Origin of the sequence: Ruegeria haliotis, assembly GCF_013377785.1 — a bacterium.
Taxonomy (GTDB): Bacteria; Pseudomonadota; Alphaproteobacteria; order Rhodobacterales; family Rhodobacteraceae; genus Ruegeria; species Ruegeria haliotis.
The window spans coordinates 1-55,812 of the sequence record NZ_JABXWT010000005.1 but is presented as its reverse complement, the minus strand read 5'-3'; the positions used below and the strand labels follow the sequence as shown (position 1 = coordinate 55,812).

Here is a 55,812-nt window from a genome sequence, read left to right as displayed (position 1 = left end):
GTTGGGTGGGGGCAATCATGAACCCTTTGGGAGGATAAAGGTGTCTAAAGAGTCGGCGATTATGTTTCTAAGGACCTCTTTGGGTTGCCGATCCCGGAACAGGCTTGCAAGACCATCGTCCAAGTATGCCGGTGAGGTTGTCGGCCGCTGTGTCGTAGCGAGTGCCCAAGCAACATGTGCGTCATATGAGTCGTCCTGTGCCGAGGGGCGGTCCTTAATCCGAAAGATGCTATTCATATCCTCAAAAGTTAGGTTTCCAAATCTTGCTTTCTGAAATTTGTCTGGAGCAATCACTTTGAGAACCAGTAATCCAATGTAGAGTTGGAAGTCACCTTGATCGGTTGAACGCGGATCTGGCGATAGTTGTGCGAGTGTGATTAGGCGCTCAGCATCGCGTAGACTGAAGCCCACGTGGTGATCTATTAGTTTCAGGTAATTGACGAGCCAATCATATTTCCAACTGTTGGAAAAGCCTGTTGCGACCGAAATGTTCGCGAAATGTTTGATATAGCTGGCGGAGTTTACGTTTCTGAATCTTGTACCCGTCACTGATACTGACGCGGATATGAACTTCTGTAGGTACTTGGCTGCATCTATCCCAGTCCCATACCGCGCGCGGACACTGTTTTGCAGTTCAGTCAAATTCACGCCCAGCACAAAGTGCACGCAGTTTACGGTGAAGAAGTGTTTAACGATTTCGAGCAACGAAAGGGCATAATCAGGACGGCAACGATCCAACTCGTCAACAACAATCACAAGTTTTCTCGGCGGTAGGCCACTTCGTTCTGGCTCTGTCAGATCGATCAACGCTTGTCGGAAACCATCCATAGCCGCGCGTTTGCCGTTCTCTCTTTTCCAAAATTCGGCTACGGCTTCGTCCAATTCGCCAGAAACAGTATTGATGGCGGCGTCCGCCAAATCATCTGCTTTGGTTACGAGGCCCGCCGTAGCAACTGAAACGCCGGTTCGTAGCAGCGCGCGGCCAAGCGCGGGGGCGACTTGTTTGGCTTTTTTCCAAGCCTCTTGTGATTTCTTGTCATCCGCCTCTTCGAACCGTTCAGAAATTGCACCAGTCAAAGCAATCAGAGGATCGTCCAAATAATCATGCTTGAATGCATCGAAATAGACGGTTTGAGTGCTGTTCCCTTCGCGCTTCAGATGCTCGCCAACCCAGCACTTCAGGAAAAACGATTTGCCGGATCCCCACGCTCCATCCAGTGCGATCACAAGTGGATCGTCGAAGCGTTCGACTAATTCTGACAGTTTGTCACTAGTGGGCTTGCGAGAGAGTTTATCGTGTTCGGCAAAGCCGTCCTTGTAGAGTTCGATCTTAGGTTCAGGGATGGTCAGGCGCATGTCTGGCTCCAATTCACAAATCAATCAGCGCTACTATTAGCGGCTGCCTCAACAGAGGCCAGACTGCTAGATGAGGGGAGGTGTGAAAAACTCGGAGCCTCTTATGTCCTTGAAAGATCTCATTGCTGGCTGGGCACAGCCGGGGCGGGTTGACTGGATTGGTCTGCGGCCTGATCGGCGGGTGGAGATGGTCGCTGTGGATGAGGCCATGATCTCAGCAAACGGTCTTGAAGGCGACCGAGGCCGGGCGGGCAAACGCGCTGTCACTTTGATTCAGCAGGAGCATTTGGCGGCGATTGGGTCGTATCTCGGGCGAGGGCCGGTCTCGCCTGATATCCTGCGGCGCAATCTGGTAATCTCGGGGATCAATCTGGCGGCGCTCAAGGGGCGTGAGGTGCAGGTGGGTGAGGCTATCCTGCGCTTTACCGTGATCTGCGCGCCATGCAGTCGGATGGAAGAAGCGCTGGGCAAGGGTGGCTATTCCGCCGTGCGCGGGCATGGCGGTTGGTGTGCCGAAGTGGTGCGGCCCGGGCGGGTGAGGTTGGGCGATGCTGTGCAACCTGTTGATTGACAAGGCCGCTCAGTTCTGAACAACAGCAAGAGATGCTACGAAGCGCTATTCCATATGCACGACCGGGGCAGGTTGTCGGGTTGTTCGGGGGGTCTTTTGATCCACCGCATCAGGGGCATGTGCATGTAACGCGTGAGGCGATGAAGGCGTTTGGGCTGGATCGGGTGTGGTGGCTGGTGTCGCCGGGTAATCCGTTGAAAGAACGCGGGCCCGCGCCGTTGTCGCAGCGGATGGAGGCGGCGCAGGCCATGATGAGCCACCCGCGTGTCGAGGTCACGGATCTTGAGACACTGATGGGGACGCGGGCGACGGCGGACACTCTGGCAGAATTGAAGCGGTTATATCCAGACGTCAGATTTGTCTGGTTGATGGGTGCGGATAATCTGGCGCAGTTTCATCGTTGGAAAGACTGGCGGTTGATCATGGATAGCGTGCCTGTGGGCGTGGTGGCGCGTCCGAGAGATCGGATCTCGGCCCGGATGTCACCGGCGGCGCGGGTTTATGCCAAATACCGCATCGATGGGCAGGCGCGACATTTGTTGGGGCGGGCGGCGGCTCCGGCGTGGTGTTTTGTGAACGTGCCGATGGTTGATGTCAGCTCGACCGAGATCCGCACGCGAGGGGGGTGGGATAACGGGGTGTTGCCCGAATAGCCCCGATGGAGGCATAATCGAATTCAGTGGTTGTCTGTTTTTGATCTCTGGGATTTTAATTGACCCATGGTTGATCGTATTTCACGTCGTTTGTTTCTGGGGGGATTGGGGGCGTCTCTGATCCCGGCTGCGGGGCTTGCCGGGCCGCCCTTGGTGTCGCTGAGACCGCAAGCGCGGGGGCCGCAGCTGAGTGGGGTCGAGCGCCTTGTTCGGGCCGCAGGCCTGAAGGGTGAGGTGGTCTTTGCCGTTGCTGATGTCGAGACGGGGGTGCCGCTGGAATCTTTGGGCGGAGATGCGGGTTTGCCGCCTGCCAGCGTCGCCAAGGCGCTGACCGCGCTTTATGCGCTGGACGTATTGGGGCCGGATTATCGGTTTGAAACCAAGCTGGTGGCGGATGGGCCTGTTGAGAATGGTGTCCTGAAGGGCGATTTGATCCTGGTGGGTTGTGGTGATCCGCTGCTGGATACGGATGCGCTGGCCATGATGGCGGCCAATCTGCGTGAGGCCGGAATCACCGAGGTGCGCGGGGCGTTCAAGGTTTACGACGGTGCACTGCCCTATGTGTTCAGCATTGATCCGGGGCAACCGGACCATGTCGGCTATAGCCCGGCGATCAGCGGGATATCCCTGAATTTCAATCGGGTGCATTTCGAATGGAAGCGCGAGGGCACCGGGTACGATGTGACCATGGATGCGCGCAGCGCCCGGTACACGCCTGCGGTGGACGTGGCAGCGATGCGCGTTGAGAGCCGCAGTTTACCGATCTATACCTATCAACCCAGCGCACGGCAGGATCGCTGGACCGTGGCCAAAGGTGCGTTGGGCAATGGCGGGGCACGGTGGTTGCCGGTGCGTAAGCCAGCGCTTTACGCGGGCGATGTGTTTCGAACGTTGGCCCGATCGAACGGGATCGTGCTGGGACGGGTGCAGATGACGCGGCAAGCGCCGCAGGGGACGGATCTGGTGGTGCATCGCAGTGAGCCGCTGGCGCGTATTTTGCGAGGAATGCTGAAATATTCGACCAATCTGACCGCTGAAATGGTTGGACTGACCGCGACCAAGGCGCGCGGGGTAACGCCGGAAAACCTGGCCGAGTCCGCGTCCGAGATGAACCGCTGGGCAGCTGAGACATTTGGCGTCAACCGGATCGCCATGGTGGATCATTCGGGTCTTGGTGATGCTTCGCGCATGGCGCCCGGTGATCTGGTGACCGTTCTGGTGGCTGCGCGAAAGGTGGGGGCGTTGCGGCCGATGCTCAAACCGTTTGCCCTGACCGACAGCCAGGGTCGACCGGTCAAGGATCATCCGATCAAGGTGAATGCCAAGACTGGAACGCTCAATTTCGTGTCTGGTTTGGGTGGGTTCCTGACGACGGCGGATGGATCCGAACTGGCTTTTGCAATTTTCACGGCCGATGTTGATCATCGGGCCAAAATTCCGCGTGCACACCGCGAGCGCCCGGACGGCGCGCGCAGTTGGAACAGAAGGTCACGCAAACTGCAACGGGCGCTTATCGAGCGGTGGGGCACCCTCTACGGCAGTTGAGACCGTCCTTTTTCGATCAGGTGGAATGAGCTGTGGTTTGGGCCGGATCAGATCACGTGACGCGCGCGTGCGCCGCGTTCGATGGCTGCGGCATGCAAACGGTCGACATTCAGTTCGTAGCGAATTTCCTCCAGCAGGCGCAGTTCGGATTCCGCAAGTGCCCCGTCCGCGGCGGCAACGTCGCAGGCCAGCGCATAGGCGGTTTCATTCAACCGCTCGGGCAGGTTGTCGCGGATCAGGCCGAAAAGGGCGTCCAGACCGTCTTCTTGTTCGAACAGATCGAACACGATCTGCGATACACGACGGGTGCGGTCGATATCGTAATCGGCAAAGACAGGCAGCATGTTCACCGCTGTTTCGATTTTGACCAGTTCGGCGGTGCGGATGGTTTCGTCCGACGCCGAGACCGCAACCATGATCGCCACAAGGCAATCCTGTGGGGACATGGGGTGGGGAACTTGATCGGTCATAAGAGGTGTCCTGCTTGGAGTTCTTCAAGGGCGCAAGATAGGAGGGGGGGAGATTAGGTTCAACAACTTGTTTGTGTGCGGGCCAGAACAGGTTGCAAAAGGCGGGTGTCGTTGTGGGGAGTCTGCTCTGAGCCCGACTCGGTCATTGTGACTTTGTACTGCGCGTGCTCGCAGCAGAAAAGTTGCTGCGGCTGCATTTGTTGGGGCGCTGCCATGCGGAGGAAAAACCCGCCATTCGTCCACCACGCGGCAAGATCACTTCGCCAAATTTACAGATGGCGGAAAAAACCGCACTATCGCTGCGTCTCTTCGACGTCGCGCAGGCTCATCGCAAACCGGTAATAGGCCCAGGGCGCGTAGGAAGTAACAGAGCGAGGGAAGCGGTTGCCCTTCAGATGGGACGTGGCAGCAAGGCTGATCATAGAACCGCGCTAAGCAGCTATTGGTGCGAGGTCAATTATTGGACGATGCCGTCGTCCCACCTACAGCATCATATCAAGCGAGTTGGTCAGACACGGCTCTGGCAGCCACCGTCAGTTCTTCGAGTTTCCGCCGTTCCTGCGCGGGCAACGCCTTGTAGCGTGGGGAGACGATGCGGGGGACGTTTGCACCATATTCAAGCCATCCCTTGTTGTCTGGCAACTCCAGAAAACGGGCCAAGCGGATCAATTCAGCTTTGGGATCGGCGACCACCGACTCGTAGCGCAGAACCAACCTGCGAGAGGTTGGCAGTTCTGAAAATTGTGCCAGCCCGCTTCTAGTCAGCGCAGACCAGCAGCATGCGGCATCTTCGATAGAGGGTCTGGTGTTCAGAATCCGGTCAACCGGCAGTACCCGCCCCGACAGCTTTTCGGTCAATGCAATCCACCGGGCACTGCCGATTTGCGCACCCGGCTTGAACACATCAACGCCGAACCGCGAGGCCAGTTTCCAGAACCAGATCACAAAGCGCGCCGGTTTGTAGTGTAGCATAGACAACGTAACATCGCGTCCGTCGCGAAGGAGGACCGCGAATTTTGCTTTCGGAAACGCTTTGGCGAGCGCGGACGTGGCCATCAGGGTGCCGCCGGATCGTTCGACCCAGAACTGCTGGCCCGTTTTTGCACCAAGGAGGTCGATCATGGCACGCAGGTGATCTACGCGTGTCTGACGCGAGAACCGGCGCACCTGATGGGCCAACTCGTCAAACTCAGTGTCGGGCGTCGGGAAGAGATGTGGTAGAGCCACCGCAAGGATCGGCGGGCAGTTAAACGGATCAAACCGCCGGTTCTGGACCGTGTGATACAGGAACTCATCCGGGGCGCTTGCCGGATTTGCCAGATGGCGCATCAAGGCTGTCGGCTTGGAAAGTTGCCGCCAGAACGCCTGCCCGCTGATCTGACCGGGAAGCAAGGCCCGTGTGCCTTGCGTTGTCATCAGCTCGGACAGGCTGAGCACATCCGGGTGCTGACGCAGGATGGTCGACATCATCGTCGAACCGCTGCGCGAGGCGTTGACCAGAAACGCCCCTTTCATCGGGGATCTGCCTGCCACTGGTTTTCCACCCGTCGCAGCTTTCGATGATTGTCGGGGTACAGCTGGGCAGTGCGGGCTGAAACCGTAATGCCCTTACACCGTGCTTGGATCAGACGTTCCAGGGCTGCTTTGGATGTTTGCAGCTGCTCAGGTTTGGATCGCTCAGGCAAAACCAGCTCGATCCGGCGCTCGGCCACGCGCAGAATGCGGAAGTCATCAATGCTCCGATCCGCATCCAGCACCGCGTTGCGCAGGACATCCGGTGTGAAATAGATGGGTTTCGTATCCGCATCGAAAACAAACACGTCATCCATTCGGCCAACAATCTCCCTGACCGCCTGTAGCGGCGACCCGCAGCGGCAAGGCTCGGGCATGAGGCGCAACAGATCATTCATCCGATAGCGCGCCATGATCTGATATTGACGCTGAAAACACGACACGATGGGGTTCACAAGGCCATCTCCGGCAGGTTCAAATTCAAACTTCGTGGTATCTTCGGCCAGATGGATGTTGCCATGCGGACAGCTGACCCCGAAGAGGCCCTCGGTGGCCATGTAAATCTGTCCGAGCTTCAAGGCAAACCCCGCCTCGATCACCTGACGATCCACAGGATCAAGCGTCTCGGCGCTGGAATAGACGATCCGGGGGGTTAGCCCGATATCCTCTTCCGCCAAAGCCCGCAGAATGCGCGGAGGGCCAACCAGACATGTCGGATCAAACGCCGCAAGCCGATTGGACCATCGCTCCATCCCCTCTTTCAGATCGAAGAAAGCCAGTTCCAGCCGATTGGCCCGCGCTGCCGTGTCATAAAGCGATGAGGATTGCGGCAGGATCACGGCCACACGCTCGGCCTGGAACGGAAACCGGGGGAGTGCCTTGGCCAGAATGGTCCCCAGCCAGCGCAACCGTTCCTGTGGGGTGATCACATAAAGCGCGCGGTTGCCGCTCGTGCCGGTGCTGGCGCCAACGCTGATATCTCCGATCGTGCCGGAGGTTTCGAAATGTTGCCATCCGACCGGGGCGGAAATGCCAACCAGATTGAACGCTCCAAAATCAGCCATCATCTGTGCCTTGTCGACAATCGGCAGGGTATCGAGCCTTGACGCGGCAGAGGAGTAATAACGTGTTTTTGGCACATCCCGCTGCAGCCAGCGCCGAAGCGCGCGGTCTTGCCAGTTAAGGAAGTCGGCGCGAGAGAGGCTTTGGCGCGTGCGATAACGCGTCGATGCAAAAGCGCGTGCGATATGCCACAGATCAGACATCAGCGGGCTGCTCAAGATCGAACGAGGTCAGGGCCGGATCGTGGCACAGCACCACCCGGCCGCCCGCATTCCGAAATTCAGCCACCTTCCGGCTGGAGCGCTCCGTAGCAGCCGTATCGTGCGCAGCCATCCGTCCCAACAAAGGGAGCGGTTTGTCCAATGCGGCCTGCATCCACTGCACATCACAGGCGTAAAGCAGAACGGGATCCAGCCATGGGAAGCAAAGCCCGAAATGCCCTGCTGCATGGCCGGGAAGATCAACTGCAATCACCGTTCCGTCGCCAAGCAGATCGCGGCCCGCACCCAGAGTCAGCGGCGCATCTGAGACGCGACACTCCGCGATGTCCGTGACCCGGCGCAGCACATCATCGGGCAAAAGCTCCGGGAAAATTCCGTGACGCATGTTGGCGAACCCGCTCTGGCCCAGAATGGTCGTGAGTGTTTTGCGATACGTGATGATCTGAGCCTTTGGGATGCTGCGCAGAGCCGATACGTGATCGGCGTGAAAATGCGTGACGACGAACTTGCGCACATCTTCAACCGAATAGCCAAGCCGCTGCAGAACCGCCGCGATCTCTCCCTCCTGCTCAAGCACGGGGTTGAACACGGCAGCATAAGCGCGCAGGCCAAAGCTGCGGGCACCGGTGAAGAGATGGCTGCTGTACCCGGTGTCGATCAGGACCGGGCCAAACTCCGGATGTTCAAGGATGCCATAGCGCACGCGCAGTTGGCGGGTCTGAAACCAGCTGCCGTCGGGGTCGACCAAGCGTTCCGGCGCTTTGATAAAAGCGCTATTGGCAAAGTGCAGCTTCACGATACACTCCCTGCCCAGAATACGCTCTCGATCCCTTCATTAAACCGGATATTTGGATGCCAGTTCAAAATGCTGGAGGCCTTATCTATATTGAGGCTTTGTTCAAAGGCCAGCAGGGCAAGCGCGTAGGCCGTGACTTTGGGCTCACACGCGCCCGGCCAGAGGTTATACACCTGCTCCACCATCCTGGCCGCAGCGAGGGTGGGTCGAAGCGGCATAGGCCGCCACCTCGGCCGAACATCCGCGCGCTGACATGCCATTTCAATGATCTTTTTCGTCGGCAAGGCCTCACCCCCGGAGATGTTAAAAATCTCTCCTTCTGCCTCTACGCCCGCAGTCAGCGCGGCAAGCACGGCGCGGCACACATCGGAGATATGCGTCAGATCGATGCTGGCGCGCCCATTGCGAAACAAGGGCAGAGGATGGGATTGCGCCGCTTTGAGCAGCCGTGGCAGCAGTGCAGTATCACCGGGGCCATAAATCCCGCGCGGGCGCAGGCTGATCGGGCCAATCGAAGGGGCGGCCAGCACGAACTGTTCAGCCTCTGCCTTGGTGCGCGCATAATTGTTGAACGGCGCAGGCAGAGGGCAGGTTTCCCTGATATACAACTGGTCACGCAGCGCAAAGTAGACCGATGGCGAAGAAATGTTCACAAAGCGCCGAACCTGCGCCTGTTGGGCCAGCGCCACAACATGGCGCGTGGCGTCGACATTTGCAGACTGGAACGCCGGGAGCGTACCGGATGGAGCGGACAGCGCGGCCGTATGGGCGATGGCATCCAAAGCGCCAAACTGCACAGGGTCCAGCGGGCAGGTCAGATCAGCGCGATGCACCTCAAACCCCTGATCCCGCAGATCGGCACAGCGCGGTGCCGAACGTCCGGTTGCAACGACATCCAGCCCCTGGTCGCGCAAGAAACCGCAAAGCCTGCCGCCGAGAAAACCGGTGGCCCCTGTAACAAGCACCCGCACAGAGATCACATTTGCATCGCAAGGCCCGAAAATGAAACGCCCGCCGATGTCCCCAACATCAGCAGCCGCTTTCCCGGCCCCGCCTGCCCCTGCCTGCGCGCATGATCCAGCGCCGTCGGCACCGAGGCAGCGATCTGGTTACCGACCTGCGCCACCAGATTGACGATCTTGTCGCCGCCGAAACCCGTCTGCCGCACCATATGTGTCAGCGCGTGCGGGCTGGCCTGATGCGGCACAACCAGATCAACATCTTCCTTTTGCCAGCCCGCCTGTTCCAACAGTTCATCCAAAAACCCGGGAAAGTGCTTCAGCGTGAGCTTGAACAGATCTGCACCATTCATCCGGAACAGAGTGTGGCGGGCAAACTCATCAGGGTTTTCATGGTAGTCAAACCGGGTTCCTCCGGCGGCGATCTGGCACGCCTCGTATTTCGACGGGTAGCTGCGCATCAGACTGGCCCGAATACCGCATCCTGACCTGTCGTCGGGGCCAATGATCGCAGCGGCAGCCCCGTCACCGAACAGCGCAGCAACCTCGGGCTGTTCAGACCATGGCAACCCGCGCGAGGCGATTTCAGACGAGACGATCAACGCGTGACGGCAGGTATCCGATGCGACCTGCCGGCTGGCAATCTCAAGCGCGCTGATGAAACTGGTGCAGGTGCTGTTAACGTCAAAGGCCGCGGCGTTGCCGTCGCCAATACCAAGTTCCCGCATCACCAGCGGAGCGGTCGACGGCAAGGTCTGGAACGGGACGCCGTTGGCAGAAATGACAAGATCGATGTCGTCAGCGCCCAACCCGGCCTGATCCAGCGCACGCTGGGATGCCGTCACGGCCATATCAATCTGGCTGATACCTTCGGCAAAGTGACGGGATTTGACGCCGGTCTCTTGCTCAAGGTGCCCGCGTTTCAAGCCTGCTCTTGTATCAAGAGCTTCGGACGCGACAGGATGGCCGGGCAAAAAGTGGCCCGTGCCGCGAATGGCAACCTGGATGGACTTGCTCAAGTGCTTACTCCGACCCATAAGATGCATTCCGAGATAAGTAGGCGAAAACCTGTCAGCAAGTTGGGGATTCCTTACCTTTTTGTCGTCGGAACACTTATCAGTTGATTTCGTTATGTTTTACGAGTTATCCAGCAGGCTCAATACTAGGCGTCAGATCGGATTTTCAACCTGGGCATGAAGCTAGGCGACCGCTTCGCGGCCATCCTTGAACATGTTTTCTCTGCCGGAGCCACCAGTTTCTGCTATAGGTCGTCACAATATTGGGCCCCGGCAAGAGCCACGCACATCAGTCCCATGACTATCGTAAAAGGCTCGCCCCGATAGTCATCGCGTTGCGCAAGGCGTCCATCGGGTTGATCTCCCCCGCAGCCAGGATCAGGGTCCCGATAACGTCCGTCAGGATCAGACCCTCGACGATCTTGTACTTGTTGCCGATATTCTGGTCACCGCCCGACATGGTGGTGTTCATCACCAAAATACCCGAGTCCGCAGCGTCACCAGAAAGGTCATGATCAGCATAACGCATATGACGGTGATGCCTGACAACAGCCTACCTCAAACGCTTTCTTGGGCCGGGGCTGTTCCGACTACGTGGCCCGTGCGGTGCAAATGACGAATTCTTTCTCGCCACCACCACCCAATACCTCCGCAAACTGGCCAAGAGCATTCCCGTATCGCCGCAACCGCGAAAAGCTTGATCAGAAAGCGCTCCGGTCGCATTCACACTCCGACATTCTGCGTCAGCAACACGTTGTTTTTCACAGAATCACCGGCCTGGAGCCATTGACTGCAATGCCGCGACGGGAGTACTGCACCCGCGAAATGATGTTGCGTCAACAATAGTGGCGCGTGCAAAAGGCAGCTCTGTTGCGCTCCTCGAAAATCGATCCTGGTTGGAGCGAATAGACGGTGTGAGAATTGGGCATCGTCGTGGCTCTGAATGACCGGTCTGGTGGCATCGGCTGCAATGCAGCGATGAGCGTGCCGCACCGGCGAGCGGATGCCGCGTCAGCAAACACGCGGAAGGGCAATGGCGGCAAAGTCCCGCCTTCCAGACCTTGGCATGCACCGCCCGTGCCAACCTATCGCGACACCCAGATCCTGCAACTTTGCGAAAAATGTTGCGTATTATTGACTCATGCTGCACCAGCACAATAGGAGGGGTCGGTCGGTTGCATGGGGCGGCTGGCACGAATTTCCTGATGGAGCTCAAGAAAATGTCTGACCTGCGTGAAACCGCGATGACGTCCAAGGCGTGGCCTTTTGAAGAGGCGCGGCGGTTGCTCAAACGTTACAGGCAGGGCGCTCCGGAAAAGGGGTTTGTGCTGTTCGAGACAGGCTATGGCCCCTCGGGTCTGCCGCATATTGGCACCTTTGGTGAGGTTGCGCGCACCACGATGGTCAAGCGCGCGTTTGAGGCACTGTCGGATATTCCGACCAAGCTGATCTGTTTCTCGGACGATCTGGATGGGATGCGTAAAGTGCCCAGCAATGTGCCGAACCCAAAGGCGCTGGAGGAGCATTTGCAGCGGCCTTTGACCTCGGTCCCGGATCCGTTCGGTGAATACCCCAGCTTTGGTGAATACAACAACGCCATGCTGCGTCGGTTCCTTGATACTTTCGGGTTCGAATATGAGTTCTATTCTGCGCGGGAGTTCTATCGCTCGGGTCAGTTTGACGAGATCCTGAAGCGGGCGGTCGAGCGGTATGATGACGTGATGGCCATCATGCTCAAAAGCTTGCGGGAAGAGCGGCAGCAGACCTACTCGATTTTCCTGCCGATCCACCCGGAAACGGGGCGGGTTATGTATGTGCCGATGAAGAAAGTCTGTGCCGAGACCTATACCGTCACTTTCGACGACGAGGACGGCAAGGAATGGACGCTGCCGGTCACTGGCGGCAACGTGAAATTGCAGTGGAAGCCTGATTTCGGCGCGCGCTGGGCGGCGTTGGGCGTGGATTTCGAGATGTATGGCAAAGAGCATGCCACCAACGAAAAAATCTATGACGCGATTTGTCGTGCGTTGGGCGGTCGTGCGCCAGAGCATTTTTCGTATGAGCTGTTTCTGGATGAGAACGGTCAGAAGATTTCCAAATCTTCGGGCAATGGTGTGTCGATTGACGAATGGTTGACCTATGCCCCGACCGAGTCGCTGGCCTATTTCATGTACCAAAAGCCCAAGACAGCCAAACGGATGCATTTTGATGTGATTCCGAAAGCGTATGATGAATATCATCAGCAGCTGCGGGCGTATCCCGGGCAGGAGCTGAAGGCGCAGCTGAACAACCCGGTCTGGCATATCCATGGCGGTGATGTTCCGGAATCCACGCTGATCGTCCCGTTTGCAATGATGTTGAATCTGGCGTCCGTTTCCGGGGCCGAGGACAAAGAGGCGCTGTGGGGCTTTATCGGTCGCTATGCGCCTGAGGCTAGCGCCGAGTCGCATCCTGATCTGGATCAGGCGGCTGGCTTTGCCGTGCGGTATTTCAACGATTTCGTTAAACCGACACGCAAGCACCGCGCGCCCACGGATCAAGAGCGTGAGGCGCTGGAGGCGTTGAAAGCCGCGCTTGAGGCCTATGACGGACCAATCGAGGATGAGGCGCTGCAATCGGTGGTCTATTCCATCGGGCGTGAGCGGTTCGACCCGATGCGGGGCTGGTTCACGGCGCTGTATGAAGTTCTGCTGGGTGCCTCGCAAGGCCCGCGTTTTGGTGGCTTCATCGCGCTGTACGGTGTACCTGAGACCATCGCCCTGATCGACAAGGCGCTGGCTGGAGAGTTGGTCTGATTTGACCTGATACCGCGTGGGGCTACTCTTGATGCAGGAGGTGGCCCCATGCGTCGTTTACTGCTTGCTATGTCGTTAAGTGCCGGATTGGCTTCGGGGGCCTTTGCCCAGAATGCCGAGATTGAGGCGAATATCGCAGCGCAGATACAAGCATTCAAGGTGGATGATTTCGCCACTGCCTTTGCCTTTGCCAGCCCCAACATTCAGAACCTGTTTCGCACGCCCGAGAATTTCGGAGCCATGGTGCGCAATGGCTATCCCATGGTCTGGCGGCCTGCGGATGTTCGATTTCTGGACCTGCGTGAGATCAACGGGGCCTTGTGGCAGAAGGTCATGGTCACTGATGGGGACGGTCGGGTGCACGTGCTTGATTATCAGATGGTTCAGCAGGAAAACGGCTGGAAGATCAATGGCGTTCAACTGCTGGGAAACGCTGACCCGGCGGCCTGAGGCAACACCACCGTCACGGTGATATGAGCGGCGGTTAATCCCTTTTGGATACTCAGACTTTCGCGTTCGGGGTGGACCTGAACACGGGGTTTGAACGTGTCGCAAACGTGTGTGACGCGATTGAGAAAGGGATTTCTATGAACAAGGCAATCACCCACGGCATCGTGTTCATGCCGCCTGCTTTTACGAACGGATTGGGTGTGTGGTCCGCAGGGGACGGCACGCCGGGATCGCCCACCTATGACGGGTCGGGCACCGGAGCTTTCGTGCCAGCGGATGCGGATTTTGCCGGCTGTCTTGAGATTCTGAAGGTCAATGCCACGCAAAAGCTGCGGTACATGGGCCAGACTCCGTTGCTGCCGGGCTGTTATTTGCAGATCAAAGCGCGGGTCAAAGCCATCAGCGGCCCGTTGCCCGAGGTGCGGATTGCCGCATGGGCCGGGGGCGCTGGGGATACGCATGTAGCTGGCGTGATCGAGCAGGGTTCTGCCACGCAGCTTTCGGGCTATGGTACGGTGCATGAGGTCACGGCGATCGTTGGCTCGGGGCGGCGTCCGGGGGTGGATATGCCCTGGGGGGTCACGGCACTGTATGGGCATTTCGGTTTGGATATCGAGGGTGCTAATGGGGCCTTGGTGCGGGTTGACGACCTTGAGATCACCGATGTCACCGGGGTGTTTCTGCGTGAGATGATCAGCGTCGTGGATGTGCGCGATTTCGGGGCAGTCGGCGATGGTGTCGCGGACGATTCAGCGGCGTTTGAAGCGGCAGATCAGGCGGCGGGTGGTCGTCGGGTCTATGTGCCGCAAGGAACATATCATCTGGCCGAGAACACCAGCATGGCGTCCGAGATGGATTTCGAGGGCACCGTCACGATGCCTGACGACAAGATGCTGCTGCTGACCAAGAATTTCGATTTGCCCGCATATATCTCGGCGTTTGGCGATGAAGAGCTGGCGTTCAAGAAGGCGTTTCAGGCTTTGCTGAACAACTCGGACCATGAATCGCTGGATCTGGGTGGGCGTAAGATTTCGGTCAACGCGCCGATTGATATGGCGGCGGCCGTGCCCAACAAACAAGGCGGATTCTCGACGCGCCGCGTGATCCGCAACGGGCAGTTCGATGTCAAAAGCAGCTCGACTTGGGATACCGAGACATTCACCTCGGTCGCGACCTATGATCCGGGGGATTCCACCCGACTGACAAACGTCGCCAATGTGGCGAATATCCCGGTCGGGTCGCTGGTTCAGGGCAGTGGGGTCGGACGTGAGATCTATGTGCGTGACAAGAATATCGGTGCCGGTGAGATTACCCTGAACGCCCCGATGTACAACGCGTCGGGCACGCAGAATTTCACCTTTCAATCCTTCAAATACCTGCTGGATTTCAGCGGTTTTAGCACCTTGCGTAAATTCGGCATGGAGCAGATCGAATTTCAGTGCAACAGCCGCAGTAGTGCGATCCGTCTGGCGCCATCGGGCAGCACATTCTCGCTGACGGATTGTTTTGTCAGCCGACCCAAGGATCGCGGCATTACCTCGATCGGGACCGGGTGCAAGGGCATGTTGATCGACAATTGTCAGTTTCTGTCTGCGGAAGAATCCTATGTCGTGACCGACCGCAATTCGATTGCCCTGAACACAACCGCGAACGACGTTAAATTGCGCCACAACCGGGCGGTTAGGTTCAAGCATTTCGCAGTTGTGGGCGGTGATAACAATATGGTTCTGGGCAACCATTTCTTTCAGGGCGACAGCATCCCACAGGGGGTTCGTACTGCCGGTTTGATCATGATCGGCACCTACAATAGCTCGACCATTGCGGAAAACTATGTCGATAACTGTTTTGTCGAATGGTCAAACGAGCGGGATGCCAACCCGACCTATATCTCGGGCTATTCGTTCAGCGCGATGAGTATCACGGACAATATCTTTTACTCCAGTGAGGCACCGCCGTGGTTCAGCTATATCGTCATTCGCCCACATGGGCCTGGGCATTTCCTGAACGGGCTGGCCGTTACCGGGAATAAATTCCGCGCCAGCAGTGGTGGAATTGATCGCGCAGAACGGGTGGATACCACCTTTGCCGATCTGGACAAGAACCGGCATGTCAATGTCTCGTTCCAGAACAACACCTATCATGGTGTTTCGGTGAAGGCGCAAAACCCACTGCGAATTCGCTATAGTCAGAATACCGCGTCTAGCGCCTGGCCGATCTGGTCGTATGCGCAACTGCCGTTTGATGGCAAGGCGCGCAGCTGTGATGCGGTAACTGCGCTTGGGCCGCTGCGCAACGTGTTCGGAAGCTTCCGCTATGCGACTCCCTATGCGGAATTGGAGCAGGGCAGCAAAGGGGATGGGGTGTTCTTGCGCTGGTCTGAAAACCTGCAAGGCGAGGTGTCGGTCATAATGCGCATGGAGCGCTGATCAGTTGAATGGCCGCCCGCTTTTGGGCGGCCATTCGCTGCTGCGCGTGGCTTTGTGTCTTACATCCGCGCGACCCATTGAAAATGCTGCGAAACCTAAAGGTAATAGGCGACGTTTCTGTTTCATGTGCTAGGCTTGGTTCAGCCAAAGGAGGAGCCAGATGCCGAAAATAGCCAAAAACGCCAGCGTCCAGACTGTCATTACCACCTTTGAAATGACCCCCGGAACCTGTCAGGATCTGCTGGAGGCGCTAACGGATGCTTATGCCGAGTTCATTTCCAAGCAGCCCGGTTTCGTTTCAGCCGGCTTGCACGTGAACGACGCCCAGACCCGGATCGCCAATTATTCCCAATGGGAGCGTCGCGAGGATTTTCTGGCCATGCTGCGCACGTCCGAGATGCGCGACCGCAACCGCAAGATCAACGAACTGTGCAAAAGCTTTGAGCCGGTCATGTATGATGTGGCCGAAACGTTTGGCAGTTCCTGACCTGGATCAAGGCTCTCGCCAAGTATTCGGTTTATTCTGAACACGTAAAACGGAGGCCTGCTTTATGTATCACAACATTCTTGTCCCGATTTCTTTTGACGCCGAACGCGATACGTCCGGCCCGTTGAAGCTGGCGCAGGTACTTGCGACACCAGACGCGCAAGTGACCTTGCTGCATGTGGTCGAGCATATTCCGAACTATGCGATTTCCTATATGCCGACCGAGTATCTGACCGAGGCGCGCAAGGCGATCCAGACCGAGCTGGACGATCTGGCCGCAAAGCTGCCCAATGCAAAGGGTGTGGTGATCGAGGGGCATTCGGGCCGGACCATTCTGGATTGGACTGAGGCGCATAGCCCCGATCTGATCATCATGGCTTCGCACAGGCCAGGGATGCAGGATCTGTTGTTGGGGTCTACGGCGACCCATGTGGTGCGGCATGCCAAATGCGCGGTACACGTGGTACGCTGAGCGTCATAGATTCGCGGGGCTGAGACGGTAAGCCTTGCCAAACCCGCCGTTCAGAACCCCGTCCTGAACGTCAAAGCGGACAAAGCCGAAATCCGCGAAGTCGATGTAAAGCTTCGCTTTGGGGCGCTGGCTTAGGTATATCGAACGCAACGCGTCATGTTCTGACGATCCCCGCGCAATCGGCTGAGCCAGTGTATGCAGCGTCAGGCGCGGATGGGTCAATGGATCGCCTGTGTCTTTGGGTTCGCCGATCAGAAGGGCGCAGGCGGGATTGGCATGTAGGGCCCGCGTGTGGTCCGCAAGGGTCGAGATCAGCGATATCGGTCGATTTTGGTCATCCACGGCCAGAGCGATGCGGGAGACCGACGGCATAGCATTGCCCGGCCACAGAACCGCCAGAGCAGCATGGGTCGCCCCGATGATCAGGTCACGGGCCAGTGCCCGCGCGGCGTCATCTGTTGGTTGGTAAGGATCGGTTTTGGTCATGAGATGGGCCAGATCAGAGGAGCGGTGGTGATGGAAGACATGCATCCGTGATACCCATCTGATCCACCTGAGGCCAGTTCCCCCGTTGTCGCGGTTTCTGCGCTGCCGCCATGAGGCCTCGGCTTTGCCACATATCGGGTATATCTTGCGTACACGATGTTCAGAAAGCCTGCACAAGATGAGGTCGATCTCAACCCGCGCTTGTCCAAACGACAGCGGCGTGCGGATGCATTGCGACGCCGGGCTTTGTCGCCCTTGCGTATTCTGATCATGGTGCTTGCCCTGCCGCTGACAACCGGATTGATCGCGGCGAGCGTCTTCTTGCGGATCTCGGATTATGATCGCAACGAGGCGGTGATCCACCTGATCGCGCTGGCGGGGTGCGATGCGGTGCAGGCCATCGGTGTGGGTCCGTTTCGCAAGGGGCAGCCGGGATATCACAAGCGTAACGACCCGGATGGGGACGGGGTAGCCTGCGGAACGGCCAAGCCGACATTCACACGTCAGGCCGTCCCGCAAGGCAGCACAACACCCAGTGCGCGCTCGGTTGGGAGTGCCAAATTCGTGCGGCCCTGAGCGGCCAACTCAGTCGGATCGGGGCACTTGGCCTCAACGGGGTGACAATAGCGGCGGGTTTCTGGACGAGCCGTTCGATTTCTGATCGTTCCGCTCTTCTTGGTTGATCCAAGGCAGGGCAACGACCGCACCGCCTGTGTCTGTGCGGGATTCAGACTTGCTGTGCTATGGTGCGCGCGGCAGGCGCTATCTTGGTGCCTCCGATGGGCAATTTCGCCCTGAGAGCGAGGAAAGTCATGTTTGCACGTATTACCAAGTTCAAAATGAAGCCCGGCACGCGCGATACGGCGACGGCGAAGATGAATGAATTGAAAGATCAGATCATGGCCATGCCGGGCATGCATTGCTTTACCAATGTGATGAACGAAGATGGCAACGGCTATGTGATTTCGGTTGTGGAAAGCGAGGCGACCTCGAACGCGAACGCCACCAAAGTGGCCGAGCTGTGGGGGCATTTCGCGGACTTTATGGAAGGCCCTCCGACGCCGGTTGGCTACGACGTGGTCGCCCATTGGGACAAGGGCTAGGTTTTAGGGGCGGGGGTTTCTCCGCCCCAAATGTTCAGGGCTGTAAAGCCAGAGATTAATCCGAGTGTTTCGTCGAGGAATAATTTCCGAGTAAATCTATCAACTATTTGTTTTTATTGAATTTTTATTGACACTGCCTTTAAGGTGCCTATATGAAGCTCATACGAATTCACAGGAACCCAGCTTCCGCAAGCCATCGTCAGCCACAGCACGCAAAAGCCAGCCTTCGCCAGCAACAGCAAGCTAAAGCAAACGACAGCCAGCAGCAGTCAGCCACAGCAAGCAAGAGCACGGCACCCAGCTGAATTCGTAAATTCCCCCAGCTAGATGAAGAATGATCGGGTGTGCGTGGATTTGGCATGCGCCCTTGGTCGGTTGGGATATTTGCCGGATCGGCGGGCGTTCCCGCAGTCAAAGGTGAAGCACTCTGACGAGGATCAACACACGGGTGCTTGCGTAACCTCGGATTGATCCTAAAGTTGGACCGATGACTCGCGATGAATTCAACACCTTTTGCGCCGACATGAAAGCCACCAGCCACGTTGTGCAATGGGGCAATGCGGATGTGTGGAAAGTGGGCGGCAAGGTGTTTGCTATCTGCGGCTGGAATGACGGGGAGGATGCGTTCACCTTCAAAGCCACCGATCTGGCCTTTGAGGTGCTTGGCGACGAACCCGGCATCCGCCCGGCCCCGTATCTGGCGTCACGGGGGATGAAATGGCTGCAGGTCTATGAAGAACGCGGCATGAGCGACACCTCGCTGCGTGAACACATCGTGACGTCTTATGAGTTGGTCGTGGCCAAGATGACCAAGAAAAAGCAGGCGGAGTTGGGGCTGCAGGGTGGGGGTTAGCCCTTCATCGCATGCAGCAATTCGATCAGCCGTTTCCGATCATCATCATCGGCGTAGTCGCCGGTTGCAAGACGTTCGGCGATGCGCAGGCGCAGGCGTTCCTGTTGGGTCCGAACCTCTTCCCCGGCGGTTTCGGCCAGTGTTTTCATGATCACCGCCACGGCCTGTTTGCGCTTGGTGGTGGGGTTGGCGATGTAATCGACCAGGCTCTGCTGACCGGAATCGAGGATGTTTTCGGCCAAATCGCGTAGCTGATCGCCATTGGGCAGCAGCGGGGCGGGGGCATTTTGTGGCGGCAGGATTTCGGGCACGCTGCGCGGGGTTTCGACCAAGGCGTTTGCGCCGTCAACGAAGGCCTCGGTGATCATCCGGGTGATCTTGATGGCGCGCGGGTCCTTGAACAGGGTCGAGGCGATGGCCACACCGTAATCGGTATAGACCCACGGATTGACTCGCCGTCCACCGCGGCCTTTGGGTTTTGGGATCACATTCTGTGATTGCAAATCGGCGACCTCGGCGTCAGTCAGCTGAAAGCGGTAGTCGTCGAACAGGTCGGTGTTGCGCGACACGGCCTGATTGAAGGCACTGACGGATTTTCCGTAGAACTGCGCCAGATCCTCGGCCAGCACCACGCGGGTGCCGCGCACCCTATGGATGGCGCTTTGGACTTCATGCGTGCTGGGCAGGGTGTTTGGGTTTGTCATGGCAACCGTTTGGAATCACAATGTGTGATTTCAAACGTGGAGGAGGGAGCGCTGGGCTGCAAGCTTGAAGTGTGGAGGAAGTTCGTTCGGAAATGGCGCTCGCGGGCCCTCAACATATTGTAGTTCCAAAGCTTTCCCATCAACTTGTTGTTGCGATGCCGATATGTGGTGTATCATGGTGGTAGGTGCAGATGATTCTGTGACTGGCAATTTAAGCAGGTGGGCAAATGATAAAGGCAAAGAAGCAGTCCTTGACCACTCCAGAGGCTGTTAGTCTTTTCCGAGAAATGATCGGGTATCGTCGTCATTATTGCGAGGATACTGAGTTCTTTCGGATGACCGATTTTTGGAACTGGCTGGCTGACGGTGATGGTGATGGTGAAGTTAAAATCAAAACATACCGGACCGAAAACGAGGAAGACTACAAACGTAAAGCTGGTGTAGTGGCGTTTGGGGAACGCGCCACGCTCGTGGTTGACGAAAAGCTGTTAGAAAACGCAGATACAGGGTGCAAGCTTTCCAATTACATGTTGGCACATGAGTTTGCCCATTTGGCATTGGATCATCATGCCCAAGGGGCGGTCGTTAAGAACTTTAAGCTCTATTCAACGGCAAGCGGCAATGCCAACGTTCCTCCAACAAAAGAGGAATATGAAGCAAACTTGGCGGCAGTTTTCTTCCAATGTGGAATCGCTTTGTTAGACCCGAAGTTGGATGCACTGTCGCTTGCGCATCGAGCAAACTCTGACGTTTCCTACGTGAAAAAGGCAGTCAGAATGTGCCGCCTAGAAGTATTTCGTGATGAGCTAAAGCGGCAGTCATACGGAATAGAGCGGGTTGTGTTGTAATCGCTGAGGAGATTCGGAAGCAAAGTCTTTGATCTACCGCTTCCTCCGCTTCACATTCCCACCCCGCTGCCCCGGCCGCCCAGCCGTTGACCGCCCGCGCGATTTCACTGCGTCTTCCGAGGCTTTCTCGACCGCCCATTGGCGCGCCATGGGGTCGTCGGCGATGGCCAGATCGACGGCTTCCAGACGTTTGATCTCATCCCGGATGTTGGCAGCCTCTTCGAATTCCAGGTTCTCGGCGGCTTTGCGCATCTTGTCGCGCAACCCGTCCAGATGCGCCTCCAGATTTGCGCCGTGCATCGGTTTGTCGATGGTGGCGGTGACGCGGTTCATGTCGACGTCGCCTTTGTAGAGACCGGCCAGAACATCCTCGACGTTCTTTTGTACGGTCGCGGGGGTGATGCCGTGTTCTTCGTTATACGCGACCTGCTTGGCGCGGCGGCGGTTGGTTTCGCCCAAAGCGCGCTCCATCGAGCCGGTGATCTTGTCGGCATACATGATCACCCGCCCGTCGGCGTTCCGCGCGGCGCGGCCGATGGTCTGGATCAGTGAGGTTTCCGAGCGCAGGAAACCCTCTTTATCCGCGTCCAGAATGGCGACCAGACCGCATTCAGGAATGTCGAGCCCTTCACGCAGCAGGTTGATGCCGATCAGCACGTCGAAAGCCCCCAAGCGCAGGTCGCGCAGGATTTCGATGCGCTCCAGCGTGTCGATGTCCGAGTGCATGTAACGGACTTTAATACCCTGCTCGTGCAGGTATTCGGTCAGATCCTCGGCCATGCGTTTGGTTAGCGTTGTCACCAGCGTGCGGTAACCATCGGCGGCGACCTTGCGCACCTCGTCCAGCAGATCGTCGACCTGCATGCTGACGGGGCGAATCTCGACCTGAGGATCCAAGAGTCCGGTGGGGCGGATCACCTGTTCGGTGAAGACGCCGCCGGTTTGTTCGATCTCCCACTTGGCCGGGGTGGCCGAGACAAAGACGGATTGCGGGCGCATGGCGTCCCATTCCTCGAACTTCAGGGGGCGGTTATCCATGCACGACGGCAGGCGGAAGCCGTGTTCGGCCAGCGTGAACTTGCGTCGATAGTCGCCCCGGTACATGCCGCCGATCTGCGGGACACTGACGTGAGATTCGTCGGCAAACACGATGGCGTTGTCGGGGATGAATTCGAACAGGGTCGGGGGCGGCTCGCCCGGCGCGCGGCCGGTTAGGTAACGCGAGTAGTTCTCGATCCCGTTGCAGACGCCCGTCGCCTCGAGCATTTCCAGATCGAAATTGCACCGTTGTTCCAGTCGCTGCGCTTCGAGCAGTTTGCCTTCGCCGACCAGTTGGTCGAGGCGCATCCGCAGTTCCTTTTTGATGCCGATGATCGCTTGCTGCATGGTGGGTTTTGGCGTCACGTAATGCGAGTTCGCGTAGACCCGCACTTGCTCCATCGTCGCTTTGCGTTCGCCCGTCAGTGGATCAAACTCAGTGATCTGTTCCAGTTCCTCGCCGAAGAACGACAGCTTCCAGGCGCGGTCTTCTAGGTGGGCGGGCCAGATTTCAAGGGAATCGCCGCGCACCCGGAAGGACCCACGTTGAAACGCCTGATCGTTGCGGCGGTATTGCTGTGCCACCAGATCGGCCATGATCTGACGCTGATTGTATTCGCCGCCGACCTTCAGGTCCTGCGTCATCGCCCCATAGGTCTCGACCGAGCCGATACCGTAAATGCACGACACCGAGGCAACGATGATGACGTCATCGCGTTCCAGCAACGACCGGGTGGCCGAGTGGCGCATCCGGTCGATCTGTTCGTTGATCTGGGATTCTTTCTCGATGTAGGTGTCCGAGCGCGCCACGTAGGCTTCGGGCTGATAGTAGTCATAGTAGCTGACGAAATACTCGACCGAGTTCTCGGGGAAGAAGCCTTTGAACTCGCCATAAAGCTGCGCCGCCAGCGTCTTGTTGGGGGCCAGAATAATCGCCGGACGCTGGGTTTCCTCGATCACCTTGGCCATGGTGAAAGTCTTGCCTGTTCCGGTCGCGCCCAAAAGAACCTGATCGCGTTCCCCGTCCATCACGCCGCCAGTCAGTTCCTTGATCGCGGTGGGCTGGTCGCCGGCCGGCGAGAATTCGGTATGCATCACGAACTGCCTGCCGCCTTCCAGCTTCAGGCGTGCGCGGACATCTTCGGCGGTCAATTGGGTCTTGTCGGAATGGGCGTATGGCATGGGCAGGCTCCGGGTCAGGCTCTTACATTTGTTCTTATTTTGTCCAACTGCAAGACCTGATCTGGCTTGAAAAAGCGTTGAACCAATATCAAGCTGATCGGACCTGAGGATTTCGGTCCGATCGCACCATATCTGCCAGCCACTCAGATGTCAGACTTTTTCAAAGTGGATCATATTTCTGCCCTCATGACGGGGTGCGAAGAGGTATAGGATCACCTGATGACAGTTTCTGACATCAGGAGGCATCCATCCTGACGCGACAACAGTTTGTTGACCGCGACAATTGTAATCTTGTCCCCGCACGCGCTCTGACGCATAAACGGTGCAGTCAAGTGAATACGGAGAGGCTACATGCGCGCACGGATTTACCAGCCTGCCAAGAATGCGATGACCTCGGGGATGGCCAAAACCCGCAAATGGGTTCTGGAATATGCCCCCGCCTCGACGCGCGAGGTTGATCCGCTGATGGGCTGGACGTCTTCCTCGGACACTCAGACTCAGGTGCGTCTGAAATTCGATACCAAGGAAGAGGCGCTGGATTACGCCAAAGACAATGGAATCGACGTTCAGATCAGCGAGCCGCACAAGCGCAAGCCGAATCTGCGCGCGGGTGGCTATGGTGAGAACTTTGCCACCAATCGGCGTGCCCCCTGGACTCACTAAGTGATCGATATCCGCGAGGCTGACCCATTATCGGACGCGCTGCGCCCGGTGATTGAGGCGCATTTTACCCATGGCGAATCGGCAGGACCTGCTGAAAGCAACCACACGATGGATGCGGATGCGCTGGCCGGACCGGACATTCGCTTTTGGGCACTTTATGAGGGTGAAACGCCGCTGGGATGTGGCGCCCTGAAGGTTTTGCCGGACGGTACGGCCGAAGTGAAATCGGTGCATATTCTGGCGCAGGCCCGTGGGCGTGGTCTGGCGCGGGTTATGATGAATCGTCTGGCCGAACTGGCGCGGACTGAGGGTCTTTCTGCTTTGGTTCTGGAGACTGGTGCCGCGCATCTGCCAGCCTATGACGCGGCACGCAAGCTATACGAAGCGCTGGGTTATTCCTATTGCGGTCCAATCTTTGGATATCGGGACGATCCGAACAGCGCCTTCATGCGCTTGGCCCTTGAACCCCGCCCGTAAAAACAGCAAGAAGGGCCCAGCGGTCCCTTAGCTCAACTGGATAGAGCAGCTGACTTCTAATCAGCAGGTTGAGGGTTCGAGTCCTTCAGGGATCGCCATTACATTTCTCGATTTTTGAAAAATCATATCGGGCTTCGTGCACGTCACGAATACCAACCTGTTTTGTCATTGGGATTTTGGTGATCAGGGGGAATCTGAGGGGCTGGTGAGGGGGTCGGGCCAGCCCCTCATGAGGGGGGTCGTTTAGTGGTAGTGTTGTTCCACTTGGTTAACGTAGCCGAAGTCGAGGCAGTAAGAAATTGGGGGATTCCCGTAGACCGGAGGTCACGCGCTTCATTTGTCATTGGTGGTTCAAGTAAAACAGACGATACCGAGACACAACGATTTCTGCGTAGCTTTCAATGATATAGCGGCGAAAATATCAAGCGCACGGGCACAGGCGTCAGATACTTTTATCGTGCCACCCAACCGACAGTCTACAAGCCGATGGCCCGAGTCCACACCTGAGTAATCAACTGCATGATCCTGCACCGGCACCCGACCTGTTGGAGTCGGCAGATTCTTACCGTTTTGATGTCAAAGTGCCGGTGTTCTGAAAAATATCTTGCAACCGGTTGCAAAGAGAAACATTGTGACGCTCGAAGACAGGATTCGGGAGAACTGTATGTTAAAGGTTGGTCTGCTTGGCGCTGGTCGTATTGGGCGTGTTCACGCACAGGCCATCACCGCTCATCCTAAAAGCAAACTTTCTGCGGTATCCGACGCCTTGCCTGAGGCGGCCAAAAGCCTAGCGGATGAACATGGGGCCCAGGCGCGCAGTTCGGGTGAAATCATCGGCGATCCTGACATTGATGCGGTTCTGATCGCCACGCCGACGGACACGCATTCCGACCTGATCGAGGCAGCGACACAGGCCGGTAAGGCCGTTTTGTGCGAAAAGCCGGTTGATCTGGACCTGCAGCGGGCCATCGCCTGTCAGCGCACTGTTGCAGCACATGGCCAGCCAGTCATGATCGGGTTTAACCGTCGGTTCGACCCCAACTTTTCCGCGATGAAGGCCGCCGCCAATGCGGGCGAAATCGGTCAGACTGAGTTGCTGTCGATCACGTCCTTTGACCCCGCGCCGCCACCCGTGAGCTATATCAAGGTCTCCGGCGGGTTGTTTCGGGACATGATGATCCATGATTTCGATATGGCCAACTATCTTATGGGGGATGTACCGACAGTAATATCCGCTGTGGGCTCTTCCATTGTCGATCCCGAGATCGGCAAGGCCGGTGACGTTGATACAGCTGTTGTTACAATGACTTACGCTGATGGCCGGATCACAGTTATCAAGAACTCGCGGCGGGCAGCCTATGGGTATGATCAGCGGGTCGAGATGTTAGGCTCCAATGGTCTGCTGCAAGCGCAGAACATGCTGGAAAACACGGTGGTGAAATCGACCTCTGATGGTGTTGTCGGCGCCAAGCCGACCTACTTTTTCCTCGAACGATACATGCCCGCATACCAAGCGGAATGGGCCGCGTTTGTCGAAGCGGCAGTATCCGGTTCAACGGTTCCTGTGACCTTGGCAGACGGTGTCGCAGCGCTGGCTATGGCCGAGGCGGCGACACGTTCGGCCGGGTCCGGTGGGCCGGTTCGGATGGATGAGATATTGAAACCGGTTGCAAAATGATCGGATTGCTTCAAACTGAAAAGAGCTCGGCCCTGGGTCAGAGCCATACAGATTCGGTAAAGCCGAATGATTGGGGCTGAGACCCCGACACTAAAATCGACTGTTTCAATGGGAGGAAACAAATGAACAAGTTTTTTAAAGGCGCGTTGGCTGCTGGGGCATTGGCCATGGCAACACCCGCATTCGCGCAGGAAATCATAGTTGTCTCACATGGCCAGGCCAATGATGCGTTCTGGAATGTCGTCAAGAACGGCGTCGAGCAGGCCGGGAAGGACGTCGGCGTGAATGTCGAATACCGCGCGCCCGAGACCTTTGACATGGTCGCGATGTCGCAACTGATCGATGCCGCCGTGAACCAGGAGCCCGATGGCCTGATCGTTTCGATCCCCGATGCGGATGCGCTTGGCCCGTCAATCGAACGCGCCGTAGCTGCTGGTATTCCGGTAATCTCAATCAACTCGGGTGCGGAAGTCGCAAAAGAGCTGGGTGCCTTGCTGCATGTGGGTCAGGACGAGTTCGATGCAGGTAAGGCAGCGGGCGAGGAACTGGCATCCATGGGTGGATCCAACGCGATCTGTGTGAACCACGAAGTTGGCAACGTGTCGCTGGACCTGCGCTGTGAAGGTTTCGCAGAGGGTTTTGGCGGGAATGTTACCGTTCTGCCAACTTCAAATGACCCGACCGAGATCGAGTCGAAAGTGGCCGCGGCGTTAGCCTCGGATGAGAGCGTCGACACTGTGATGGCTCTGGGTGCCAGCTCGGCTGGTGAGCCGTCTGTTGCGGCGGTCAAGGCATCGGGCCGTGACGTGAACGTTGCGTCCTTCGACCTGTCGGCCAATTTCCTGCAGTCCATCGTTGATGGCGATGCGGCGTTCGCCATCGACCAGCAGCAGTACCTGCAGGGCTACCTGTCCGTGAACTTCATGGGTCTGCACGCCAAATATGGTCTGATGCCGGGCGGTAACGTGCCTTCGGGTCCGAACCTGGTGACCGCTGACAAGGCGGCGCAAGTGATCGAGCTGTCGTCGCAGGGTATCCGCTGATTTCCGGCGATATCTGACACAAACAGGGGCGGCGTATACGCGCCGTTCCAACTGAACTGGGAGGAAGCAATGAGTGAGACAGCACCAGTCGCCACAGACGAAAGGGTCAAGAAGGAACCTTTCCTGACCAAGCTGATGAAGCGACCTGAACTGGGTGCCATGGCGGGTGTCGTCCTGGTTGTTATCTTCTTCGCGATTACTGCGGACAGCTCAATGTTCACCCTTGCCGGTATCATGAACTTCATGACCCCTGCCGCGCAGTTGGGTATTCTGGCCATCGGGGCCGCGCTGTTGATGATCGGAGGAGAGTTTGACCTGTCCATCGGATCTATGGTTGCATTCTCGGGTCTGTTCTTTGGCGTTTGCGTGGTGACATGGCAATTGCCACTGATTTTGGCCATCCCGATGACATTTGTTTTTTCAGCCTGTGTTGGAGCGATCAACGGCAATATCGTGATCCGCTCGGGCCTGCCGTCGTTCATTGTGACGCTGGCGTTTCTGTTCGTTCTGCGCGGCCTGTCGTTGGTCGGCTTGAAGATGGCCACAAACGGGTCCACGCAGCTGCGCGGCGTTCGCGACGCGGTCGAAAACGACTGGCTGGCTCCATTCTTCTCGGGCGAGGCCTTTGGCAGCCTGTTCGCGTGGCTGGCTGCGAACGGAATGATTGACACATTTAAGAATGGTGCGCCGAAAGTACCGGGTATCCCTGTCGAGATTCTGTGGTTCGTCGCCATTACTTTGGTTGCCACTTACGTACTGCTGCGCACTCCGGTGGGGAACTGGATTTTTGCTTCGGGCGGAGACAAGGTCGCGGCATCGAACTCGGGTGTTCCCGTCAGCCGCGTCAAGGTTTCGCTGTTCATGCTGACTGCCTGCTGCGCGGCGCTGCTTGCAATCATCACCGTGATGGATGCCGGCTCGACCGATGCGCGCCGCGGATTCCAGAAAGAATTCGAGGCCATCATCGCCGCCGTGATCGGGGGCTGCCTGCTGACGGGTGGCTATGGCTCGGCCATTGGTGCCTTCTTTGGGTCCATCATCTTTGGCATGGTGGTGATTGGTCTGACCTATACCGACTTCGATCAGGACTGGTTCCAGGTCTTCCTGGGTGCCATGCTGCTGATCGCCGTTCTGTTCAACAACGCGATCCGTAAGCGCGTAACGGGGGAGCGCTGATATGACTGATGATACCAAGTTCCATCATGGCGATACAGTGGGCGACGTCGCCCCGATCGTCGAAATGAAAAACATCGAAAAGCACTTTGGCAACATCATCGCACTGGCCGGTGTCAGTTTTGAAGTGAAACCCGGTGAATGCCACTGTTTGCTGGGCGATAACGGCGCTGGCAAGTCGACCTTTATCAAGACCATGTCCGGGGTGCACAAACCCACCAAGGGTGAGATCTACTTTGAAGGTAAACCACTGCATTTCGATACCCCTCGGGATGCGATGGAGGCCGGCATTGCGACCGTGTTTCAGGATCTGGCGATGATCCCGCTGATGAGCGTGACGCGCAATTTCTTCATGGGGCGAGAACCAACCAAGGGCAGAGGATTGTTCAAGCGGTTCGATGTCGATCATGCCAACGAAATCTGCATGGAAAAGATGCGCAAGATGGGCATCAACCTGCGTGGACCCGATCAGGCCGTAGGGACCTTGTCCGGGGGCGAACGCCAGACGGTTGCCATTGCTCGCGCTGTCCATTTTGGCGCCAAGATCCTGATTCTGGACGAGCCGACCTCGGCCTTGGGTGTGCGGCAGACGTCCAATGTTCTGGCGACGATCGACAATGTGCGCAATCAGGGTATCGGCGTGGTTTTCATCAGTCACAATGTGCGTCATGCGCTTGCTGTCGGCGACCGCTTTACAGTGTTGAACCGGGGCAAGACCCTCGGCACAGCGACGCGAGGCGAAATCACGCCAGAAGAGTTGCAGGACCTGATGGCAGGTGGTCAAGAGATGGCCCAGCTGGAAGGCTCTTTGGGCGGCACTGTCTGACTCGATGTAAATCAGAGTGCTCCGCCGGATTGGGTGGGGCATTCAAGGAATAGTGGCATGACCCTACTTTGAACGCGCCATGCCCGGCACAAGACCTGAAACCTTTGACAATATACGACACGACGGACGCCCCAGCTGGGCTCCTGTTGAGAGGGATTATCATGACCAAGACAATCCGACTGACCGCAGCGCAAGCTTTGGTGCGTTATCTGGGCGCGCAGATGAACGAGGCCGGAGAGCCGTTCATCGCAGGTGTCTGGGCCATTTTTGGCCATGGTAACGTCGCCGGTCTGGGCGAGGCGTTGCATGGCGTGAAAGATACGCTGCCGACCTATCGCGGTCATAACGAGCAGACCATGGCACACTGCGCTATTGCATACGCCAAGCAGATGCGGCGCACGCGGGCCATGGCCGTGACGTCGTCGATCGGACCGGGTGCCACCAACATGGTCACGGCGGCGGCGCTGGCGCATGTGAACCGTTTGCCGGTTCTGTTGGTGCCCGGTGATGTTTTCGCCACACGTGGTCCTGACCCGGTGCTGCAGCAAATCGAAAATTTCGGTGATGGCACTGTCAGCGCCAATGACTGTTTCAAACCGGTCAGCCGCTATTTCGACCGCATTTCGCGACCCGAGCATTTGCTGACGGCGTTGCCGCGCGCGTTTCGCACCATGACAGACCCTGCCGAGTGCGGACCTGCGACGCTGGCTTTCTGTCAGGATGTTCAGGCTCAGGCCTATGACTATCCCGAAAGTTTCTTTGCACCGCGCGTCTGGTATCAGCGCCGCATCCGCCCGGATGAGGGTGAGCTGGCTCGTGCCGTTGCAGCTATCAAGGCGGCCAAGCGACCGGTCATTGTGGCCGGTGGCGGGGTGCATTACTCGGGCGCAACAGATGCGTTGCAGAACTTTGCCGAGACGCACAACATCCCCATTGCCGAGACACAGGCGGGCAAGTCTGCATTGGCCTGGGATCATCCGTTGAACCTTGGGCCTGTGGGCGTGACGGGCGGGGAGCCAGCCAATGAGATCTGCGCCGAGGCGGATCTGGTATTGGGTGTTGGTACACGGTTTCAGGATTTTACAACCGGTTCGTGGGGGCTGTTCTCCAACCCGGAACGCGAGATGATTTGTCTGAATACCGCCGCTTACGACGCCAGTAAACATGGTGCGACGCCACTGCAATCCGATGCCCGCGTCGGTCTGGAGGAGTTGGGTGTCGAACTGCAAGGGTATCGTGCGGCCCCCGTGGGCGACACGCTCAAATCGGATTGGTTCGGCAAGGTCGACGCACTGACCGATGTCCCCAACGAAGGGAACGCGCTGCCGACGGATATGCAGGTTGTGGGCGCTGTCCAGCGTGCCTCGCATGACGATACGGTCGTGATGTGCGCGGCGGGCACCATGCCCGGAGAGCTGCACAAGCTGTGGAAAGCACCGCGCCCCGGCGCGTATCACATGGAATATGGCTTTAGCTGCATGGGGTATGAGATCGCCGGTGCGATGGGCATCAAGATGGCCGAGCCCGATCGTGATGTGATCTGCTTTACCGGCGATGGCACTTACATGATGGCGAATTCCGAAATGGCCTCGGCCGCGATGATGGGAATTTCGTTCACCGTGGTCATCACCGACAACCGGGGGTTTGGTTGCATCAACCGGCTGCAGATGGGCACCGGTGGGGCCGAGTTTAACAATCTGCTGAAACATGCCGTGCACGAGACGCCATCGGCCATCGACTTTGCAGCCCACGCGGCGGCGATGGGCGCGACCTCGGTCAAGGTCAGCTCGATTGCCGAACTTGAGGATGCGTTGTCCAAACGCGCCGACATCAATGGTCCGTACGTGGTTGTCATCGATACCGATCCATACCCGTCGACCGAGTATGGCGGCACGTGGTGGGAGGTGGCCGTCCCCGAGGTCAGCACCCGCCCCGAAGTGAACGAAAAACGAGCGGCTTACGAGGTCGCAATCAAGGAAAGAAACACGAAATGAGCGTGAAAATCGGGATCTCTCCGATCGCCTGGCAAAACGACGACCTGCCGGACCTGACGGCGGCCTACACCATGGAACAGGCGCTGAAAGAGGCGCGAGAGATTGGTTACACAGGCGTAGAGCGTGGCCAGCGGATGCCGGGCGACACCGAAGGGCTGCGCGCCTATCTCGAAGGCAATGATATTGCCCTATGCGGTGGCTGGTGTTCGGGCGCGTCGCTGGTCAATGATTTTGCGACTGAACGCGAAGCGGTCCGTGAACAGGTCGAACAGTTCGTGGCGCTGAACAGCCCGTGCATCGTCTATGCCGAGTGTTCAAACACCGTGCAGGGGCAGATCGGGACGCCGGTGAATACCCGTCCCAAGCTGTCCAAAGACGAGGTTCTGACCTACGCCGCCAAGATTACCGAGCTGGCGAAGTGGATGGCCGATCAGGGTATGCCGATGGCCTATCACCACCACATGGGCACCATTATCGAAAGCGAAGATGATGTGAACTGGCTGATGGAAGGGTCCGGCCCCGAGGTGAAACTGTGCTTTGACACTGGCCATCTGCTGTTTGGCGGAGGTGATGTGATGGCAACGCTGAACCGCTGGGGGGATCGTGTTCATCACGTTCATTTCAAGGATATCCGCCCCTCGGTCGTTCAGGACACGCTTGAAAACAATCGCAGCTTCCTGGACGCGGTCATCGCTGGTGCCTTCACCGTCCCCAGTGATGGCTGCATCGATTTCCAAGCGGTCGCCAATGCGTTGAAGGCAATGGACTACAACGGCTGGATCGTGGTCGAGGCGGAACAGGACCCGGCCAAGGCACCACCCTATGAATACTCCAAGAAAGGTTTTGATCACATTCTCGATGTCTGCGGTCAGGCAGGATTGGAGATCAAAGCGTAACAACCCGCCCCGAGGGGCAACACCGAAGCCATGAAAGAGGAGAAAAATCATGGTACATCACGAACTAGGTTTTGTCGGCTATTTCGACCGGGAATCCTGTGATCTGGATGAATTCAAGGTGTTGACCTCGCAGAACCTGACCACCGGGGCGGTGCCCCATGCCGCCTCGATCGAAAAGAATGTGCCGATCTATGACATGCATGCTCTGCGCCCCGCGCTGGAACAGGTAGGCGAACGCAAAGCGCTTTTGGCGGAATGGGGCTATGTTCTGGATAAATCGGCCGGAGTCATCGTGCTGAAAGGCGCCTTTGCCTATACATCCGTGATCGACCGGGCAAGCGATGTGTTTCGTCAAATCATCGACGAAGAACGCCAAAGCGGCGCGGGCGAAGGCGATCACTTCGCCGCCTCCGGCGCCAACGACCGGATCTGGAACGCCCTGCAAAAGCAATGTTTGCGCGATCCCGAGGGCTTTGCATTGTATTTTGGAAATACTGCGATTGCCGCGGCCTGTGAGGCCTGGCTTGGCCCGAACTATCAGGTCACCGCACAGATCAATCAGGTGCGCCCGGGCGGCAAAGCCCAACAGGCGCATCGGGACTACCATCTGGGGTTCCAGAGCGCCGAAAGTGCAGCGCGCTACCCGGCGCATGCGCATCTGGTCACGGCTTCGCTGACCTTGCAGGGGGCGATTGCCCATTGTGATATGCCGGTGGAAAGCGGCCCGACCAAGCTGTTGCCGTTTTCGCAACTCTACCCGCCCGGCTATCTGGCGTTCCACGACGACGCCCATCGGGCATATTTCGAAGAGGCCTACATCCAGTTGCCCTTGGAAAAGGGCGATGCGGTGTTCTTTAATCCAGCGCTGTTCCATGCGGCGGGCGAAAACAGCAGCGCAGACATTCACCGGATGGCGAACCTGCTGCAAATCTCGTCCGCCTTTGGGCGCGCGATGGAAGCTGTTGACCGATGGTCGATGGCCCAGGCCGTGTTCCCGTCGCTGGTTGCGTTGAAACAGCGTGGCGAGCTGGATGCGGTAGAACTGGAGGCAGCCATTGCGGCCACGGCAGAGGGGTATCCGTTCCCGACCAATCTGGACACGGATCCTCCGGTTGGCGGTAACGCGCCCGAGAGTCAGGCCGATATCCTGCGTCGCGCGGTATCTGAGGGATGGACCGAGTTGCGACTGGCCGAAACATTCTCGGCCCTGCAAACAAGGCAAGCTGCCTGACACATTAAGGGCGGGCACCACATGCCCGCCCATCAAGGAGATACCCCCATGGCAGACCTGCTTAAAAAACCCTTGGGCACCCGCGGCAAGGTGCATGATATCACCCCGGCCAGCGCTGGCTGGCGATATGTGGGGTTCGGGCTCTACCATCTGAAAGCGGGCGACCGGGCGGCAGAGGCAACCGGAGATCGCGAAGTCATCTTGGTGATGGTTGAAGGCAAGGCAAAGGTCACCGGCGCCGGGCAGGATTGGGGCGTGCTGGGAGAACGTATGAACGTCTTTGAAAAGACGGCACCACATTGCCTGTATCTGCCCAACGAAACGGAATGGGCCGCAGTGGCCGAGACCGATTGTGTCATCGCAGTGTGTTCAGCGCCCGGCAAAGGCGGTCATCAGGCGCGCCGCATCGGCCCGGATGGCATCACGCTGACAGAACGCGGCAAGGGTGCGAACACGCGTTATATCAACAATATCGCGATGGAGAATGAAGACTACGCCGACAGCCTTCTGGTGACCGAGGTCTTCACCCCGAACGGTCATTGGTCTTCCTATCCCAGCCATCGCCATGACGAAGATGATTATCCCCGCATCACCTATCTGGAAGAGACCTATTACCATCGCCTCAATCCGGCCAATGGCTTTGGCATCCAGCGGGTTTACACCGATGACGGGCAACTGGATGAGACGATGGCCGTGTCGGATGGCGATGTTGTGACCGTCCCTCGCGGGCATCACCCTTGCGGTGCCCCCTATGGATTTGAGATGTACTATCTGAACGTCATGGCCGGGCCTTTGCGGAAATGGCGTTTTGTCCCGGCCCCCGAGGTCGAATGGATCATGGAGCGTGACAGTTGACCAAAGACTTTGCCATTTACCCCAGTCTGAACGGAAAAACCGTATTCATCACGGGCGGTGCAGGAGGCATCGGCGCTGATACTGCGCGCGGGTTTGCGGCGCAGGGGGCAAAGGTGGGGTTTCTCGACATCAATGCCGATGCAGGGCATGCGCTACTGGCTGAACTGGATGGCCAGCATGCATTTGCCCAATGTGATTTGCGCGACATCGAAGCAATGCGCGCCGCCTTTGCGCAACTGAGTGACACGTTGGGCGCGGCCGATGTTTTGGTCAACAACGCCGCGCAGGACGACCGGCATGATTGGCGCGAAGTTACGCCAGAATACTGGGACGAACGTATGGCGACCAATATCCGCCACATGTTTTTTGCCATCCAGTCAGTCGCGCCGGGTATGACCGAGAAGGGCGGCGGCTCGATCATCAATCTGGGTTCGAATTCCTGGTGGGAATGCGGCGCCGGTTTCCCGGCCTATGCCACCGCGAAATCAGCCGTGCATGGCCTGACCCGCACCATGGCGCGCGAGTTGGGTGATCACCGTATACGCGTGAACACGGTGGTGCCGGGCTGGATCATGACTGATCGGCAGAAGGATCTGTGGGTCACACCTGAAGCGCTGGCCAAACAGGTCGACCGGCAATGCCTGCCAGACCCGATTGACCCGATTTACGTGGCGCGGATGGTGCTGTTCTTGGCCTCTGACGATGCTGCCATGTGTAGCGCGGGCAACTTCATGGTCGAAGGCGGTTCGATTTAGACCACCCCCGATTCAAGTACCAAGCTATCTTTGGTGCGGTGCACCAAAGGCGCGAATGACAACACGTGCCGCCGCTTCGACCGGGTCGTGGGTCTCTTTCAGGATGGTGACGCGGTCGAAACGGCTTGGGTCCCGATTGACCGCCTCACGCAAGGCTTCGCCAAAGGCCATCCGCAGTTCAGTACCGATGTTGAATTTGCAAATCGAAGTTTCGCGTGCCAGTCGAATACGTTGTTCTACCGGTACACCCGATCCACCGTGAATCACCAATGGTATGTCGGTTGAGGCGTCGATCTGGCGGATGCGGTCCTCGTCCAATCCGCCTTCCTTGTTCTGTTGCAGGTGGACATTCCCAACCGAGATTGCCATCGCATCCACGCCGCTTTCAATGGCGAATTGTGCGGCCTCGGCGGGGTCGGTTCCGTTGGACCCTTCACCGCCCGAATACCCCACGAATCCGATCTCACCTTCGCAGGAAATTCCGGCCGCATGGGCCATTTCGGCAATGGCTGCGGTCTCGTCGATATTCTGCTGCAAAGGCTTGCGTGATCCGTCGAACATCAACGACGTAAAACCGCTGTCGAGGGCGATCTTGCAATCTTCGAACGTGTAGCCGTGATCGAGATGCGCAACCACCGGGACTGAGGCGTTTTCGGCCAGATGTCGGAACATTTTGCCCAGCACTGGCAACGGGGTGTGATCGCGGCAGCTGGGCCCCGCCTGCAGGATGACAGGGGCGTTTTCAGCTTCGGCAGCGGCCACATAGGCGCGCATATCCTCCCACCCAAGGGTGACAAGGCCGGCCACTGCATACCCTTGAGCGTAAGCGGGGGTCAGAACGTCTGAAAGAGTGACTAGGGTCATTTGAATTTGGCAATCATGTCTTTGATGCCCGGAATCGTCTCGATTTGATAGGCATGCGTGGGTTGGAAATATTGCACCAGAGAGCGTTGGCTCAGGCCGCCAAGGATGGTGAAATAATACATCTCGTATCCCGGCAGGACACAGCAAGGGTGATAACCCTTGTCGATGCAGATCGTTGAACCATCGACGATGTGATAGGCATCACCCGGTTCATTATCCTCGCGCTGCAGCATCTGCAGGCCGGAGCCCCAGTTGGGTTTGAAGCGGAAGTTATAGGTCTCGTCATGGCGGGTTTCATCCGGCAACCGATTGGTGTCGTGCTTGTGGCTGGGGAAACCTGACCATCCGCCCTGACCAACGGTAAACAGCTCGCTGACTAACAGGCGACCGACCTTGTCTTGCTGTTTCTGACCGAGGATGTGTTTGATTTTGCGATGCGTTTTGGTGTCGTCGCTGCCGTATTGAACAAGGTCATGTTCGCGGACATCAAAGGGGTCCAGAACCTTGTCGTATCTCGCGCCTGCGATGAACACCTCGGCTTGGTCAGACACGCAGACCAGCTGCGCTTTGGCCCCAACGGGAACATAGGCGCCTTCGGGTTCGCCATCCCAGACATCTTCGCCCCGGTTGCCCAGCTTGGCAAAGCGGACGCCTTCGATATCAATGTCGACGCTGCCGGTGGCAGGGGTGATGCAGGTTTCATAGCCCGGGACCTGATATTCGAATGCCTCGCCCTTTTTCAGTTTGACGATGTTGAAATAGTTCAGAGGCACCGTCGGGTCGTCGGCGTCTACGATAGGTTTGTTCTGATTGTCGTAGGGCGCGATGTGCATTGGGTGCTCCTATGAGGTCGGGCCGGGATGGGTGGTAAGAAACGAATCCAGTTCGGGCGTCGTGGGCATGGCAGGTGCGCACCCGGGCTGGGACACTACAATCGAGGCGCAGGCCGAGCCGCGCATGACCGCGTCTTGCAGTGAATGCCCTGCCGCGACCGAGGCCAGCAGACCGGCCATGAAACTGTCGCCTGCGCCATTAGGTTTGACAGCTGTAACAGGATAAATGCCGGTGCGGATTTCTTGCCCGTCCACCAGGGTCACCGCGCCCTTTTCGCCCATCTTATAGATAACGATGCGCCCCGGTTTTTGCGCCAGCTCTTTCGCCTTGGCAAAGCCCATTTCGATGCCGCCGGCCATGAACCCGAACTCTTCATCGTTACCGACGATCAGATCACTTGCGTCGCCCGCGCGGGACAGGACATCGGCGGCAACTTCGGGCGAAGGCCAGCTGTATGGGCGGTAGTCGATGTCGAAAATGATTGGCAGGCCGGCTTTACGTGCGTTTTCAAAGGCGCGGAACGTGGCGCTGTGCGAGGGTTCTGCAGCGAATACGGTTCCGGCAGAGATCACGGCCGAGAATGCATCGTAATCAACGTTATCCATGTCCTCTTCGGTCACCTGAAAGTCGACCGCGCCATTGCGGTAGATGACGTTCTGGAAGTTTTCGATCCGACTTTCGTAGACGGCCATCGACATGCGATATTCGCCGCCGATCACGCGGATGTTCGATGTATCAACGCCGTAGTGACGCAAGCGGTTCAGGCAGAACCGGCCAATTGCGTCGTCCGAGACCGAAGTGATCAGCGCCGCCTGACTGCCCAGTTTGACCAAACCGGCACAGATATTGGCGGAAGAGCCACCGAGATCGGCGTGGAACGTATCGGCATCTTCGCTTTTGACACCAATGGGATCTGCGTACAGGTCCATGCCTGCGCGTCCCAGAACGGCGAAGCGGTTTCCTTTGATACCGTCGATCAAAGTGCTCAAGTCATATCCCTCCGGCAAAATGAGTCGGCAAAGTTTGGACCTTGCGTTGAATCGATTCACACGATACTGATTTTGCAACCGGTTGCAAATAGTATGTTCGGAGCCGCGGCAAATGCCTGATATCGGAATTGGAATTGTTGGTGGCGGCTATATGGGCAAGGCTCATTCCGTTGCCATGTCGGCGGTAGGCGCGGTGTTCAACACTGCACTGCGGCCTCGACTTGAGATGATCTGTGCCTCAAGCCCAGAAAGCGCTGAGCGTTACAGGGAGGCTTACGGATTTCAACGCGCAACCGATGACTGGTGTGTGCTGGTCAACGATCCGGCGGTCGAGGCCATCGTGATTGCCTCGCCGCAGTCGACACATCGTCAGATTGCCGAAGCAGCCTTTGCGTTGGGCAAGCCGGTGCTGTGCGAAAAACCTTTGGGCGCATCGTTGGATGATAGTCGGGCGATGGTGGCTGCGGCTGAGGCGGTGGGTGCGATCAACATGGTCGGGTTCAACTATATCCGCACACCGGCAAGTCAATTCGCACGTCAGTTGATCGCAAACGGCGACATTGGCGATGTCACTTGGTTCAGGGGTGAGCATACCGAGGATTTCTATGCCGACCCCGAAGCGCCCGCGACCTGGCGCACGACCGGAATGGCCAATGGGACGATTGGTGACCTTGCCCCGCATATGGTTAACGGTGCGATGGCATTGGTCGGTCCCATCACGCAAGTGATGGCTGATGTTGAGACCGTGCACAGCACGCGCCCCGGCGGCGAGGTCACGAATGACGACCATGCCCAGATGATGTGCCGTTTCGAAAACGGCGTCATGGGCAACCTTTATTTCAGCCGTGTCGCGACTGGGCGCAAGATGGGCTATGCCTACGAAATCTCGGGCACCAAGGGCGGCATCCGTTTCGATCAGGAAGATCAGAACGCCTTGTGGCTCTATCGGCGCGAAGGGCCGGAAGCGTCCAGAGGGTTCACCAAGATTCTGACTGGCCCTGCCCATCCGGATTACGAACCGTTCTGCCAGGGTCCGGGACATGGCACCGGATATCAGGATCAGATCATCATCGAAGCCAAGGATTTCCTGCAGGCGGTCCATACCGGTGAGGAAATTTGGCCAACGTTTCGCGATGGGCACGAAGTCAACCGCGTATTGGCGGCTGCGCTGGCCTCTTCGGATCAGCGGCAATGGAAAGAGATTCGCGATTTCTAATCGCAAAAACCAACGAAAATCTGAAGAGAGACGAAGACCATGGCAAAGCTGAAATGGGGCATGATCGGTGGTGGTGAAGGCAGCCAGATCGGGCCTGCACACCGGTTGGGCGCGCAAGCTGACGGGATGTTCGAGTTCGCCGCCGGCGCGCTGGACCACCGACCCGATGTGGGGCGTGAATACGCCCAGAGATTGGGTGTCGCCGCTGATCGCGCTTATGGCAATTGGCAAGAGATGCTGGCTGGCGAAAAAGACCGTGCGGACCGGATCGATCTGGTGACCATCGCCACCCCCAACTCGACGCATTTCGAGATTGCCAAGGCATTTCTTGAGGCGGGGCTTAACGTGCTGTGCGAAAAGCCGATGACAATGACGGTGGAAGAGGGCGAAGAGATCGTTCGCGTTGCCGAGGCATCGGGTAAGATATGTGCGGTGAATTACTGTTATTCTGCCTATCCGATGGTGCGTCAGGCCCGCGCGATGGTGCGTGCCGGTGAGATTGGCAAGGTGCGTCTGGTCGTGACAAACTTCAGCCATGGCCATCATGGCGACGCTACGGATGGCGATAACCCGCGCGTTCGCTGGCGGTATGATCCGGCAATGGCGGGTGTTTCTGGGCAGTTCGCAGATTGCGGCATCCATGCCCTGCACATGGCCAGTTTCATCTGCGGCGACGAGGTAAAGACTCTTTCCGCCGACCTGGCCTCGACCATCTCCAGTCGGGAGCTGGAGGATGACGCGATGATCAATTTCCGCATGGAAGGTGGAACGGTCGGGCGGCTTTGGACCTCTTCGGTCGCGATCGGGCGTCAGCATGGATTTGACATTCAGGTTTTTGGGGAAACAGGCGGGCTGCGTTGGGCGTCCGAGCAACCCAACCAGTTGATTTATACGCCCGTCGGCGGACGGACGCAGATCATCGAAAAGGGTGAAGGCGGATTGCATGAGGAGGCTCAGCGTCTGTCCCGCGTCGCCATTGCGCACCCCGAGGGTTTCCCTCTGGCGGTGGCCAACATTTATTGTGATCTGGCTGATGCGATCCAAGGCGAAGACCGCGACGGGTTGCCCGGCGCGTCGGATGGCGTTCGCTCGATTGCCGCAGTTCACGCCGCGGTTGCGTCCGGCAAGGAAAACGGCACATGGAAAGATGCCCGCCCGCCAATGTTCCGCTGATCAGAGGCGGGGCCGCAGCGTGCCCCGCTCGATCACCCGGCAGGGGAAAATCCGGGCCTCGGGATAGCGCTGAGGCTCTTTCAGCATCTGCTCGACCAGATCTACGGACGAAGTGATGATCTGCTTGATCGGTTGGTGAATGGTCGTCAGGTCAACACTTTGCCAGCGAGACATCTCCATATCGTTCAGGCCAATGATGCCGATGTCTTTGCCCGGTTTCAGCCCATGCTCGGCCAGCGCTGACAATGCCCCGACGGACAGGATGTCATCGCCGCAAAAATAAGCCTCGGCCGGAGAGTCTGCGAGCAGGCGCAACATCTCGCTGCGCCCGGCTTCGAACGAATAAGCGCTTGCAAAACAGTGGGTCACGTTGATTTCAGGATGGTCGCACAGTTCTTCTGTGAACCCGCGATGCCGGTCCAGGGCCGAGGTCGCATCTTTCGGACCCCCCAGATATCCCACATGCCGATAACCGCGTGCCAAAAGCTCTCGTGCAGCCATGCGCCCGCATTCCACGTTGTCGATTCCCACCACATGCACTTCGGGCGATGTCGCCGAACGACCAAAGGTGTGCACAACCGGCACGCCCGCATCGTGAAAGGCCTTGGCAAAGCTGGGCGGCAAGGTGGATGAGGCGACGATGGCGGCATCGACCGAATACTGTCGCAGCATCCTGACCGAGTTTGCCGGCTCGGTCTCATCCGTCAGGTTCACAATCAGAGGGCGCAGGCCGCGTTCCTGCAGGGCGCGGGTGAATTGGTCGAAAACTTCAAGGAAAATCGGGTTGTGAAAGTTGTTGGAAATCAAGCCGATCAGCTTGGTTCGTCCGGTCGTAAGCGATGAGGCGAGTGCGTTCGGGCTGTAGCCGAGTTCTAGCGCTGCTTTTTCAACCTTGCTGCGGGTTTTGGCGGATACGGATGCGCCCTCGGTGAAGGTGCGCGAGACGGCAGACCGGGACACGCCCGCAAGGGCCGCAACGTCTTTCAGAGTTACGCTCACGGTTGTTGCCCCATGGGTCTGAGGGACAGATAGGCTGTTGGCTTTTTCATGGCATGGGCATTATGCACCATCGCCCCGGGGGTGCAACCGGTTGCAATCCGCGCTGGAGGCATCTCGACCATCGCCGGTGTCTTGTTGATAGAGAAGGTGGTGGGTGATGAGAGACTCGAACTCCCGACATCTTCGGTGTAAACGAAGCGCTCTACCAACTGAGCTAATCACCCGTGAAGGTGGATGTAGCCAAGCCTGCGCGCAGGCGCAAGAGGGTCTGGAAGAATTTCTTGCATCGAATTTGCTAGTGATTGAGTCTGGAGGGGTGTCAGGAGAAATTCTGCCCTGTGGTTTTCGCGCCCGGTGCACGGGTTATACTGCAAAGGCGCTTGCGTGTTCCCTGTCGCCTCCGATATTCCCTGAGGAACTGCAACCTTCCTGCTGGGAGCGCACATGATCCTTTCCGATTTCCGCCGGTTTCTGAGCGCGGCACTGGTTCTTTGTGCATTGGCGCTGGCGCCGATCCGGGCCGGGGCCGAAGGGGTATTGGTGTTTGCTGCTGCCAGTCTGAAGACGGCGCTGGATGAGATCGCGCCCGAGTATGAGCAACAGGCGGGGCAGGACGTCACCATTTCTTACGCGGCTTCTTCGGTGCTGGCCCGGCAAATTCAGCTGGGCGCACCGGCGGATCTGTTCATTTCGGCCAACTCTGATTGGATGGATGTTTTGCAGGCAGACGGATTGATCGACGTGTCATCACGCGTGGATCTGCTGGGCAATGGGCTGGTTCTGATCGGCGCTGCGGATCGTGTTGCCGTGGGGCAGATCGGGCCGGACTATGATCTGACCTCAGAACTGAACGGAGGATATCTTGCTATGGCGCTGGTTGATGCGGTTCCGGCAGGTATCTATGGCAAGGTGGCGTTGCAGGGATTGGGGCTGTGGGACACTGTGGACGGTCAGGTGGCCCAGTCCGACAATGTGCGCGCCGCGTTGGCTTTGGTGGCGGTAGGAGCCGCACCATTGGGAATCGTTTATCGATCAGACGCACAGGCTGAAACCCGTGTGAGCGTTGTTGGGACCTTCCCGGCCGATCTGCATCCGCCGATCATTTATCCGGCGGCGGTGACTGTCTCGGCAAAACCCGGCGCGCAGGCATTTCTGAGTTATTTGCAAACTGACGCGGCAGAGGCCATTTTCCTTGAACAGGGGTTCGCACTGCCGGGCGGGGGATCGTGATGGATTGGTTGGGCCCTGCCGAGTTGGAGGCGCTCAGGTTGTCGCTGCGTGTGTCATTTTGGGCGACGCTGGCGACCCTGCCATTCGGTATATTCGTGGCCTATGCACTGGCGCGCTGGCGATTTCCGGGGCGGCAGATTTTGAACGGTTTGGTGCATCTGCCTCTGATTTTACCGCCGGTGGTAACCGGCTATCTGCTGTTGTTGACCTTTGGCATTCAGGGGCCGTTGGGCAGATTTTTGGCCGAGTTCGGGATTGTTGTTGCCTTCCGTTGGACAGGTGCTGCGCTGGCCGCCGGCATCATGGCGTTTCCATTGATGGTCCGGGCGATCCGCTTGTCGATCGAGGCGGTGGACCCCAGGCTGGAGCAGGCAGGGGCGACGCTTGGGGCCTCGCGTCCGTTTGTATTTGCGACGGTGACCTTACCGATGATCCTGCCGGGTGTTGTCGCAGGAGCCATTCTGGCCTTTGCCAAGGCAATGGGCGAGTTTGGCGCCACCATCACTTTCGTCTCGAACATTCCGGGTCAGACGCAGACATTGCCTTCAGCCGTCTATGCGTTCTTGCAAGTGCCAGGGGGTGAGGCCGCCGCGACCCGGCTGGTGATCATCTCGATCGTCATCGCCATGAGCGCATTGCTGTTGTCGGAATATGTCGGGCGGCGTGCGGCAGCTCGGGTGGCCGGATCATGAGCCTGTCTGTTCGGATGCAGCACGCCTTGCCGGGGATTGATTTGGATCTCAGCTTTGACGCACCTTCGGGGGTGACGGTTCTGTTCGGGCGCTCCGGCTCGGGTAAGACGACCATAGTCAACGGGGTTGCTGGTCTGATGCGGCCACAGGCCGGACGCGTGGCCGTCGATGACTGGGTTTTGTTCGACACCGACCAGGGGCTCTGGCTGCCACCTCATCGACGGCGTCTGGGGTATATCTTTCAGGAAGGGCGGTTGTTTCCGCATCTGACCGTGCGCCAGAACCTCGCCTATGGCCGGTGGTTCGCCCCTCGGAAGGCGCCGCGCGAAAATCCTGACAAGGTTATCGAGATGTTGGGGATCGGCCATCTTTTGGACCGGCGTCCGGCGGGATTGTCGGGTGGCGAAAAACAGCGGGTTGCCATCGGTCGGGCCCTGCTGGCCAGCCCGCGGTTAATTCTGGCGGATGAACCGCTGGCGGCGCTGGATGATGCCCGGAAGGCGGAAATCCTGCCGTATTTCGAGCGACTTCGGGATGAGGTGTCGGTGCCGATCCTCTATGTCACGCATTCGGCGGCCGAAGTGGCCCGGCTGGCAACCTCGGTGGTGGCTTTGCAAGATGGCAAGGTTGTGCGCCATGGCCCGGCCTCGGATGTGCTGGCGGACCCTTCTGTGGCCCCTGCTGGCATTCGGGCGGTGGGCGCGGTGTTGCAGGTTCGGGTTCTGAAGCATCACCCCGATGGGTTGACCGAGCTGGACGCGCACGGATCGCGATTGTTTTTGCCGCAGATCCGGCACCGGGTCGGGGAAGATCTGCGCATCCGGATACCGGCGCAGGAAGTGATCTTGTCCAGCAAGGTACCAGAAGGTTTGTCAGCCCTGAATGTCTTGAGCGGAACTGTCGATTCGATCCGGTCCGGTGATGGTCCGGGGGCCATCGTGGCGGTGAAAACACCTGCCGGGATCGTTTTGGCCCGCGTGACGCGCAGGTCTGTCGCGGCGCTGGATCTTCGACCTGGCAGCCCATGCCATGCAGTTATAAAAACCGTTGCACTGGCCCCGCAGGACGTCGGTGGGCGGATAAGGTCAGGTGATTGAGATCACGCGAGCGCGCGTGCCTCATGGTCGCGCAGGATCAGACGTGCGGCCCGCCCAAAACCCGAATTCTGCGACGTAATGCGGTCCGGGAAGATGGCGGCCAGCTCTTGCAGACCCTCAGAGGATATTGTGTGCAGCGCTTCGTCGCCCAGAAACAGGCTTTCGGCTGGGGCGCCCTCGGCTATCAGGATTTCGTGCCGATCCAGCAGGATGTGCACATACTCGACAGGCTGGTCCGACGTATCGATGGATATTCCGGGCCATGAACACAGATGCTTGGCAGCGACTAAGGCTTCGGGTGCGCCGCACAGCAATTCGACCTTGGGACCACGTATCAGAATGCGGTGCTGTTGGGATACCAAAAGGTCGCGATTGGGCGTATTTGGACCAAGACTGCCAGCAGTAATTCGAACAGGGCGCATAGCGGGATTGTCACATAATCGGTCCGCAGAAAGATGGCTGCTTTCGATCCATCGGATCGGTTGCGCCCCGCGATCCAGTGTCAGCAAGGGGTCGCCAACTTCCAGTTCGTCGATGGGTCTTGCGCCATCCGGGGTTTCAATCCGGGTACCAGCGGTGAAACATACGCCTTCGATTTCGATGCTGATGGTTGCAGTCCCTGAGTAGGGTAAATTACCTATACCAGTAGCGACTGTGCCCGTTACTTGGACCGTGAACTCGTCAAAAACGATTTCATCATCATCAAGATCGGCGAAAAAGGTCGGGTCAACCGTGTAGGTCCATTCGCCAGTGTTGGAATCAATACTGACAGTACCATGTTCAGGTTGGGTCCCAATCACCCAGTTTTGGCTAACAATTGACAGCGTACCACTGTCCAAAGTCAGCTCCCCCTCCGCCTCGTTCGGAGGGTTTCCAGTTACTTGCCCTGTAAGATCACCTGTGATTGGAATTGAAACCATTTCAAACCCCACCTTGCTGTAGAACGTGTTCGAATTCCTTCTTGCGATATAGTCGCATATGAACGTCGCCCGCCGTATCCCGTGTCCATTCCACGATCCTGTTGCGCGTCAGATCGCTGTCCATTCGGTTGGTGCGCACGCGCGGGTGTGGAATGTCCCGCTTCAGGATATCGACCATCTGGTTGGTTTGTCCAAACGGGGCCACAAGATCGACGATCCAGAAAGACGAGCCGCTGGTGAAATCCTTGTCGGACAGAGGTTTTTCCTGAACGGCATACCTGTATTCAGTTTCGGTGCTGAGACCGGCAAAAGTCATAAATCCGCGCGGAAATCCGTTTTGTCGGAAGATGTGGTATTGCCCCAACCGAAACGGGGTTTCAAAAGCATAGAGCGTTTGCGCCAAGCTGCGTTTCTGATGCGTTTTCGTCAGCCCGGCCAAATAGAACATCGCACCAAAATCAGCGTATTTCTCGGGCGGAATATCAAACCAGTCTTTTGGAAATGAACTATTCAAATACGCACCCAACACACAATCACATCGAGATTTTAACTAACAACAAGTCAATTTGGTACCAATTTCTGTAGCATGGGGCAGGGTGGGGTTTTACGTAAGCACGTTCAGGCACCTTTACTCGGATGGCGCGGTTATTATGCTATAAAGGATTGGGATTTGTGTTTCAGGATGTTTCGCGGATGCGTTTTTGCAAGATTTTAGCTGTGACAGCATTGGTTTTGACGCCGGGATTGGCACAAGCCGTTGGGTTTGGTCTGAACGTAAGGCCACAGTTCAGAACCGAGATAACCCCATTGCAAAATGGTATATACGAAGTGAAAGCCATCGGCTCTTCCGCGGCGATCAACTATTGGTGCGGCATCGGAGATTACGCGATCCGCACGCTGGGCGTTTCGAATTCACAACGTATCTATATCGCAAGAGCTTACGAACCGGGGGTCAGAACGGTGCAATTCTCGCTGACCCCACCGCCCGGGGCCGACACAAACCCCGGATATTCCATCACTGTAAAGCGGGTGGGTGAGAACATGTCGGCTTCGTCCGCACAGAACTATTGCTACGACAACTTCATGGACCTCGACTTCTGAGGTTCAGACCCACTTGGCCATTGGTGGCAGGCTCATGAGGACGGCATCCGGGTCATGGCCGGTTTCCAAGCCGAACTTGGTGCCCCGATCGTAGACGAGATTGTATTCGGCATACAGGCCGCGATGCACCAGTTGGGCAGTCTTATCGGCATCGGAAAAGCCCTGTACCCGGCGTTTTTCCACCAAGGGCAGGAATGCAGGCAGGAACGCCCGGCCAATATCCTGCGTAAGCGCGAAATCCGCCTGCCAGTCGCCGGTACAATGATCATCCATGAAGATACCACCGACACCCCGCGCCCGTTTGCGGTGAGGGATGTAGAAATACTCGTCCGCCCAGGCTTTCAGGCGTGGATAGTGCCCCGGCCCGTGCGGATCCAGATGGGCCTTTTGCGTGGCATGGAAATGTGCCGTGTCTTCGTCGTATTCGATGCAGGGGTTCAGGTCCGAGCCGCCGCCGAACCACCATGCGTGCGGCGTCCAGAACATGCGTGTGTTCATGTGAACCGCCGGAACGTGGGGGTTCTGCATATGCGCCACAAGGCTGATGCCGGATGCCCAGAACCGGGGGTCCTCGGTCATGCCAGGAATTCCCTTGCGCGCGGCCATGGCCTGCTGAGCCCGTTCGCCGAGCGTTCCGTAGACGGTTGAAACATTGACACCGACCTTTTCAAACACGCGCCCGCCGCGCATGACGGACATCAGACCGCCACCCGCATCAGTGCCGTCTTCGGATTGGCGTTTGGTTTCTGTGACCTCGAAACGGCCTGGTTGCGCGTCCGAGAACGGGCCAGTGTCGTGGCTGTCCTCTAACGCTTCAAAGGCAACAACGATATCGTCGCGCAATTGACGGAACCATGCGGAGGCGGTGGATTTTTCGGTATCAAACATGGATTTTTAATGCGCCGGGGCAGCGACGGGGTCCAGCAGGGTTCTGCCGCCGTCGATTGTCAGGATTTGACCGGTGATGAACCCGGATGCATCCGAGGCCAGAAATTGCGCGGTCTCGGTCAACTCGGTCGGGGATGCGATGCGGGCCAGTGGAGTGTGTTTTTCGATGTCATCGCGAAAATCGCGGTTTTCCTTAAGTGTGGATTGCAACGATGCGCTCATGACCGACCCCAGCGCAATCGAGTTCACGCGAATGCGGCTTGGTGCCAGTGCCACGGCCAGCGAGCGGGTCATCTGGTCCAGCGCAGCCGTCGATACCGAATAGGCCATCAAATCCGGGTGTGTGCGTCGGGCCGCAATCGAGGACAGGTTGATGATCGAGCCCGCCGGGCTATCGTTGTCATCGCCCGACTGTTTAATCATACGCTTAGCCACGACCTGACTGAGCCGCAAAGCCGGCATCAGATTCTGATTCAGCAAGGTCCGAACCGAGTCGTCATCGGTGTCCAGCGGATCTGAGGGGATCACCTGTCGCGCGCCGTTGATCAGAATGTCCACCTGATCAAACGCGTCCAGGGTGGCTGACAACAGATTGGCGATGGTCAGCTTTTCGCGCAGATCACCGGCGAAATAGCTGATGTTGCTGTCTTCCGCCTGATCGCCCAGTTCCTCGATCAGGCGCTTTTCGTCTATGTCGGCAAACATGACGTTTACACCGGCATCCGCGAAATGACGCCCGATGGCCAGCCCGATTCCGTTCGCACCGCCTGTTACAATTGCTGTCTTGCCAGCTATGGAAAAGGACATCCGAATCCTCCTGAGTTGGGGCGCAGGTTAGCGGGCCTTATCGCCGAGGGCGAGAGGCGTGAAAAACCTTGAACCGATTGTCGCCAGTCACTTCTTTTACCTGAGTGAACAACTCACTCAATGTGGTCTCGTAAGGCAGGTGGCGGTTGGCTACCATCCACAGGTTGCCGCTGCGAGTCAGGTTGCGGGCGGCTGACGCGATGAACCCCTGTCCCAGCGCGGGGTCGGCATTGCGCGAGGTGTGGAACGGCGGGTTCATGACCACCGTGTCGATTGACTCGGGCGCCTTCCACGTGACGGCATCCGCCCAATGAAATTGGGCGCGAGAGTCTGGCACGTTGGTACGGGCGCAAGTGAGCGCGGCGTGGTCAGCCTCGACCAGATGTAAAGTTTTGAGGCTTTCGTTCCTGAGCAGTTCTGCAGACAGATACCCCCAGCCTGCGCCCAAATCCGCCACGCATGAGCCAAGCTTGGTAGGCAGCGCCCGCAACAGCAAGGCCGAGGCCGGATCGATTCCGTCGGCTGAGAACACGCCAGGGGCTGTTTGGTAGCCATCCACGCTTTGGGTTTCCGGCGCGGCCCAGTCGGAAAAGGCCTGTGGGTCGGATTGGAACCAGAAGATCTTGCCGTGCGCCTTGGCAATCGGCCCGTCGACCGTGACGCGTTTGCGGACGTCCTTCAACACGCTGTCCACACCGTCGGTCTTTGCGCCATCGACAACGATCACGCCACTGGCGCGATTACAGGCTTGATGGATCAATGCGCGGGCCAACGCCTTGGCGCGCGGCAAAAACACGATTGCGTCCTGACAGGGGTCATCGGCTTTGGGCGTCGTGGTAAATCCCTGGTCCGCAAAGTGGTCGTGAAAGGGTTTGAACGGCTGCACCACCTGCGAATCCGATGGCAGCGACGACAGATCATGATTTGGCGTCGGGCCAATCACGGTCAGCGGTGACGACAACGTCAGGCCGCTTTGCAGGGCAAGATCAAGGCGAGGGGACATGGGCAATTCCTGCAGAAGATATGGCGCGGGCAACTTGGCCCAATGTCGTTTTATTCTTCACGTTCCATAGTACATTGCAGGGGGTGCTGATGCCTGCGGGCAAAATCCATTACCTGACCCACTTTGGTTTCTGCAATTTCGTGGCTGAAGACCCCCACCACGGCGACGCCCTTCTTGTGCACGATCAACATGATCTCAAACGCCTCAGCGTGGGTCATTCCGAAGAACCGCTCCAGCACATGCACCACGAATTCCATCGGAGTGTAGTCGTCGTTCAGCAAAAGAACTTTGTATAGCGGCGGACGCTTGGTTTTGGGGCGCGTCTGTACCAGGATCGACGTGTCATTATCGTCGTCCGAGTCGTCAGACATCATCCAGGGATTTTCCAGCATCGCGTATAACTGTCCGATTCAGACTTTGGGATTACCTGTGCGCTTATATAACGTGAGCGTCGTCAGAGAAAAGAGCAAGCGGACGTAAACGGGATGGAAGAAAAACTGACCACAATCGGGTTCGATGCGGATGACACGCTGTGGCACAACGAGCGGTTCTTTAAACTGACGCAGGCCCATTTCGCCGACCTGCTGGCGGATCATGCCGCGCGGGATCATCTGATGGACCGTCTGCTGGCGGCTGAAAAACGCAATATCCGGCACTATGGATACGGCATCAAAGGGTTCACCCTGTCGATGATTGAAACCGCCATCGAGGTCACACAGGACCATGTCCCGGCTGCGGTCATTCGGCAATTGATCGAAGCCGGGCAAGAGATGTTGGCCCATCCGATTGAATTGTTGCCCCATGCGCGCGAGGCGGTCGAGACGATGGCGGAGACCTATCGCGTGGTGTTGATCACCAAGGGTGACCTGATTGATCAGGAGCGAAAGTTGGCGCAATCGGGGCTGGGTGATCTGTTCGATTGGGTTGAAATCGTCTCGGAAAAGACGCCGGAAACATATCGCGGGGTGTTCGGTCAATACGGTGATGGCCCGGGGGCGGCGATGATGGTTGGCAATTCGATGCGATCCGATGTTGTGGCGCCGATTCAGGCCGGATGTTGGGGTGTTTACGTTCCACATGGCCTCGTTTGGGAGATCGAGCAGGCCGAGGTGCCAGTCGGAAGCCCGCGATTCCATGAATTGAAGGATTTGGGCGATCTGGCGGAGCTTGTCCGCGGCTTGAGTTGATGTGGCCATTCGGCCTCAGTTTTAGAAAATTCCTCGAGGGGGAGAGCTGAATCCTCGTCGCAGCAGCGCATTTGGTGTGGGCGTGCGCGGAAACACCAAGATGTAGCAGGTGTCCGGACGCATAACGAAACTGCGAAAACCCCAGCTTTCGGTTTATTTCATTGGGTCTCTGTGCTAGCCTCGTCTTTAATAAAATAATTATGCTGACCGGGAAAACCCGGCGGCGCGAGGCAGACAGAGGCAAAGATCGTGCAGATTCGGCGGACAGTTCCGGCCCGAATGGGCCTACTCCTTATGGTATTCCTGTGGGTGCTCGTTTTTGCACCCCTGAAAGGGCTTGCGGCCCCTTATGCGGCGATGGTGATCGACGCCCGCACGGGCGAAGTGCTGCATTCCCGAAACGCGGACACGCGGTTGCATCCGGCGTCGCTGACCAAGATGATGACGTTGTACATCGCCTTTGAAGCGGTGCGAAACGGTGAGATCGCACTGGACACCCCTGTGCGCATCACCAAGAAAGCTGCGTCCGAGCCGCCGTCCAAGCTGGGTCTGCGATCGGGGCAGACTATTGCGTTTCGTTATCTGATCCGGGCCGCCGCAGTGAAGTCGGCCAATGATGCGGCGACGGCCATCGGGATCGCGCTCAGCGGGTCCGAGGCGGCCTTTGCCCGCCGTATGACACGCACCGCCAAGGCGATGGGGATGAGCCGGACAACGTTCAAGAACGCCCATGGTCTGACCGAGTCAGGGCATTTGTCGACCGCTCGTGATATGACCGAGTTGGGGCGCCATCTGCTGTATGATTATCCGCAGTACTACAACCTGTTCTCACGGCAATCGACGCACGCGGGGATCAAGACCGTTCCCAACACGAACCGTCGCCTGCTGGCCGCCTACAGAGGCGCCGATGGCATCAAGACCGGTTACACCCGTGCTGCGGGGTTCAATCTTGTTGCCTCTGCCAAGCGCAAAGATGAACGGATCATTGCGACTGTGTTTGGTGGCAAATCCGGCGCCTCGCGTAATGCCAAGGTGGCTGAATTGTTGGATATGGGCTTCCGCCGCGCGCCATCCCGCGCGCCTATTCGCAGACCTGCACGTCCTGTTTATGCCGGGAATACCGGTCTGGGAGACACAGTCAAAGTCGCCCGCCTGGCAGTTGGTGCGCCCAAGTCAAGCTTACGGCCCGTGCTGCGACCGGGTCCCGGTGCAGCTATTCAGGTTGCTGGCGCCGTGGCGGAAACAGCCGCCAAGAACGGCGATCGCATTCAAACTGGTATAGCGGCGGCTATTGCGGCTGCCGATATTGCACCAACAGCGCCACCGGTCGAAAATTCGGACACGCGCCCGGCGTTGCGGCCTGATAATTTGGTTTTGGCTTCGACCGAACCGGCAAAACAACCAGAGCCCGAGCAGGAAGTTGTCACCCGCCTGTCCACGTCAGGTGGATCTCTGTGGGGCGTCAATGTGGGTCGCTATACCACCCGGTATGAGGCCGAGAAGGTTCTTTTGAAGACGGCGCTGTCGGAAATGACCACGCTGGAAGGAAAGTTGCGCAAGGTGAACCAAAGCTCGCGCGGGTTTGATGCGACCTTTCAGGGCATGACCCGCGAACAGGCCGACCTGGCCTGCCGCAGGTTGCAGGCGCGCAATGTTACTTGTTTCATGATCGGGCCATCATAAGGCTCGGCATTCTCTCCTGAATGGGTATTGGCTGCGAAAGAGATTTCGCAGCCCTTTTTTTGCCAGTGCCCTCAGTCGAACACGTGTCCGTGCTCATATTGTTCATCCTGCCCGGCAGCCGCAGTTAAGGCCGCGACGTTATCCTTGGTGAAGAACCCATCGTATTTATGGCAGCGTTCGATATATTCGGTGATCAGCAGTGTGTATTTCGAGTGTTTCGAGAAGATCTGTTTCAGATTCGGATCGTCTTTGCACTCACCCACCACATGGGCCAGGAAAGGCACACCTTTGTCCTTGAGCGTGTTGACCACGAAATCGACGTTTTTCTCACCAGCGCTGTGGTCGCCATCCTGAATCTCGACGGCCATGTGATGCAGGCGGCGGCCGAAATTGCGGACGAAATCTTCGGTTGGCATCGGCAGTTTGGCGAAGGAATTCACAAAAGAAGGTGTGTTGTTAGCCGTGAATACCTTGGCCGGAGATTTCTTGTCATTGTCGACATTGGAGTTGCGGTTCACGTTGGTCGACGAGTTCATGTCGAAAATGTTGTAAGCCCCCCAAAAGTAATAGGGCACCATCGTCAGAAACTCGAGGATCGCGTCCTCACGTTCACCCGCCAAAACGCGCGTCGCGAGGTGGTCGATTCCCAGCATCAATGGGGCAATTTTGGCGTCACTGCAAAAGGCGGCAACTTCGTCCAGACGCTTTTGTTCCGTAGTGCTCAGCAGCACCCGGTCGCCCAGACCAAGACTGTCAGTGTCATTGAAATCCAGTGTGGAATAACCAACTCGGTTGCAGGTGAAATCGGACGGCGTAGTAAAGAGGAGCCCGTCTTGCGTGTAGAACGGATTTTCGGTTTCACCGCTGTATTCAAACCGGATGTTTTGATCTTCGAGCGTTTTGCTCAAGGTGTTCAGATCCGTGGCCCCGAAAATCTCACCAACATAGCGGGTCTGCGGTGTTTTTCGCGCCAGCGGGTACATGCGGTTGATGCGGGGGATGAAGTCTTCGAACGTATCGCTTAGCGGGGCCATCAGGATCAGTGCCGGATAATCAGGGTGCGAGTGCATCACCGAGAACTTGTGCGTCCGTCCCAGATAGCTGGTCGTGTGGCGATACGGGGTCATGACATACAGTTCGAGCATCGTGTCGAACAAGGTCGTCCCTTCGACCTGAATCACGATCGCCCGCATTGGCCCGACCTGATCGGCAATGCCCGAGCTATTGCGCCTTTCGTAAATCTTCGGAAGGTATTCGTGAAAGAAATCTGAGTTCTTCTTGTCGCCTCGCGGCTCATAGGACATCAGGTCGAAAGACATAGGCGTGCCTCCTTGCGCAAAACCCGGCTGCGGTGGGGGTGGTTGCGCCACCAGCCCGCAAATTACGTTGCTTCAATTACGGTATTCAGAACATGCACTTGCAGTCATGCTAGGGGCTGAAATCCGTCCGCGCAACAATAAGGAAGTAAGCAGCAGAGATTACGCGGATCTGTCTATCGGGTGAATTTCGTCACCTCGACGCCACCTGCGATCAGGTTTTCCCGGACCGAGCGAGCGATTTGCACGGCGGTCGGGCCGTCCCCATGCAGGCAGATCGTGTCGATGGACGTTTCCAGATGCTTGTCGCTTTCGGTGATGATTGCGCCTTGGCGGACCATGTTCAGGATACGGGGACCGGCAATCTCGGGGTCGTGGATCACTGCGCCGGGCAGGCTGCGATCGACCAGAGTACCGTCGTCGTTATAGGCGCGGTCAGCAAAAATTTCACCGACCCATTTGCATCCCAACTCGCGCACAGCGTCTTCCTGTTTGGTGACGGCCAGAACCATGATGATGATATCGGGGTCGACGTCCAATGCGCCCTGATAACAGGCCCGCGCCATATCGACATCGGCCGAGCACATATTGGCCAGTGCACCGTGCAGTTTCAGATGACGCACTTTGGTGCCAACGGTCGAAGCCATGCCCTTTGCCGCGCTCAACTGATACCGAACCAGATTGCGCAGGCTGTCATGGGGCACTTTCATATTGCGGCGGCCAAAGCCCTGAAGATCGGGGAAACCGGGATGGGCTCCAACGCCCACGTCATTGTCGGCGGCCAGGGTCATCGTTTTAGCCATCACATCGGGATCACCCGCATGAAAGCCGCAGGCGATATTGGCCGAGGTGATGATTTTTAGCAGGCTTTCGTCATCGCCCATATTCCATGGACCAAAGCTCTCACCCATATCGGCATTCAGGTCGACGCGAGGCATCGGCAAATCTCCTTAGTCGGTGGCAGAGATCACTCCGCTGATCAATTGGTAGGACAACAGGTCCGCGATGTCATGTGGATCGCGCAGCAGTGGTTCAACTTGGCGGGGCAGGTGGGCAAGCTCTGACTGAAAACGTGTGTGCAGGGCCATGGCCTGATCGATTGTGACGAATTCGAACCGGATTGGCGCGCCCGCAGGCGTCTGCGCCGCACGCGGCATATCGCAGGGCAGGACGGTCGCAATGCGGGGATAGCCGCCGGTGGTCTGACACTCGGGCAACAGGATGAACGGACTGCCGGTGCCAGTCATCTGAATATCGCCAGGGGTGATCACCTCGGACAGGATATTCAACTGGCCTTTCGCAGCGAAGCCATCTCCGTCGCTTTCCAGTTGCATGCCCATCCGGTTGGCGCGTGTGCCACGGCGGAATTTGGTTCTGGCAAATCGATCCAATGCTGTGTTGTCAAACAGTGACGTTTGAAAGCTGGCGACAACATGCAGCACACCCCCCGAAAATCGTTCGGACGGGATCAGTTTCAATCCGGTATTGCCCGTGTCTGGACCCGCTGCCAGCACGTCGCCCGCCTGTACCACCCGGCCTATCTTGGCGGTCAGATGGGTGGAGCGGGATCCCAGAAATACTGCGGCCTCGACCCCGCCACCCACATGGAGATATCCGTAGTTGCCCTGCAGGGCTGCTCCGATAACAAGCCGTTGTCCTTGTGTCAGCTGGTGTGAGGCATTCCAGACCACCGGGCTGCCGTCGATACTGGCCTTCATGGGGGCACCGGTCAGCGCGATACGGGTCGGTTGAGATGCTTCGAATTCTCCCCCCATCCCGGCCATTTCCAGTGCAGCACAGTCCGGGCTTTGACCCAACAAAGCTGCCCCTTCATGTAGCGCCAGAATGTCAGCAGCCCCCGACCGTGATAGACCTTGGTCCAGAAAACCCGTGCGCCCTTGATCCTGAAGGGTGCAGGCCGGGCCAATGCGGCGGACGGTCAGGCTCATGCGGTGATCTCCTGACATGTTGCGCCGCCAGAACCATCGGCGTTGTCATCCCGGATGTGTTCCAACTCTTCGCGAGACACCGCCTTGAACAGCATTTCATCGCCGGGTCTCAGCGCAAAGCTCTGCGCCATTTCAGGACGGAAACACCGAAAGGCCGTTTGCCCGACATGCCGCCATCCGGTTGGGGTCGGTCCGGAAAACAGAACAAATTGCGAAATCGCCAGAACCAGTGCGCCTTCGGGCACCATAGGGTTCAATTCCTGTAGGCGGGGAATGTTAAACTCCGGCCCGAGCGGGCCGAGATAGGGTTGTCCGGGAGCAAAGCCAATGGTCAGGACCCGTACACGGGTTTGACTGAGCCGCCGGACCGCTTCCTCGGGATCTAAGCCCGCCGCCGCCGCGGCTTCTTCCAGTTGCGGCGCAAGATCGGTGCCATAGACGGTCGGCACGCACCACAGCCTGCGCCCTTCGGGCAAGGGTGTGCTGTACCAGTCTTTTTGGTTCAATAGGGCCGCGAGACGTTGTGTGACTTCGGCATGAGGCACATTCACTGGATCAAACCGAATATAGGTCGAAGCCAACGAGGCCGACGTTTCCGTCACTCCATCCCAATGCTGCCGCTCGATTTCGGCCCGAAACGCCAAAGCGGCTCGGTTGGCGGGTTCAGTCACTGCGTCGCCAAAGGTCACCAAGGCTCCGTCAAGGCCAACGGTTCGAACCAGGGGGAAAGGATTGGGGGGGGTCATTTATGTCCCGCATCAAAATAGGTGGAATTCGTTTCGGAACCTGACCGCATCCGGCGTTGATACGCAAGGCTGGGGAATAGGCAGGCGGAGAATTTGATTTCGAAACGACTGGAAAGAGCGTCTGTTGAAACTAAGTTGCGCTTTCGACGTATGGTCGCTTTGCCGATTCCGGCCCGTTCCCACGCCTTTGAAGTGACTCGGAATCAAGTTTCGAGTCGGGTTGCCTTGTATCGAGATACGGTGAGATCGCTATATCTTGTGTTCCTCCATTCCACGCGAAACGTAGAGGGGGTGTTTGCCTGTGATTGCTGTTAGCTTTCTGCATGAATTTGGAATTCAGGTGAGGATGTAATTGGTTGATTTAATGTAATAAAATAAGAAAAATCAAAAAAAATGGGCAGTTTCCAATTTTCTGCTTGCGGCTGGAGCGGGTTATACTTAGAACCCCCTTCACCGGCGCTGGTGAGGCGCTGGAGACGGGCCGGAGAGACGGTTGGGACGCTCAGGAGAGACTGGGGGCAT

Annotated in this window: 56 protein-coding genes, 2 tRNA genes and 2 pseudogenes; 33 read left to right on the top strand and 27 right to left on the bottom strand. The window is 57.7% G+C overall.

From position 1 onward, the window contains the following. Positions 1-15: 15 nt before the first annotated feature. On the bottom strand, positions 16-1,356 hold the full coding sequence (locus HW561_RS11785) for a KAP family P-loop NTPase fold protein (RefSeq protein WP_176864965.1): 1,341 nt from the start codon (positions 1,354-1,356) through the stop codon (positions 16-18). A 103-nt stretch (positions 1,357-1,459) separates the two neighbouring features. On the opposite strand from HW561_RS11785, the gene HW561_RS11780 reads away from it, so the two are divergent. The 3 genes from HW561_RS11780 (at position 1,460) to dacB (ending at position 4,125) form a co-directional block, all read left to right on the top strand. After that, positions 1,460-1,927 (top strand): MOSC domain-containing protein, encoded by a 468-nt coding sequence (locus HW561_RS11780; RefSeq protein ID WP_176864963.1) that lies wholly within the window; start codon positions 1,460-1,462, stop codon positions 1,925-1,927. A 32-nt stretch (positions 1,928-1,959) separates the two neighbouring features. Further along, positions 1,960-2,580: a nicotinate-nucleotide adenylyltransferase gene (locus HW561_RS11775; RefSeq protein ID WP_176864960.1), complete on the top strand. Its 621-nt coding sequence runs from the start codon at positions 1,960-1,962 to the stop codon at positions 2,578-2,580. 66 nt (positions 2,581-2,646) lie between these two features. After that, entirely contained in the window at positions 2,647-4,125 is a 1,479-nt protein-coding gene (gene dacB, locus HW561_RS11770) for a D-alanyl-D-alanine carboxypeptidase/D-alanyl-D-alanine endopeptidase (protein ID WP_176864958.1), read from the top strand. A gap of 47 nt (positions 4,126-4,172) precedes the next feature. On the opposite strand, the gene HW561_RS11765 is transcribed toward dacB, so the two are convergent. From HW561_RS11765 to HW561_RS11735, 7 genes and pseudogenes are all read right to left on the bottom strand, one after another. After that, positions 4,173-4,595, bottom strand: a complete 423-nt coding sequence (locus HW561_RS11765; RefSeq protein ID WP_176864956.1) for a tellurite resistance TerB family protein — start codon at positions 4,593-4,595, stop codon at positions 4,173-4,175. A gap of 495 nt (positions 4,596-5,090) precedes the next feature. Next, a complete protein-coding gene (locus tag HW561_RS11760) occupies positions 5,091-6,128 on the bottom strand; it encodes a sulfotransferase (protein ID WP_176864954.1) in 1,038 nt (345 codons plus the stop codon). Further along, entirely contained in the window at positions 6,107-7,372 is a 1,266-nt protein-coding gene (locus tag HW561_RS11755) for a CoF synthetase (RefSeq protein WP_176864952.1), read from the bottom strand. The genes HW561_RS11760 and HW561_RS11755 overlap by 22 nt, the downstream gene beginning before the upstream one ends. After that, positions 7,365-8,186 carry an MBL fold metallo-hydrolase gene (locus HW561_RS11750; RefSeq protein WP_176864950.1) on the bottom strand — a complete coding sequence of 274 codons (822 nt, stop codon included), beginning with the start codon at positions 8,184-8,186 and terminating at the stop codon, positions 7,365-7,367. The genes HW561_RS11755 and HW561_RS11750 overlap by 8 nt, the downstream gene beginning before the upstream one ends. After that, positions 8,183-9,157, bottom strand: coding sequence for an NAD-dependent epimerase/dehydratase family protein (locus tag HW561_RS11745; protein WP_176864948.1), 975 nt, complete (start codon positions 9,155-9,157; stop codon positions 8,183-8,185). Before HW561_RS11745 ends, HW561_RS11750 begins: the two co-directional genes overlap by 4 nt. Positions 9,158-9,162: 5 nt before the next feature. Continuing rightward, positions 9,163-10,164 carry a 3-oxoacyl-ACP synthase III family protein gene (locus tag HW561_RS11740; protein WP_211198616.1) on the bottom strand — a complete coding sequence of 334 codons (1,002 nt, stop codon included), beginning with the start codon at positions 10,162-10,164 and terminating at the stop codon, positions 9,163-9,165. A 242-nt stretch (positions 10,165-10,406) separates the two neighbouring features. Further along, positions 10,407-10,719: pseudogene (locus HW561_RS11735) on the bottom strand (BCCT family transporter); the annotation flags it as partial. Between HW561_RS11735 and HW561_RS11730 the strand changes: the two are divergent. From HW561_RS11730 to HW561_RS11705, 6 genes and pseudogenes are all read left to right on the top strand, one after another. Next, positions 10,713-10,862: pseudogene (locus HW561_RS11730) on the top strand (IS5/IS1182 family transposase); the annotation flags it as partial. The pseudogenes HW561_RS11735 and HW561_RS11730 sit on opposite strands and share 7 nt — an antisense overlap. 519 nt (positions 10,863-11,381) lie before the next feature. Further along, positions 11,382-12,956 (top strand): lysine--tRNA ligase, encoded by a 1,575-nt coding sequence (locus HW561_RS11725; protein WP_176864944.1) that lies wholly within the window; start codon positions 11,382-11,384, stop codon positions 12,954-12,956. 48 nt (positions 12,957-13,004) lie between these two features. Next, complete coding sequence (locus HW561_RS11720; protein ID WP_176864942.1) at positions 13,005-13,406, top strand: DUF4864 domain-containing protein; 402 nt, start codon at positions 13,005-13,007, stop codon at positions 13,404-13,406. 137 nt (positions 13,407-13,543) lie between these two features. Beyond that, positions 13,544-15,832 (top strand): glycosyl hydrolase family 28-related protein, encoded by a 2,289-nt coding sequence (locus HW561_RS11715; protein ID WP_176864940.1) that lies wholly within the window; start codon positions 13,544-13,546, stop codon positions 15,830-15,832. Between the two features lie 160 nt (positions 15,833-15,992). After that, positions 15,993-16,319: an antibiotic biosynthesis monooxygenase family protein gene (locus HW561_RS11710; RefSeq protein ID WP_176864938.1), complete on the top strand. Its 327-nt coding sequence runs from the start codon at positions 15,993-15,995 to the stop codon at positions 16,317-16,319. Between the two features lie 64 nt (positions 16,320-16,383). Continuing rightward, on the top strand, positions 16,384-16,791 hold the full coding sequence (locus tag HW561_RS11705; RefSeq protein ID WP_176864936.1) for a universal stress protein: 408 nt from the start codon (positions 16,384-16,386) through the stop codon (positions 16,789-16,791). A 3-nt stretch (positions 16,792-16,794) separates the two neighbouring features. Here the strand turns inward: HW561_RS11705 and HW561_RS11700 are convergent, their stop codons facing one another. Further along, positions 16,795-17,277 carry a HugZ family pyridoxamine 5'-phosphate oxidase gene (locus HW561_RS11700; protein ID WP_176864935.1) on the bottom strand — a complete coding sequence of 161 codons (483 nt, stop codon included), beginning with the start codon at positions 17,275-17,277 and terminating at the stop codon, positions 16,795-16,797. 156 nt (positions 17,278-17,433) lie between these two features. Between HW561_RS11700 and HW561_RS11695 the strand changes: the two genes are divergently transcribed. From HW561_RS11695 to HW561_RS11685, 3 genes are all read left to right on the top strand, one after another. Next, complete coding sequence (locus HW561_RS11695) at positions 17,434-17,853, top strand: excalibur calcium-binding domain-containing protein (RefSeq protein ID WP_176864933.1); 420 nt, start codon at positions 17,434-17,436, stop codon at positions 17,851-17,853. Positions 17,854-18,089: 236 nt separating this feature from the next. Then, a complete protein-coding gene (locus HW561_RS11690; protein WP_176864931.1) occupies positions 18,090-18,380 on the top strand; it encodes a hypothetical protein in 291 nt (96 codons plus the stop codon). A gap of 487 nt (positions 18,381-18,867) precedes the next feature. Then, complete coding sequence (locus tag HW561_RS11685) at positions 18,868-19,233, top strand: MmcQ/YjbR family DNA-binding protein (RefSeq protein ID WP_176864929.1); 366 nt, start codon at positions 18,868-18,870, stop codon at positions 19,231-19,233. On the opposite strand, the gene HW561_RS11680 is transcribed toward HW561_RS11685, so the two are convergent. Next, positions 19,230-19,937, bottom strand: a complete 708-nt coding sequence (locus HW561_RS11680) for an ORF6N domain-containing protein (RefSeq protein WP_176864927.1) — start codon at positions 19,935-19,937, stop codon at positions 19,230-19,232. The genes HW561_RS11685 and HW561_RS11680 overlap by 4 nt on opposite strands. A gap of 227 nt (positions 19,938-20,164) precedes the next feature. Between HW561_RS11680 and HW561_RS11675 the strand changes: the two genes are divergently transcribed. Then, positions 20,165-20,785: a hypothetical protein gene (locus HW561_RS11675; RefSeq protein ID WP_176864925.1), complete on the top strand. Its 621-nt coding sequence runs from the start codon at positions 20,165-20,167 to the stop codon at positions 20,783-20,785. 33 nt (positions 20,786-20,818) lie between these two features. Here the strand turns inward: HW561_RS11675 and uvrB are convergent, their stop codons facing one another. Further along, the gene (uvrB, locus tag HW561_RS11670; protein ID WP_176864923.1) at positions 20,819-23,005 is read right to left on the bottom strand and encodes an excinuclease ABC subunit UvrB; all 2,187 of its coding nucleotides are present in this window, start codon (positions 23,003-23,005) and stop codon (positions 20,819-20,821) included. A gap of 351 nt (positions 23,006-23,356) precedes the next feature. Between uvrB and HW561_RS11665 the strand changes: the two genes are divergently transcribed. From HW561_RS11665 to HW561_RS11610, 12 genes are all read left to right on the top strand, one after another. After that, positions 23,357-23,668, top strand: coding sequence for an ETC complex I subunit (locus HW561_RS11665; RefSeq protein WP_176864921.1), 312 nt, complete (start codon positions 23,357-23,359; stop codon positions 23,666-23,668). Further along, complete coding sequence (locus HW561_RS11660) at positions 23,669-24,145, top strand: GNAT family N-acetyltransferase (protein WP_176864919.1); 477 nt, start codon at positions 23,669-23,671, stop codon at positions 24,143-24,145. It abuts the gene before it with no gap. 21 nt (positions 24,146-24,166) lie between these two features. Then, positions 24,167-24,243: transfer RNA gene (locus HW561_RS11655), tRNA-Arg, on the top strand. Between the two features lie 566 nt (positions 24,244-24,809). Next, positions 24,810-25,823: an inositol 2-dehydrogenase gene (iolG, locus tag HW561_RS11650; protein WP_176864918.1), complete on the top strand. Its 1,014-nt coding sequence runs from the start codon at positions 24,810-24,812 to the stop codon at positions 25,821-25,823. 122 nt (positions 25,824-25,945) lie between these two features. Then, the gene (locus HW561_RS11645) at positions 25,946-26,866 is read left to right on the top strand and encodes a sugar ABC transporter substrate-binding protein (protein WP_176864916.1); all 921 of its coding nucleotides are present in this window, start codon (positions 25,946-25,948) and stop codon (positions 26,864-26,866) included. A 69-nt stretch (positions 26,867-26,935) separates the two neighbouring features. After that, on the top strand, positions 26,936-28,042 hold the full coding sequence (locus tag HW561_RS11640) for an ABC transporter permease (RefSeq protein ID WP_176864914.1): 1,107 nt from the start codon (positions 26,936-26,938) through the stop codon (positions 28,040-28,042). A gap of 1 nt (position 28,043) precedes the next feature. After that, on the top strand, positions 28,044-28,865 hold the full coding sequence (locus HW561_RS11635) for an ATP-binding cassette domain-containing protein (RefSeq protein ID WP_176864912.1): 822 nt from the start codon (positions 28,044-28,046) through the stop codon (positions 28,863-28,865). Positions 28,866-29,026: 161 nt separating this feature from the next. Continuing rightward, entirely contained in the window at positions 29,027-30,859 is a 1,833-nt protein-coding gene (gene iolD, locus HW561_RS11630; RefSeq protein ID WP_176864910.1) for a 3D-(3,5/4)-trihydroxycyclohexane-1,2-dione acylhydrolase (decyclizing), read from the top strand. Beyond that, positions 30,856-31,755: a myo-inosose-2 dehydratase gene (gene iolE / locus HW561_RS11625; RefSeq protein WP_176864908.1), complete on the top strand. Its 900-nt coding sequence runs from the start codon at positions 30,856-30,858 to the stop codon at positions 31,753-31,755. Before iolD ends, iolE begins: the two co-directional genes overlap by 4 nt. Positions 31,756-31,804: 49 nt before the next feature. Continuing rightward, the gene (locus HW561_RS11620) at positions 31,805-32,986 is read left to right on the top strand and encodes a phytanoyl-CoA dioxygenase family protein (RefSeq protein WP_176864906.1); all 1,182 of its coding nucleotides are present in this window, start codon (positions 31,805-31,807) and stop codon (positions 32,984-32,986) included. Between the two features lie 48 nt (positions 32,987-33,034). Beyond that, on the top strand, positions 33,035-33,841 hold the full coding sequence (gene iolB / locus HW561_RS11615) for a 5-deoxy-glucuronate isomerase (RefSeq protein ID WP_176864904.1): 807 nt from the start codon (positions 33,035-33,037) through the stop codon (positions 33,839-33,841). After that, positions 33,838-34,596, top strand: a complete 759-nt coding sequence (locus HW561_RS11610; RefSeq protein ID WP_176864902.1) for an SDR family NAD(P)-dependent oxidoreductase — start codon at positions 33,838-33,840, stop codon at positions 34,594-34,596. Before iolB ends, HW561_RS11610 begins: the two co-directional genes overlap by 4 nt. A gap of 24 nt (positions 34,597-34,620) precedes the next feature. Here HW561_RS11610 and HW561_RS11605 read toward each other — a convergent pair whose 3' ends face one another. Genes HW561_RS11605 through iolC form a run of 3 tightly spaced genes read right to left on the bottom strand, consistent with a single transcriptional unit; the run spans position 34,621 to position 37,283 of the window. Next, entirely contained in the window at positions 34,621-35,460 is an 840-nt protein-coding gene (locus tag HW561_RS11605; RefSeq protein ID WP_176864900.1) for a class II fructose-bisphosphate aldolase, read from the bottom strand. After that, positions 35,457-36,293 (bottom strand): 5-deoxy-glucuronate isomerase, encoded by an 837-nt coding sequence (locus HW561_RS11600; RefSeq protein WP_176864898.1) that lies wholly within the window; start codon positions 36,291-36,293, stop codon positions 35,457-35,459. The genes HW561_RS11605 and HW561_RS11600 overlap by 4 nt, the downstream gene beginning before the upstream one ends. A 9-nt stretch (positions 36,294-36,302) precedes the next feature. Continuing rightward, complete coding sequence (gene iolC, locus HW561_RS11595) at positions 36,303-37,283, bottom strand: 5-dehydro-2-deoxygluconokinase (protein ID WP_176864896.1); 981 nt, start codon at positions 37,281-37,283, stop codon at positions 36,303-36,305. A 112-nt stretch (positions 37,284-37,395) separates the two neighbouring features. Between iolC and HW561_RS11590 the strand changes: the two genes are divergently transcribed. Both HW561_RS11590 and HW561_RS11585 read left to right on the top strand, forming a co-directional pair. After that, on the top strand, positions 37,396-38,499 hold the full coding sequence (locus tag HW561_RS11590) for a Gfo/Idh/MocA family protein (RefSeq protein ID WP_176864894.1): 1,104 nt from the start codon (positions 37,396-37,398) through the stop codon (positions 38,497-38,499). A 39-nt stretch (positions 38,500-38,538) separates the two neighbouring features. Further along, the gene (locus HW561_RS11585) at positions 38,539-39,672 is read left to right on the top strand and encodes a Gfo/Idh/MocA family protein (RefSeq protein ID WP_176864892.1); all 1,134 of its coding nucleotides are present in this window, start codon (positions 38,539-38,541) and stop codon (positions 39,670-39,672) included. Here the strand turns inward: HW561_RS11585 and HW561_RS11580 are convergent, their stop codons facing one another. Beyond that, positions 39,673-40,671 carry a LacI family DNA-binding transcriptional regulator gene (locus HW561_RS11580; protein WP_176864890.1) on the bottom strand — a complete coding sequence of 333 codons (999 nt, stop codon included), beginning with the start codon at positions 40,669-40,671 and terminating at the stop codon, positions 39,673-39,675. 148 nt (positions 40,672-40,819) lie between these two features. Further along, positions 40,820-40,895: transfer RNA gene (locus tag HW561_RS11575), tRNA-Val, on the bottom strand. 220 nt (positions 40,896-41,115) lie between these two features. On the opposite strand from HW561_RS11575, the gene modA reads away from it, so the two are divergent. From modA to modC, 3 genes are read left to right on the top strand one after another with little or no spacing between them, the layout of a single operon-like run. Next, positions 41,116-41,901: a molybdate ABC transporter substrate-binding protein gene (gene modA / locus HW561_RS11570; protein ID WP_176864888.1), complete on the top strand. Its 786-nt coding sequence runs from the start codon at positions 41,116-41,118 to the stop codon at positions 41,899-41,901. Beyond that, the gene (modB, locus tag HW561_RS11565; protein WP_176864886.1) at positions 41,901-42,593 is read left to right on the top strand and encodes a molybdate ABC transporter permease subunit; all 693 of its coding nucleotides are present in this window, start codon (positions 41,901-41,903) and stop codon (positions 42,591-42,593) included. The genes modA and modB overlap by 1 nt, the downstream gene beginning before the upstream one ends. Beyond that, positions 42,590-43,690, top strand: a complete 1,101-nt coding sequence (gene modC, locus HW561_RS11560) for a molybdenum ABC transporter ATP-binding protein (protein WP_176864884.1) — start codon at positions 42,590-42,592, stop codon at positions 43,688-43,690. The genes modB and modC overlap by 4 nt, the downstream gene beginning before the upstream one ends. 2 nt (positions 43,691-43,692) lie before the next feature. Here the strand turns inward: modC and HW561_RS11555 are convergent, their stop codons facing one another. Further along, positions 43,693-44,610, bottom strand: coding sequence for a Hint domain-containing protein (locus HW561_RS11555; protein WP_176864882.1), 918 nt, complete (start codon positions 44,608-44,610; stop codon positions 43,693-43,695). Position 44,611: 1 nt separating this feature from the next. Then, positions 44,612-45,124 (bottom strand): toxin-activating lysine-acyltransferase, encoded by a 513-nt coding sequence (locus tag HW561_RS11550; protein ID WP_176864880.1) that lies wholly within the window; start codon positions 45,122-45,124, stop codon positions 44,612-44,614. Between the two features lie 179 nt (positions 45,125-45,303). On the opposite strand from HW561_RS11550, the gene HW561_RS11545 reads away from it, so the two are divergent. After that, positions 45,304-45,711, top strand: coding sequence for a hypothetical protein (locus HW561_RS11545; protein WP_176864878.1), 408 nt, complete (start codon positions 45,304-45,306; stop codon positions 45,709-45,711). Between the two features lie 3 nt (positions 45,712-45,714). On the opposite strand, the gene hemF is transcribed toward HW561_RS11545, so the two are convergent. Genes hemF through clpS form a run of 4 tightly spaced genes read right to left on the bottom strand, consistent with a single transcriptional unit; the run spans position 45,715 to position 48,801 of the window. Beyond that, a complete protein-coding gene (hemF, locus tag HW561_RS11540) occupies positions 45,715-46,599 on the bottom strand; it encodes an oxygen-dependent coproporphyrinogen oxidase (protein WP_176864876.1) in 885 nt (294 codons plus the stop codon). A 6-nt stretch (positions 46,600-46,605) separates the two neighbouring features. Next, complete coding sequence (locus tag HW561_RS11535; RefSeq protein WP_176864873.1) at positions 46,606-47,406, bottom strand: SDR family NAD(P)-dependent oxidoreductase; 801 nt, start codon at positions 47,404-47,406, stop codon at positions 46,606-46,608. Between the two features lie 37 nt (positions 47,407-47,443). Beyond that, a complete protein-coding gene (locus tag HW561_RS11530) occupies positions 47,444-48,409 on the bottom strand; it encodes a class I SAM-dependent methyltransferase (protein ID WP_176864871.1) in 966 nt (321 codons plus the stop codon). Between the two features lie 50 nt (positions 48,410-48,459). After that, positions 48,460-48,801 carry an ATP-dependent Clp protease adapter ClpS gene (clpS, locus tag HW561_RS11525; RefSeq protein WP_176864869.1) on the bottom strand — a complete coding sequence of 114 codons (342 nt, stop codon included), beginning with the start codon at positions 48,799-48,801 and terminating at the stop codon, positions 48,460-48,462. Between the two features lie 93 nt (positions 48,802-48,894). On the opposite strand from clpS, the gene HW561_RS11520 reads away from it, so the two are divergent. Together HW561_RS11520 and HW561_RS11515 are read left to right on the top strand one after the other, a co-directional pair. Next, complete coding sequence (locus tag HW561_RS11520) at positions 48,895-49,596, top strand: HAD family hydrolase (protein ID WP_176864867.1); 702 nt, start codon at positions 48,895-48,897, stop codon at positions 49,594-49,596. 279 nt (positions 49,597-49,875) lie between these two features. Continuing rightward, positions 49,876-51,279 carry a D-alanyl-D-alanine carboxypeptidase family protein gene (locus HW561_RS11515; RefSeq protein ID WP_176864865.1) on the top strand — a complete coding sequence of 468 codons (1,404 nt, stop codon included), beginning with the start codon at positions 49,876-49,878 and terminating at the stop codon, positions 51,277-51,279. A 71-nt stretch (positions 51,280-51,350) separates the two neighbouring features. On the opposite strand, the gene HW561_RS11510 is transcribed toward HW561_RS11515, so the two are convergent. The 5 genes from HW561_RS11510 to HW561_RS23705 form a co-directional block, all read right to left on the bottom strand. After that, positions 51,351-52,598, bottom strand: coding sequence for a hypothetical protein (locus tag HW561_RS11510; RefSeq protein WP_176864863.1), 1,248 nt, complete (start codon positions 52,596-52,598; stop codon positions 51,351-51,353). 173 nt (positions 52,599-52,771) lie between these two features. Beyond that, the gene (locus HW561_RS11505) at positions 52,772-53,533 is read right to left on the bottom strand and encodes a LamB/YcsF family protein (RefSeq protein ID WP_176864861.1); all 762 of its coding nucleotides are present in this window, start codon (positions 53,531-53,533) and stop codon (positions 52,772-52,774) included. A 12-nt stretch (positions 53,534-53,545) separates the two neighbouring features. Further along, the gene (locus HW561_RS11500; RefSeq protein WP_176864859.1) at positions 53,546-54,544 is read right to left on the bottom strand and encodes a 5-oxoprolinase subunit C family protein; all 999 of its coding nucleotides are present in this window, start codon (positions 54,542-54,544) and stop codon (positions 53,546-53,548) included. Continuing rightward, entirely contained in the window at positions 54,541-55,290 is a 750-nt protein-coding gene (locus HW561_RS11495) for a 5-oxoprolinase subunit B family protein (RefSeq protein WP_176864857.1), read from the bottom strand. Before HW561_RS11495 ends, HW561_RS11500 begins: the two co-directional genes overlap by 4 nt. Before the next feature lie 311 nt (positions 55,291-55,601). After that, the coding region (locus tag HW561_RS23705) for a hypothetical protein (RefSeq protein WP_211198615.1) at positions 55,602-55,812 on the bottom strand (211 nt) is incomplete at its 5' end.

What these genes read in the sequence shown, in the direction of transcription:
- HW561_RS11785 (WP_176864965.1), bottom strand. Translation starts at nt 1,356, where the DNA reads ATGCGCCTGACCATCCCTGAACCTAAGATCGAACTCTACAAGGACGGC.
- HW561_RS11780 (WP_176864963.1), top strand. Translation starts at nt 1,460, where the DNA reads ATGTCCTTGAAAGATCTCATTGCTGGCTGGGCACAGCCGGGGCGGGTT.
- HW561_RS11775 (WP_176864960.1), top strand. Translation starts at nt 1,960, where the DNA reads ATGCTACGAAGCGCTATTCCATATGCACGACCGGGGCAGGTTGTCGGG.
- dacB (WP_176864958.1), top strand. Translation starts at nt 2,647, where the DNA reads ATGGTTGATCGTATTTCACGTCGTTTGTTTCTGGGGGGATTGGGGGCG.
- HW561_RS11765 (WP_176864956.1), bottom strand. Translation starts at nt 4,595, where the DNA reads ATGACCGATCAAGTTCCCCACCCCATGTCCCCACAGGATTGCCTTGTG.
- HW561_RS11755 (WP_176864952.1), bottom strand. Translation starts at nt 7,372, where the DNA reads ATGTCTGATCTGTGGCATATCGCACGCGCTTTTGCATCGACGCGTTAT.
- HW561_RS11725 (WP_176864944.1), top strand. Translation starts at nt 11,382, where the DNA reads ATGTCTGACCTGCGTGAAACCGCGATGACGTCCAAGGCGTGGCCTTTT.
- HW561_RS11720 (WP_176864942.1), top strand. Translation starts at nt 13,005, where the DNA reads ATGCGTCGTTTACTGCTTGCTATGTCGTTAAGTGCCGGATTGGCTTCG.
- HW561_RS11715 (WP_176864940.1), top strand. Translation starts at nt 13,544, where the DNA reads ATGAACAAGGCAATCACCCACGGCATCGTGTTCATGCCGCCTGCTTTT.
- HW561_RS11710 (WP_176864938.1), top strand. Translation starts at nt 15,993, where the DNA reads ATGCCGAAAATAGCCAAAAACGCCAGCGTCCAGACTGTCATTACCACC.
- HW561_RS11705 (WP_176864936.1), top strand. Translation starts at nt 16,384, where the DNA reads ATGTATCACAACATTCTTGTCCCGATTTCTTTTGACGCCGAACGCGAT.
- HW561_RS11700 (WP_176864935.1), bottom strand. Translation starts at nt 17,277, where the DNA reads ATGACCAAAACCGATCCTTACCAACCAACAGATGACGCCGCGCGGGCA.
- HW561_RS11695 (WP_176864933.1), top strand. Translation starts at nt 17,434, where the DNA reads ATGTTCAGAAAGCCTGCACAAGATGAGGTCGATCTCAACCCGCGCTTG.
- HW561_RS11690 (WP_176864931.1), top strand. Translation starts at nt 18,090, where the DNA reads ATGTTTGCACGTATTACCAAGTTCAAAATGAAGCCCGGCACGCGCGAT.
- HW561_RS11685 (WP_176864929.1), top strand. Translation starts at nt 18,868, where the DNA reads ATGACTCGCGATGAATTCAACACCTTTTGCGCCGACATGAAAGCCACC.
- HW561_RS11680 (WP_176864927.1), bottom strand. Translation starts at nt 19,937, where the DNA reads ATGACAAACCCAAACACCCTGCCCAGCACGCATGAAGTCCAAAGCGCC.
- HW561_RS11675 (WP_176864925.1), top strand. Translation starts at nt 20,165, where the DNA reads ATGATAAAGGCAAAGAAGCAGTCCTTGACCACTCCAGAGGCTGTTAGT.
- uvrB (WP_176864923.1), bottom strand. Translation starts at nt 23,005, where the DNA reads ATGCCATACGCCCATTCCGACAAGACCCAATTGACCGCCGAAGATGTC.
- HW561_RS11665 (WP_176864921.1), top strand. Translation starts at nt 23,357, where the DNA reads ATGCGCGCACGGATTTACCAGCCTGCCAAGAATGCGATGACCTCGGGG.
- iolG (WP_176864918.1), top strand. Translation starts at nt 24,810, where the DNA reads ATGTTAAAGGTTGGTCTGCTTGGCGCTGGTCGTATTGGGCGTGTTCAC.
- HW561_RS11645 (WP_176864916.1), top strand. Translation starts at nt 25,946, where the DNA reads ATGAACAAGTTTTTTAAAGGCGCGTTGGCTGCTGGGGCATTGGCCATG.
- HW561_RS11640 (WP_176864914.1), top strand. Translation starts at nt 26,936, where the DNA reads ATGAGTGAGACAGCACCAGTCGCCACAGACGAAAGGGTCAAGAAGGAA.
- HW561_RS11635 (WP_176864912.1), top strand. Translation starts at nt 28,044, where the DNA reads ATGACTGATGATACCAAGTTCCATCATGGCGATACAGTGGGCGACGTC.
- iolD (WP_176864910.1), top strand. Translation starts at nt 29,027, where the DNA reads ATGACCAAGACAATCCGACTGACCGCAGCGCAAGCTTTGGTGCGTTAT.
- iolE (WP_176864908.1), top strand. Translation starts at nt 30,856, where the DNA reads ATGAGCGTGAAAATCGGGATCTCTCCGATCGCCTGGCAAAACGACGAC.
- HW561_RS11620 (WP_176864906.1), top strand. Translation starts at nt 31,805, where the DNA reads ATGGTACATCACGAACTAGGTTTTGTCGGCTATTTCGACCGGGAATCC.
- iolB (WP_176864904.1), top strand. Translation starts at nt 33,035, where the DNA reads ATGGCAGACCTGCTTAAAAAACCCTTGGGCACCCGCGGCAAGGTGCAT.
- HW561_RS11605 (WP_176864900.1), bottom strand. Translation starts at nt 35,460, where the DNA reads ATGACCCTAGTCACTCTTTCAGACGTTCTGACCCCCGCTTACGCTCAA.
- HW561_RS11600 (WP_176864898.1), bottom strand. Translation starts at nt 36,293, where the DNA reads ATGCACATCGCGCCCTACGACAATCAGAACAAACCTATCGTAGACGCC.
- HW561_RS11590 (WP_176864894.1), top strand. Translation starts at nt 37,396, where the DNA reads ATGCCTGATATCGGAATTGGAATTGTTGGTGGCGGCTATATGGGCAAG.
- HW561_RS11585 (WP_176864892.1), top strand. Translation starts at nt 38,539, where the DNA reads ATGGCAAAGCTGAAATGGGGCATGATCGGTGGTGGTGAAGGCAGCCAG.
- modA (WP_176864888.1), top strand. Translation starts at nt 41,116, where the DNA reads ATGATCCTTTCCGATTTCCGCCGGTTTCTGAGCGCGGCACTGGTTCTT.
- modB (WP_176864886.1), top strand. Translation starts at nt 41,901, where the DNA reads ATGGATTGGTTGGGCCCTGCCGAGTTGGAGGCGCTCAGGTTGTCGCTG.
- modC (WP_176864884.1), top strand. Translation starts at nt 42,590, where the DNA reads ATGAGCCTGTCTGTTCGGATGCAGCACGCCTTGCCGGGGATTGATTTG.
- HW561_RS11555 (WP_176864882.1), bottom strand. Translation starts at nt 44,610, where the DNA reads ATGGTTTCAATTCCAATCACAGGTGATCTTACAGGGCAAGTAACTGGA.
- HW561_RS11545 (WP_176864878.1), top strand. Translation starts at nt 45,304, where the DNA reads ATGCGTTTTTGCAAGATTTTAGCTGTGACAGCATTGGTTTTGACGCCG.
- hemF (WP_176864876.1), bottom strand. Translation starts at nt 46,599, where the DNA reads ATGTTTGATACCGAAAAATCCACCGCCTCCGCATGGTTCCGTCAATTG.
- HW561_RS11535 (WP_176864873.1), bottom strand. Translation starts at nt 47,406, where the DNA reads ATGTCCTTTTCCATAGCTGGCAAGACAGCAATTGTAACAGGCGGTGCG.
- HW561_RS11530 (WP_176864871.1), bottom strand. Translation starts at nt 48,409, where the DNA reads ATGTCCCCTCGCCTTGATCTTGCCCTGCAAAGCGGCCTGACGTTGTCG.
- clpS (WP_176864869.1), bottom strand. Translation starts at nt 48,801, where the DNA reads ATGCTGGAAAATCCCTGGATGATGTCTGACGACTCGGACGACGATAAT.
- HW561_RS11520 (WP_176864867.1), top strand. Translation starts at nt 48,895, where the DNA reads ATGGAAGAAAAACTGACCACAATCGGGTTCGATGCGGATGACACGCTG.
- HW561_RS11515 (WP_176864865.1), top strand. Translation starts at nt 49,876, where the DNA reads ATGGGCCTACTCCTTATGGTATTCCTGTGGGTGCTCGTTTTTGCACCC.
- HW561_RS11510 (WP_176864863.1), bottom strand. Translation starts at nt 52,598, where the DNA reads ATGTCTTTCGACCTGATGTCCTATGAGCCGCGAGGCGACAAGAAGAAC.
- HW561_RS11505 (WP_176864861.1), bottom strand. Translation starts at nt 53,533, where the DNA reads ATGCCTCGCGTCGACCTGAATGCCGATATGGGTGAGAGCTTTGGTCCA.
- HW561_RS11500 (WP_176864859.1), bottom strand. Translation starts at nt 54,544, where the DNA reads ATGAGCCTGACCGTCCGCCGCATTGGCCCGGCCTGCACCCTTCAGGAT.
- HW561_RS11495 (WP_176864857.1), bottom strand. Translation starts at nt 55,290, where the DNA reads ATGACCCCCCCCAATCCTTTCCCCCTGGTTCGAACCGTTGGCCTTGAC.